At 71.6% G+C, this 57,281-nt stretch carries 51 protein-coding genes and 1 tRNA gene (1 of these 52 running past the window's edge); 38 read left to right on the top strand and 14 right to left on the bottom strand.

Translation table 11 applies throughout. The features are described 5' to 3' along the window. From KCQ71_RS09270 to KCQ71_RS09260, 3 genes are all read right to left on the bottom strand, one after another. On the bottom strand, window positions 1-55 hold the 5' end (the start) of the coding sequence (locus KCQ71_RS09270) for a multifunctional oxoglutarate decarboxylase/oxoglutarate dehydrogenase thiamine pyrophosphate-binding subunit/dihydrolipoyllysine-residue succinyltransferase subunit (protein ID WP_223405105.1). It extends 3,794 nt beyond the left edge of the window; 55 of the gene's 3,849 nt are visible here — the first part of the coding sequence; the start codon lies at window positions 53-55; its stop codon lies beyond the left edge, outside the window. Between the two features lie 260 nt (window positions 56-315). Then, window positions 316-1,461, bottom strand: a complete 1,146-nt coding sequence (locus tag KCQ71_RS09265; RefSeq protein WP_223405103.1) for a HAMP domain-containing sensor histidine kinase — start codon at window positions 1,459-1,461, stop codon at window positions 316-318. A 42-nt stretch (window positions 1,462-1,503) separates the two neighbouring features. After that, window positions 1,504-2,229 carry a response regulator transcription factor gene (locus KCQ71_RS09260; RefSeq protein WP_223405101.1) on the bottom strand — a complete coding sequence of 242 codons (726 nt, stop codon included), beginning with the start codon at window positions 2,227-2,229 and terminating at the stop codon, window positions 1,504-1,506. A 112-nt stretch (window positions 2,230-2,341) separates the two neighbouring features. Here KCQ71_RS09260 and KCQ71_RS09255 point away from each other — a divergent pair, with 112 nt between their 5' ends. The 3 genes from KCQ71_RS09255 (at window position 2,342) to KCQ71_RS27585 (ending at window position 6,370) form a co-directional block, all read left to right on the top strand. Beyond that, window positions 2,342-3,661: a hemolysin family protein gene (locus tag KCQ71_RS09255; protein WP_223405099.1), complete on the top strand. Its 1,320-nt coding sequence runs from the start codon at window positions 2,342-2,344 to the stop codon at window positions 3,659-3,661. Beyond that, a complete protein-coding gene (locus KCQ71_RS09250; RefSeq protein ID WP_223405097.1) occupies window positions 3,658-4,767 on the top strand; it encodes a hemolysin family protein in 1,110 nt (369 codons plus the stop codon). Before KCQ71_RS09255 ends, KCQ71_RS09250 begins: the two co-directional genes overlap by 4 nt. Before the next feature lie 235 nt (window positions 4,768-5,002). After that, on the top strand, window positions 5,003-6,370 hold the full coding sequence (locus KCQ71_RS27585) for a M23 family metallopeptidase (RefSeq protein WP_223405095.1): 1,368 nt from the start codon (window positions 5,003-5,005) through the stop codon (window positions 6,368-6,370). A 146-nt stretch (window positions 6,371-6,516) separates the two neighbouring features. Here the strand turns inward: KCQ71_RS27585 and KCQ71_RS09240 are convergent, their stop codons facing one another. Together KCQ71_RS09240 and KCQ71_RS09235 are read right to left on the bottom strand one after the other, a co-directional pair. Beyond that, entirely contained in the window at window positions 6,517-7,431 is a 915-nt protein-coding gene (locus KCQ71_RS09240) for an aldose 1-epimerase family protein (RefSeq protein ID WP_223405093.1), read from the bottom strand. A 123-nt stretch (window positions 7,432-7,554) separates the two neighbouring features. Continuing rightward, window positions 7,555-7,627 (bottom strand) — tRNA-Arg (locus KCQ71_RS09235). A 298-nt stretch (window positions 7,628-7,925) separates the two neighbouring features. On the opposite strand from KCQ71_RS09235, the gene KCQ71_RS09230 reads away from it, so the two are divergent. The 9 genes from KCQ71_RS09230 to prmC all read left to right on the top strand — a co-directional run bounded on the left by KCQ71_RS09230 (window position 7,926) and on the right by prmC (window position 19,025). Then, window positions 7,926-8,930, top strand: a complete 1,005-nt coding sequence (locus tag KCQ71_RS09230) for a hypothetical protein (protein WP_223405091.1) — start codon at window positions 7,926-7,928, stop codon at window positions 8,928-8,930. 73 nt (window positions 8,931-9,003) lie between these two features. Then, window positions 9,004-9,855: a DALR anticodon-binding domain-containing protein gene (locus tag KCQ71_RS09225; RefSeq protein WP_223405089.1), complete on the top strand. Its 852-nt coding sequence runs from the start codon at window positions 9,004-9,006 to the stop codon at window positions 9,853-9,855. Next, entirely contained in the window at window positions 9,852-11,195 is a 1,344-nt protein-coding gene (gene lysA / locus KCQ71_RS09220; protein ID WP_223405087.1) for a diaminopimelate decarboxylase, read from the top strand. The genes KCQ71_RS09225 and lysA overlap by 4 nt, the downstream gene beginning before the upstream one ends. A 108-nt stretch (window positions 11,196-11,303) precedes the next feature. Then, the gene (locus tag KCQ71_RS09215) at window positions 11,304-12,608 is read left to right on the top strand and encodes a homoserine dehydrogenase (RefSeq protein ID WP_223405085.1); all 1,305 of its coding nucleotides are present in this window, start codon (window positions 11,304-11,306) and stop codon (window positions 12,606-12,608) included. After that, complete coding sequence (gene thrC, locus KCQ71_RS09210; RefSeq protein ID WP_223405083.1) at window positions 12,608-13,669, top strand: threonine synthase; 1,062 nt, start codon at window positions 12,608-12,610, stop codon at window positions 13,667-13,669. Before KCQ71_RS09215 ends, thrC begins: the two co-directional genes overlap by 1 nt. A 4-nt stretch (window positions 13,670-13,673) precedes the next feature. Then, entirely contained in the window at window positions 13,674-14,564 is an 891-nt protein-coding gene (thrB, locus tag KCQ71_RS09205; protein WP_223405081.1) for a homoserine kinase, read from the top strand. Between the two features lie 246 nt (window positions 14,565-14,810). Continuing rightward, complete coding sequence (gene rho, locus KCQ71_RS09200) at window positions 14,811-16,973, top strand: transcription termination factor Rho (protein WP_223405079.1); 2,163 nt, start codon at window positions 14,811-14,813, stop codon at window positions 16,971-16,973. A gap of 53 nt (window positions 16,974-17,026) precedes the next feature. Next, a complete protein-coding gene (gene prfA, locus KCQ71_RS09195) occupies window positions 17,027-18,109 on the top strand; it encodes a peptide chain release factor 1 (RefSeq protein ID WP_223405077.1) in 1,083 nt (360 codons plus the stop codon). Beyond that, on the top strand, window positions 18,102-19,025 hold the full coding sequence (prmC, locus tag KCQ71_RS09190) for a peptide chain release factor N(5)-glutamine methyltransferase (RefSeq protein ID WP_223405075.1): 924 nt from the start codon (window positions 18,102-18,104) through the stop codon (window positions 19,023-19,025). Before prfA ends, prmC begins: the two co-directional genes overlap by 8 nt. A 23-nt stretch (window positions 19,026-19,048) precedes the next feature. Here prmC and KCQ71_RS09185 read toward each other — a convergent pair whose 3' ends face one another. Beyond that, window positions 19,049-19,435 (bottom strand): VanZ family protein, encoded by a 387-nt coding sequence (locus tag KCQ71_RS09185; RefSeq protein WP_223405073.1) that lies wholly within the window; start codon window positions 19,433-19,435, stop codon window positions 19,049-19,051. A gap of 85 nt (window positions 19,436-19,520) precedes the next feature. On the opposite strand from KCQ71_RS09185, the gene KCQ71_RS09180 reads away from it, so the two are divergent. From KCQ71_RS09180 to KCQ71_RS09115, 14 genes are all read left to right on the top strand, one after another. Next, window positions 19,521-20,453, top strand: a complete 933-nt coding sequence (locus tag KCQ71_RS09180) for an L-threonylcarbamoyladenylate synthase (RefSeq protein ID WP_372453979.1) — start codon at window positions 19,521-19,523, stop codon at window positions 20,451-20,453. A gap of 17 nt (window positions 20,454-20,470) precedes the next feature. Then, window positions 20,471-21,601: an MraY family glycosyltransferase gene (locus KCQ71_RS09175; RefSeq protein ID WP_249422794.1), complete on the top strand. Its 1,131-nt coding sequence runs from the start codon at window positions 20,471-20,473 to the stop codon at window positions 21,599-21,601. Between the two features lie 44 nt (window positions 21,602-21,645). Continuing rightward, window positions 21,646-22,260 (top strand): Cg1360 family ATP-synthase-associated protein, encoded by a 615-nt coding sequence (locus KCQ71_RS09170; RefSeq protein WP_223405070.1) that lies wholly within the window; start codon window positions 21,646-21,648, stop codon window positions 22,258-22,260. 122 nt (window positions 22,261-22,382) lie between these two features. Beyond that, the gene (gene atpB, locus KCQ71_RS09165; RefSeq protein WP_223405068.1) at window positions 22,383-23,237 is read left to right on the top strand and encodes a F0F1 ATP synthase subunit A; all 855 of its coding nucleotides are present in this window, start codon (window positions 22,383-22,385) and stop codon (window positions 23,235-23,237) included. Window positions 23,238-23,253: 16 nt separating this feature from the next. Beyond that, window positions 23,254-23,544 carry an ATP synthase F0 subunit C gene (atpE, locus tag KCQ71_RS09160; RefSeq protein WP_443683100.1) on the top strand — a complete coding sequence of 97 codons (291 nt, stop codon included), beginning with the start codon at window positions 23,254-23,256 and terminating at the stop codon, window positions 23,542-23,544. A gap of 31 nt (window positions 23,545-23,575) precedes the next feature. Next, window positions 23,576-24,133, top strand: a complete 558-nt coding sequence (locus KCQ71_RS09155) for a F0F1 ATP synthase subunit B (protein WP_223405066.1) — start codon at window positions 23,576-23,578, stop codon at window positions 24,131-24,133. After that, window positions 24,133-24,948 carry a F0F1 ATP synthase subunit delta gene (locus KCQ71_RS09150; protein WP_223405064.1) on the top strand — a complete coding sequence of 272 codons (816 nt, stop codon included), beginning with the start codon at window positions 24,133-24,135 and terminating at the stop codon, window positions 24,946-24,948. The genes KCQ71_RS09155 and KCQ71_RS09150 overlap by 1 nt, the downstream gene beginning before the upstream one ends. Before the next feature lie 115 nt (window positions 24,949-25,063). Then, a complete protein-coding gene (gene atpA / locus KCQ71_RS09145; RefSeq protein WP_223405062.1) occupies window positions 25,064-26,692 on the top strand; it encodes a F0F1 ATP synthase subunit alpha in 1,629 nt (542 codons plus the stop codon). Window positions 26,693-26,695: 3 nt separating this feature from the next. Continuing rightward, complete coding sequence (locus KCQ71_RS09140) at window positions 26,696-27,589, top strand: F0F1 ATP synthase subunit gamma (protein WP_223405060.1); 894 nt, start codon at window positions 26,696-26,698, stop codon at window positions 27,587-27,589. Between the two features lie 29 nt (window positions 27,590-27,618). Beyond that, entirely contained in the window at window positions 27,619-29,097 is a 1,479-nt protein-coding gene (atpD, locus tag KCQ71_RS09135) for a F0F1 ATP synthase subunit beta (RefSeq protein WP_223405058.1), read from the top strand. A gap of 85 nt (window positions 29,098-29,182) precedes the next feature. Further along, window positions 29,183-29,461, top strand: a complete 279-nt coding sequence (locus KCQ71_RS09130; RefSeq protein WP_223405056.1) for a F0F1 ATP synthase subunit epsilon — start codon at window positions 29,183-29,185, stop codon at window positions 29,459-29,461. 9 nt (window positions 29,462-29,470) lie between these two features. Continuing rightward, the gene (locus tag KCQ71_RS09125; protein WP_223405054.1) at window positions 29,471-29,884 is read left to right on the top strand and encodes a DUF2550 family protein; all 414 of its coding nucleotides are present in this window, start codon (window positions 29,471-29,473) and stop codon (window positions 29,882-29,884) included. Between the two features lie 85 nt (window positions 29,885-29,969). Continuing rightward, complete coding sequence (gene nucS, locus KCQ71_RS09120; RefSeq protein ID WP_223405052.1) at window positions 29,970-30,665, top strand: endonuclease NucS; 696 nt, start codon at window positions 29,970-29,972, stop codon at window positions 30,663-30,665. Between the two features lie 71 nt (window positions 30,666-30,736). After that, on the top strand, window positions 30,737-31,990 hold the full coding sequence (locus KCQ71_RS09115; RefSeq protein ID WP_223405050.1) for an N-acetylglucosamine-6-phosphate deacetylase: 1,254 nt from the start codon (window positions 30,737-30,739) through the stop codon (window positions 31,988-31,990). Between the two features lie 6 nt (window positions 31,991-31,996). Here KCQ71_RS09115 and KCQ71_RS09110 read toward each other — a convergent pair whose 3' ends face one another. Continuing rightward, entirely contained in the window at window positions 31,997-32,518 is a 522-nt protein-coding gene (locus KCQ71_RS09110) for a UDP-N-acetylmuramate dehydrogenase (RefSeq protein WP_223405048.1), read from the bottom strand. Window positions 32,519-32,775: 257 nt separating this feature from the next. Here KCQ71_RS09110 and KCQ71_RS27580 point away from each other — a divergent pair, with 257 nt between their 5' ends. Then, window positions 32,776-33,093: a hypothetical protein gene (locus tag KCQ71_RS27580; protein ID WP_223405909.1), complete on the top strand. Its 318-nt coding sequence runs from the start codon at window positions 32,776-32,778 to the stop codon at window positions 33,091-33,093. Further along, on the top strand, window positions 32,981-33,592 hold the full coding sequence (locus KCQ71_RS09100; protein ID WP_223405872.1) for a GDSL-type esterase/lipase family protein: 612 nt from the start codon (window positions 32,981-32,983) through the stop codon (window positions 33,590-33,592). Before KCQ71_RS27580 ends, KCQ71_RS09100 begins: the two co-directional genes overlap by 113 nt. 101 nt (window positions 33,593-33,693) lie before the next feature. Here the strand turns inward: KCQ71_RS09100 and KCQ71_RS09095 are convergent, their stop codons facing one another. Beyond that, window positions 33,694-34,542, bottom strand: coding sequence for a UbiA family prenyltransferase (locus KCQ71_RS09095; protein ID WP_223405046.1), 849 nt, complete (start codon window positions 34,540-34,542; stop codon window positions 33,694-33,696). 77 nt (window positions 34,543-34,619) lie between these two features. Between KCQ71_RS09095 and KCQ71_RS09090 the strand changes: the two genes are divergently transcribed. The 3 genes from KCQ71_RS09090 to KCQ71_RS09080 are packed head-to-tail and all read left to right on the top strand — an operon-like array spanning window position 34,620 to window position 37,287. After that, window positions 34,620-35,699, top strand: a complete 1,080-nt coding sequence (locus tag KCQ71_RS09090; protein WP_223405044.1) for a type III polyketide synthase — start codon at window positions 34,620-34,622, stop codon at window positions 35,697-35,699. Further along, window positions 35,696-36,256 carry an isoprenylcysteine carboxyl methyltransferase family protein gene (locus KCQ71_RS09085; protein WP_223405042.1) on the top strand — a complete coding sequence of 187 codons (561 nt, stop codon included), beginning with the start codon at window positions 35,696-35,698 and terminating at the stop codon, window positions 36,254-36,256. The genes KCQ71_RS09090 and KCQ71_RS09085 overlap by 4 nt, the downstream gene beginning before the upstream one ends. Next, window positions 36,253-37,287 (top strand): NAD(P)/FAD-dependent oxidoreductase, encoded by a 1,035-nt coding sequence (locus tag KCQ71_RS09080; protein WP_223405040.1) that lies wholly within the window; start codon window positions 36,253-36,255, stop codon window positions 37,285-37,287. Before KCQ71_RS09085 ends, KCQ71_RS09080 begins: the two co-directional genes overlap by 4 nt. A 342-nt stretch (window positions 37,288-37,629) precedes the next feature. Here the strand turns inward: KCQ71_RS09080 and KCQ71_RS09075 are convergent, their stop codons facing one another. Beyond that, window positions 37,630-40,497 carry a beta-glucosidase family protein gene (locus KCQ71_RS09075; RefSeq protein ID WP_223405038.1) on the bottom strand — a complete coding sequence of 956 codons (2,868 nt, stop codon included), beginning with the start codon at window positions 40,495-40,497 and terminating at the stop codon, window positions 37,630-37,632. 302 nt (window positions 40,498-40,799) lie between these two features. Between KCQ71_RS09075 and KCQ71_RS09070 the strand changes: the two genes are divergently transcribed. Genes KCQ71_RS09070 through KCQ71_RS09060 form a run of 3 tightly spaced genes read left to right on the top strand, consistent with a single transcriptional unit; the run spans window position 40,800 to window position 44,454 of the window. Then, window positions 40,800-42,455, top strand: coding sequence for a type 2 periplasmic-binding domain-containing protein (locus KCQ71_RS09070; protein ID WP_223405036.1), 1,656 nt, complete (start codon window positions 40,800-40,802; stop codon window positions 42,453-42,455). Then, window positions 42,452-43,462: an ABC transporter permease gene (locus KCQ71_RS09065; RefSeq protein ID WP_372453978.1), complete on the top strand. Its 1,011-nt coding sequence runs from the start codon at window positions 42,452-42,454 to the stop codon at window positions 43,460-43,462. The genes KCQ71_RS09070 and KCQ71_RS09065 overlap by 4 nt, the downstream gene beginning before the upstream one ends. After that, a complete protein-coding gene (locus KCQ71_RS09060; RefSeq protein WP_223405034.1) occupies window positions 43,459-44,454 on the top strand; it encodes a carbohydrate ABC transporter permease in 996 nt (331 codons plus the stop codon). The genes KCQ71_RS09065 and KCQ71_RS09060 overlap by 4 nt, the downstream gene beginning before the upstream one ends. 11 nt (window positions 44,455-44,465) lie before the next feature. Here KCQ71_RS09060 and KCQ71_RS09055 read toward each other — a convergent pair whose 3' ends face one another. From KCQ71_RS09055 to KCQ71_RS09045, 3 genes are read right to left on the bottom strand one after another with little or no spacing between them, the layout of a single operon-like run. Then, window positions 44,466-45,317 (bottom strand): universal stress protein, encoded by an 852-nt coding sequence (locus tag KCQ71_RS09055; protein WP_223405032.1) that lies wholly within the window; start codon window positions 45,315-45,317, stop codon window positions 44,466-44,468. 52 nt (window positions 45,318-45,369) lie between these two features. Beyond that, window positions 45,370-46,371 (bottom strand): LacI family DNA-binding transcriptional regulator, encoded by a 1,002-nt coding sequence (locus KCQ71_RS09050; protein WP_223405030.1) that lies wholly within the window; start codon window positions 46,369-46,371, stop codon window positions 45,370-45,372. Beyond that, a complete protein-coding gene (locus KCQ71_RS09045; protein WP_223405870.1) occupies window positions 46,365-48,932 on the bottom strand; it encodes a glycosyl hydrolase family 95 catalytic domain-containing protein in 2,568 nt (855 codons plus the stop codon). Before KCQ71_RS09045 ends, KCQ71_RS09050 begins: the two co-directional genes overlap by 7 nt. 192 nt (window positions 48,933-49,124) lie before the next feature. Between KCQ71_RS09045 and KCQ71_RS09040 the strand changes: the two genes are divergently transcribed. The 3 genes from KCQ71_RS09040 to KCQ71_RS09030 are packed head-to-tail and all read left to right on the top strand — an operon-like array spanning window position 49,125 to window position 54,884. Next, window positions 49,125-51,131: a beta-galactosidase gene (locus KCQ71_RS09040; RefSeq protein ID WP_223405028.1), complete on the top strand. Its 2,007-nt coding sequence runs from the start codon at window positions 49,125-49,127 to the stop codon at window positions 51,129-51,131. Next, window positions 51,128-53,452, top strand: coding sequence for an alpha-xylosidase (yicI, locus tag KCQ71_RS09035; protein ID WP_223405026.1), 2,325 nt, complete (start codon window positions 51,128-51,130; stop codon window positions 53,450-53,452). The genes KCQ71_RS09040 and yicI overlap by 4 nt, the downstream gene beginning before the upstream one ends. Next, window positions 53,439-54,884, top strand: a complete 1,446-nt coding sequence (locus KCQ71_RS09030; protein WP_223405024.1) for a GH1 family beta-glucosidase — start codon at window positions 53,439-53,441, stop codon at window positions 54,882-54,884. The genes yicI and KCQ71_RS09030 overlap by 14 nt, the downstream gene beginning before the upstream one ends. 49 nt (window positions 54,885-54,933) lie before the next feature. On the opposite strand, the gene KCQ71_RS09025 is transcribed toward KCQ71_RS09030, so the two are convergent. Next, window positions 54,934-55,803, bottom strand: coding sequence for an alpha/beta fold hydrolase (locus KCQ71_RS09025; protein ID WP_223405022.1), 870 nt, complete (start codon window positions 55,801-55,803; stop codon window positions 54,934-54,936). 102 nt (window positions 55,804-55,905) lie between these two features. Here KCQ71_RS09025 and KCQ71_RS09020 point away from each other — a divergent pair, with 102 nt between their 5' ends. Next, window positions 55,906-56,211 (top strand): Rv1322 family protein, encoded by a 306-nt coding sequence (locus KCQ71_RS09020; RefSeq protein WP_223405020.1) that lies wholly within the window; start codon window positions 55,906-55,908, stop codon window positions 56,209-56,211. Window positions 56,212-56,259: 48 nt separating this feature from the next. Here KCQ71_RS09020 and KCQ71_RS09015 read toward each other — a convergent pair whose 3' ends face one another. Further along, entirely contained in the window at window positions 56,260-56,994 is a 735-nt protein-coding gene (locus KCQ71_RS09015; protein ID WP_223405018.1) for an SDR family NAD(P)-dependent oxidoreductase, read from the bottom strand. Window positions 56,995-57,281: the final 287 nt, after the last annotated feature.

Raw genomic sequence — 57,281 nt, 5'->3', positions numbered from 1 at the left:
TGCCGCCGAAGTTCGTGGGAACCGAGACAGGGTCGTGGGGTGCCTGCTGGGACACTCGAGGATCGCCCTCTTCCAAAAGGTAGCTGGGGTGCGGGTTCGTCTCCTCAAGCCTAGGTGACGAACAACACGGAAACCTCACCGGAGCACGCCTGCCACGCCAAAATGTGATGCGGCGGACCCGACCCGACGACGGTCATTCAAACGCTGGTCAACGTTTCGTCTTCTCCGCCGCCGCGGTTGCTGTGGACTGCCTGTGGGCGTGCCGGGTTCGGCCGCCTGAGGTGCTCGGCGTGGAGACCCGCACCGAGGGCGCGCTCAGGTGCCCGGCGTGGCGGGATGGGCGCGGCCCTCGGCCGGCCCGCGAGCCGGCAGCGTCACCCGCAGCATGGCGCCGGTGCCGCCCGGCGGGTCGGCCACCGCGATCATGCCGCCGTGCAGGCTCACAGCCCAGCGGGCGATGGCGAGCCCCAGGCCGGTGCCGCCGGTGGACAGCCCGCCCCGCTGCGCCGGCGCGTTGCCGCGCTCGAACCGCTCGAAGACCTTCTCCCGGTCCGAGACCGGGATCCCCTGGCCCTCGTCCAGCACCTCGATCACGACCTCGTCGGTCGTGGCCGAGTACCGGCCCCGCAGCGAGACGGTGCCGCCGCGGGGGGAGTGCCGGGACGCGTTGCCGAGCAGGTTGGAGATGACCTGCCGCAGTCGTTCCTCGTCGGCCGTCAGGTGCAGGTCCGGTGGCAGCGTCGACACCTCCCAGCGCAGGTCCCGCCCGAAGCCGGCGGCCGCGTGCCGCGCCTGGGTGGCGACATCGTCGAGGAACTCCTGCACCTCGAACTCGGTGAGCGCCAGGCTGGCCGCACCGGCCTCCAGCCGGGACAGGTCCAACAGGTAGGTGATCAGCCGGGAGAGCCGCTCGATCTGCGTGAGCGCGCCCTCGAGGGCGTCCGGGTCCGGTTCCACCACGCCGTCGGCCATGTTCTCCAGTTGCGCGCGCAGCGCGGCCACCGGGGTACGCAGTTCGTGCGAGACATTGGCCACCATCTCCCGGCGCTGGGCGTCCAGGGTGTCCAGGTCCTGGGCCATCGAGTTGAACGCGGCCGCGAGCTCGCCGACCTCGTCCTGACTGTTCGTGTGGACCCGCGTGGAGTAGTCGCCGCGTGCCATCGAACGGGCGGCGGCGGTCATCTCCCGCAGCGGCCGGGTCATCCCCCGGGCGAGGATCTGGGTGAGGATCAGCGATGCTCCGAGCGCGAACGGGAACGTGTTCAGGACCCCGAAGCCGAACCGGATCCCGGCCCACGTGACGAGCGTGTACATGGCGACCGTGGCCGCGATGATCACGATCAGCTTCATCTTGATCGAGCGCATCGGGTCCAGCGGGCGCAGGTCACCCACCAGGGCCAGGGTCCGACGCCACCAACTCAACTCGGTGGAGCGGGCGTGCCGGACGTGCGGGGTGCTCATGGATGCGGCTTCATCGCGGTGGCGCCGGGATCGGCTGCGTGGTCAGCTGGCCGTGGGCTCGAGGGCGTACCCGACCCCGTGGACGGTGCGGATCAGGTCCGAGCCGAGCTTGCGCCGGAGTGCCTTCACGTGCGAGTCCACGGTGCGGGTGCCGGACGCGTCCGCCCAGTCCCAGACCTCGGCGAGCAGGCGCTCGCGGGAGAGCACCGTCCGAGGGCTCTGCGCCAGGCAGACGAGCAGGTCGAACTCCGTCGGGGTCAGGTGCGCCTCCTCGCCGGACCGGTTCACCCGGCGCGCCGCCCGGTCGATGATCAGGTCGCCGAGCACCATCGGCGGCTCGCCGGACGCGGTCGCCGGCGCTTGCCGGGACCGCTCCACCCGGCGCAGGAGCACCTTCAGGCGGGCCAGCAGCTCCCGCATCGAGAACGGCTTCGTCATGTAGTCGTCGGCGCCGACGCCCAGCCCGACGAGCATGTCGGTCTCGTCGTCGCGGGCGGTCAGCATCAGGATCGGCGTGGGCGGTCGCCCGTTGGTGGCCTGCTCGGCCTGGATCCGGCGGCACACCTCGAGGCCGTCGATCCCGGGCAGCATCACATCCAGCACGATCAGGTCCGGACGCACCGTGGCGGCCGCCTCCACCCCGGACGGTCCGTCGCCGGCGATGTGCGGCGTCCAGCCCTCGGCCTGGAGCCGGCGGGCGATCTGGGCGGCGATCTCCGGTTCGTCCTCGACGATGAGCACTGAGGTGTTCGGCTGCGCGGTCGACATGGGCAAACTCTGGCACACGCGAGCCTCGGGGTCAGGGAGGTGGGCGCTACTCTGGCTCCACTATGTCTGGCCATCCCGCCGCCACCCGTCGAAGGGCCCTCGGTCTCATCCGATGATCGCCGACTGGTTGCTGGTGCTGCTCGGGGTGGTGCTGACCGCAGGGACGGCACTGTTCGTCTCCGCGGAGTTCGCGCTCGTCGCGCTCGACCCGGCCGGAGTGGACCGGCGCAGCGCCGCCGGGGACAAGCGCGCGGGGCTGCTTGCACGGGCCCTGCGCCACCTGTCCACGGAGCTCTCCGGGGCGCAGGTCGGGATCACCGTGACCACCGTGCTGCTCGGCTACACGATGCAGGCCGCCGTCGCGAACCTGGTCGCCGTGCCGCTGGGGCGCACCGGCCTGACGACGGCGATCGCGACAGCCGTGGCGGTCGTCGTCAGTCTGGTGGTCGTGAACACGTTCTCGATGATCTTCGGTGAGCTGGTCCCGAAGAACTGGGCGATCTCGGACCCGATGAAGGTGGCCAAGACGGTCATCCCGTTCCAGCACGCGTTCACGACCGCGCTGCGGCCGATGATCACGGTGCTGAACGGGTCGGCGAACCGGGTGCTGCGGATGTTCGGGGTGGAGCCCCGCGAGGAACTCAGCGGGGGACGCTCCGCCACCGAGCTGGCTGCGCTGGTGCGGCACTCCGCGAAGGCCGGCACGCTCGAGATGTCCACCGCCACCCTGCTCACCCGGTCGATCGGCCTGGGCCGGCTCACCGCAGTCGACGTGATGACGGACCGGATGCGGATGCACTCGGTGGACCGGGACACCAGCGCCACGGACCTGCTCGCACTGGCCAGGTCGACCGGGCACTCCCGGTTCCCGGTCATCGACGCCTCACCGGACGAGGTGGTCGGCATCGTCCAGCTGCGCCGAGCGATCGCGGTTCCGTACGAACGCCGCGGGGAGGTGCCCGTCGGCGCGCTGATGGATGAGGCGCCGCAGGTCCCGGAGACCATCCGGCTCGGACCGCTCCTGGTCGAGCTGCGTGACGGTCTGCAGATGGCGGTGGTCGTCGACGAGTACGGGGGCACGTCCGGGGTGGTCACCCTCGAGGACGTCGTCGAGGAACTGGTCGGCGAGGTGGCCGATGAGCACGACCGTCGACGGCGGGTGGTGCGGCCCGGTCCGGCCCGCACCTGGATCGTGCCGGGCAGCCTACGACCCGACGAGCTGTACCAACAGACCGGGCTGGTGGTCCCGGACGAGGCCCCCTACGAGACGCTGGGCGGCCTGGTGATGACCGCGCTCGGGCGCCTGCCCGCCGTGGGCGATGAGGTCGAGGTGCCCGGCGTGACGCTGCGGGTGCAGACCATGGACTCCCGGCGGGTGGACACGATCCAGGTGCGCGCGGCCGAACCCGCTGCCGCGAGCGAGGACCGATGAGTTCCTCGACCGCGCTCATCCTGGCGCTCGTGCTGCTCGCTGCGAACGCGTTCTTCGTGGGCGCCGAGTTCGCGATCATGTCCGCGCGCCGATCCCAGATCGAACCGATCGCGGAGTCCGGCTCCCGGGCCGCCCGCACGGCGCTGTGGGCCATCGAGAACGTCTCGCTCATGCTCGCGTGCGCCCAGCTGGGCATCACGATCTGCTCCACCGGGATCGGGGCCGTCGCCGAGCCGGCCATCGCGCACCTGGTCGAAGGTCCCCTGATCGCCGTGGGCCTGCCCGCCCAGGCCAGCCATGTGGTCGGCTTCGTGGTCGCGCTCGCGATCGTGGTCTACCTGCACGTGGTCCTGGGCGAGATGGTTCCGAAGAACCTGGCCGTGTCCGCTCCGGAGCGCGCGGTGCTGTGGTTCGCCCCGCCGCTGGTGTGGATCTCCCGGGTGCTCTCCCCGGTGATCCGGTTCCTGAACTGGCTGGCCAACGCGATCCTGCGACTCGGCGGCGTAGAACCCAAGGACGAGGTCACGTCCACCTTCACCGCCGAGGAGGTCGCCGCGATCGTGGAGCGGTCCCAGGCCGAGGGGTTGCTGGACGACGAGCTCGGCCTGCTCACCGGCGCCATCGAGTTCTCCGAGGCCACCGCCGGCACCGTGATGGTGGCCGTGGAGAAGCTGGTCACCCTGCCCCTGGGGTGCACGCCGGAGGACGTGGAGCACGCGGTCGCCAAGACCGGGTACTCCCGGTTCCCGGTCACGCAGGGCACGGCGATCACCGGCTACCTGCACGTCAAGGACGTCCTGTACGCCGACACCGGCGCCCTGCGCCAGGCCCCGGTGCCGGACTGGCGGGTGCGGCCGATGGCCATGGCCGCCACCGAGGACGAGATCGAGGACGTGCTCGCCGCGATGCAGCGCACCGGTGCCCACCTGGCCGCGATCAGTGCCGCACCGGAAGCCGGGATCGGCGCCGGGGAGATGCTCGCTCCGGGTGTCGGGACCAACGGCGAGGCGGCGCCGGAGCGGATCGGGGTGGTGTTCCTGGAGGACATCCTCGAGGAACTGGTGGGCGAGGTCCGGGACTCGATGCAGCGGGCCCAGCAGCGGTGATCGACACACCCGCCGGCGCGCTGTGGCCCGATCGGTTTGATCCCGACGGCCGAGCCTGCCTAAGGTACCCCGGCACGTCGCGTGGGTTCGCTCACAGGATCTGGACCGATTCAAGGACCATCCGTTATGGTTTCGTGATCCGGTCCTGGCGGGCCCCCTACCGCTCGTGATCGTGAATCCCAGCAGTGCAGTCCCTCGTTCTACCTGTGTCCAACACCTTTCCCCCGGAGGCCGTGTGAGTTCTCAGCGTGATCTGACCGCTGACGATCTCGCGACCCCTGAGGCCACTGTCACGTCCCTGACCCGCCGGCAGATCCGCGAACGGGAGCGTGCCGCCGAGGCCGCCGCCCGCGCCGCGGAGTACGCGGCGTCCCAGGCGCAGGCAGAGGCGGTCGAACCGACCGACGAGCCGGTCGAGCCCGAGATCGCGGCCGCCGTCGCCGAGGGCGCCGAGGAGCAGGACGCCCACGAGGCCGTTGCGGTCCCGGACGTCGAGGACCTGGGCACCGACGCCTCGGGCGACGACGCCGCCGACGACCGGCCGGCGGACGACGAGGCCGCGGAGGACCTGGCCGCGGACGACGAGACCGCGGACGACGAGACCCCCGAAGACCGGGCCACAGACGACCGCACCACAGACGACCGCACCACAGACGACCAGGTCGCTGCCGCCGTCGCCGATCCTTCGGACGCCGAGACCACCGCCACCCACACCGCGGCGCGGTCACGGCTCCGCCCGGTCGGGCGACGCCCGGCGGCCGAGAACCGACCGGCCGGCCGCAAGCCGACGACCGAGCAGCCCAGGGTGCACCGGTGGGTGCCCAGGCTCGCCGTCCTGGCCGCGCTCGGCGTCGCGACGACCGTCGTGCCCCTCACCGGCGCCGCGCTCCCGGACTCGCCGTCGGCTGAGGCGACCACCCAGACCCTCGCCGCGACCAGCGCGCTGGACATCCTCGCGGGCGGGGCCTACGTCCCCGCCGATGGCACCCAGGCCCTGGCGGCCGACCCCGAGGCCCGCGCTCGCGCCCTCGCCGCGGCCAGCCGGGACAACGGGTCCCGCGACGAACTCACGTGCGGTACGGCCGGCCTCGAGGCCAACGGCGTGGTCGCCGCGGAGACCACCATGACCCCGGTCGACCTGGTCATGCCGATCACGGCGGGCTCCTACTCGATCACGTCGCGCTACGGCTACCGCTCCCACCCGATCTACGGCAGCTACTCCGAACACACCGGGGTGGACCTGGCCGCGGCAGCCGGAACCCCGATCCACTCCATCGCCGACGGCGAGGTCATCTACGCCGGCGGCGGCAAGGACGGCCGGTCCGGGATGCTCGTGATCGTTCAGCACGAGATCGACGGCGAGCCGATCTGGTCCTGGTACGTCCACATGTACCCGAACGGCGTGTTCGTCGATGTCGGCGATGCGGTCTCAGCCGGTGAGGTGATCGGCGCGGTCGGGTCCTACGGGAACTCCACCGGCCCGCACCTGCACCTGGAGATCCACCTCGACGAGGCCCTCACCACGGTCGACCCGCAGAGCTGGCTGGCCACCCACGACGCGGCCCCGCTCACCAGCGAAACCCCGCTCTGCTCCGAGGGCTGAGCACTCCGCACCGGGCTTGCCAGCCCCCAGCACGCCCGCGGATCCGACCAGCAAGCCCGGGGATCCGAACCGGCCTGCCGGACGGGCAGCCAGAGCGCGGGAGGTCCTGCGCGGCGGCGGGACGTGCTGCGTGGCGGCGGCCGATATCAGTCGAGCCGCAGGCCCCAGCGCACCGTGTGGTCGGCACCCGGCTCCAGCCGGATCAGCCGCTCGCCGCTGCGGAACGCGTCCGCCACACACGTCATCGGCTCGGCAGCCAGGCCGGTGCGCCGCGCCTGCGGGGCGGCCACCTCGTCACCGGTGCACATCTGCCAGGTCCGTAGCGACTCGTCCATCCACACCGACGCCAAGCGCCCGTCGGTGCCGCGCAGCCGCAGCCAGGACAGGCCACGGTCGTCGTAGAGCGCACCCACGAACGCGTCGTCGAGGGCGGTCCGGCCCATCCGTCGCGGCTCCCGGAAGTCCAGATCCTCGGGGATCTCGGCCACGCCCGTGGGCAGCAGTCGCTCATCTGTCGGGATCCACGCCGTCGCATCGAGCTGCAGCTCGGCGTCGTCCAGGCTGCCCGGACCGGGGGAGAGCCACGGGTGGAACCCGATCCCGTACGGGGCTGCAGCGGGGCCGATGTTCGCGGTGGTCGCGGTGACCGCGAGGCCGTCCGTACCGATCGTGTAGCGGATCCGCGTGCTGACCTGGAACGGGTAGCCGGGCGTGGCCGCGGGGTCCAGGCGCAGCTCGACGGCGTCCGCGGTGTGCTCGAGCACGGTCCACCGCTGCCAGCAGACGAGCCCGTGCAGGGCGGTGCCCCGCTCCGGCTCGGTCAGCGGCAGCTGCAGCTCCTGGCCGTCCCAGGTGTAGCGGCCGTCCCGGATCCGGTTCGGCCACGGCACCAGCACCGCGCCGTTCGATGCGGGCGGCAACTCGTCGACGCCATAGGGCACCACCACGTCTCGCTGGCCGACGCGGAAGAGCCGGAGGTTCGCACCGACCTCGGTGATGATCGCGACGGCATCGCCGGCACGGATCTCGAACTGCTGGCCGGTGGGGGAGAGGGAAGTCACCCACCCAGCCTAGCGACGCGAACCTCGCGCACGTGCCGCCCGTCCGGGGCCGATGGCCCCGGGGACGGAGAAGGAGCCCCGACTGGAGCCGCCGTCGGACTCGGGGACGTCGCTTCGCTTCCGTGCCCCCGACTGGATTCGAACCAGCGACCTTCTGCTCCGGAGGCAGACGCTCTATCCACTGAGCTACAGGGGCGTTTCAACGCTGCGTGAGCCTACCAGGATTTGCAGAGCGACCACGCCGCCCGGGCCCGGCCCCGAGCGCGCGAACCGGGCCGCACCGGCGTCGTGGCGCGGGGTCGGGGCAGCGCGGGAGGCGAGGATCACACCGGGAGAGGGACGAGCAAGGGCCCAGAGCCGGGGGTGCAGTTCTTCCCATGGACGCGTACCTCCTCGGGCTCGCCGCGCGCCTACCATGGGCCAGATCAGGGGAAGCCCGGCGAGCGCACCAGCGACGGCGCCGGGATCGACACACATACCAAGCGGAGGGCGAGATGAGCCAGAACCCACCCGAGGACCCGTACGGCCGCCCCCAGGGCGAACCGGGCGCAGCCTCCGACGGTCCGGAGTACGGCTTCGGCCAACCGTCACCCGACCAGCCCACCCAGTCGTTCGGCCAGGATCCGGCCCAGGCGTACGGCCAGGGTTACGGGCAGTCGTCGATGCCTCCGACGGGCGGCTACGGCCAGCCGCAGCAGGGTGGGTACGGACAGTCGTCCATGCCTCAGCAGGGTGGCTACGGCCAGCCTCAGCAGGGTGGCTATGGCCAGCCTCAGCAGGGTGGCTATGGCCAGCCTCAGCAGGGTGGCTACGGCCAGCCCGGCACGCCCGGCTACGGACCGGGCGGACCCGGCGGGCCGACCAAGAGCAACCGCGGCGTCGTGATCGGGGCCGTCATCGGCGGTGTCGTGGTGCTCGGCGCGATCGTGTTCTTCGCGATCCAGCTCTTCGGCGGCGGTGGCGGCGAGGACCCCACCGCGGGCGGCACCACCACATCGCAGGGGCCCACCGACGATCCGACGGACGACCCGACGGACGACCCGACCGACGACCCGACGGACGAGCCGAGCGGCGAACTCTACGACGAGCTCACCTCACGGGTCGAGATCATCACCGGGGGCGACGACCTCGGCGGCGTGTGGGCCATCGACGACGCCGGCTGGTCCGTCGCCGACGGCATCACCCCCGCGCCCGCCGCGGCCACCGAGGCGTACACGGGCACGTTCGTGGGTGACCCGGGCGACGTCACCATGACCGCAGTCGCGTTCGCGACCGAGGCGGAAGCCGACGCGTACGCGGCGGAGCTGTCCGCGACCCTTGGCGAGCAGATCTACGAGTCCTACGTCTGGGAGGAGGACCAGAGCGGCACCCGGCTGGACTTCTCCGATGGCACCACCCTCGACATCGTCTGGTGGTACGACACCGCGGTGGTCTTCCACGTGAGCGGACCCGCGCAGGACAACGCGGCGTTCGACTTCTACCTCGGCCTGCCGGTCTGACCGCACGGACCGGATCGGTCCTGCCGATCGGCAACCGCGCAGTCGCACACGCCGCGAGCGATACGCTCGCGGCGTGTGGCAGGAGGAGGTGGGCGCGGCCCTCGCAGCCGGGTTCGCCCGGCTCCTGGGACAGCCCGACGGCGTCCGGCGGCTCGGTCTGACAGGTTCCGTGGCCTCGGTGCCCGGCACTGCGGCGGTACTCGCGGCCGCGGTCGGTGACCCGCGGGTCTTCCGTGCCCAGCGCCCGACGGCGCGAGGGCAGCGGGCCGACTTCACGAGCGCCGCCGCCCGGATCCTCGCCCAGCGGCTCGACCGGATGGACCTCGCCGAAGCCCTGGCGCTCGCCCTGGCCGGGGAGGTCCGTGGCGCCGACGGAGTCGCGGACGCCTGGGCACGGGACGGTCACGTCCTGGTGTCGGTCACCTCCGCGGCGCTCGCCCGCGTGGTCGAGGACCTGCTCGACGCCCACCGCGACCCGGGGGCCCTCGACGCATCGACCTCCGTCCCGGTGGCTCCCGCGCGCGCCGCCGCCGCCCGCCTCGCGCACGCCCGCGCCCGCAACCTCACCCGGGCCGCCCACGCCCACGGCGTACGACCCTGGTCTGACGGCGACGCCTCCCGTGGGGCTGCCCTGACGAGCCTGGTCGACGAGCCCGGAGCTCGCGACCTCGTCCTCTGCCTCGCCGGCTCCCGCGACGCGATCGCCCGGGCGGGCGAGGCGCACCGCCCGGACCCGGTGATCGCGCACCTGGACCGCACCGCCGCCGCCCACCGGGCCTGGTTCGAGATGACCAGGGTGACCCCACGCGGCGCCGGAGCGATAACCTCGGCGCACCGATCCCGACTCTGCCTGAACGACGCTGCCACCCCGGTCCTGGCCGGTGGGCTGGCGATCCTCGGCCTCGACGCTCCGGAGCACCTGTGACGCACCCGACCGACCCCCAGCTGTGGCCCGCGAACGTGCGCGTGACCGACGGCGTGCTCAGCCTCGCCGGGATGCCGGTGACCGAACTCGCCGAGACCTACGGGACGCCGTCGTTCCTGCTCGACGTGGCGGACCTGCGCGCGCGGGCGGCCCGATACCGGGACGCATTCGTCGGGGCGTTCGCCCCCCTCGGTGTGGGCGTCGACGTCTACTACGCCAGCAAGGCGTTCCTGAGCACCGCCGTGGCGCGCTGGGTGCACGCCGAGGGGCTGCGCATCGACACCGCCGCACACGGCGAGCTGGCGACCGCGATCGCCGCGGGCATCCCCGGTGCGGACATCGGCCTGCACGGGAACAACAAGTCCGCCGCGGAGATCAGGCTGGCGCTCGGGCACGGGGTCGGCCGGATCGTCATCGACTCCCTGCCCGAGATCGAGCTCGTCGGCTCGATCGCCGCCGAGCTCGGGGTCCGGGCACCCGTCATGGTGCGGGTGACCACCGGGGTGCACGCCGGCGGGCACGAGTTCATCGCCACCGCCCATGAGGACCAGAAGTTCGGGCTCTCGCTCGCCAGCGGGGCGGCCCTGGAGGCCCTGGAGCGGATCCACGCGGACGACCGGCTCGACCTGCTCGGCCTGCACTCCCACATCGGCTCGCAGATCCTGGATCCGGCAGGCTTCGGCGAGGCAGCTCGCGCGCTGCTCGGCCTGCGGGCCGAGTTCGCCGACCGCACCGGCGTACTGCTGCCCGAGGTGGACCTCGGCGGCGGCTTCGGCATCGCCTACGTACCCGGCGAGGAGGGTGTGGACGTCGCGGCCCTGGCCGCGGACCTGGCCGGGCTGCTGGCCGCCGAGGCGGAGGCGCTCGGGACCACCCTGCCCCGGCTGTCCTTCGAGCCGGGCCGGGCGATCGTCGGGCCCACCATGATCACGCTGTACACCGTGGGCACCGTCAAGCCGGTGGTCCTCGACGACGGCGGGAGCCGGCTGTACGTGGCCGTCGACGGCGGCATGAGCGACAACATCCGCACCGCGCTCTACGACGCGGACTACCACGCCGAGCTCGGCTCCCGCGCTTCGACCGCCCCCGCGGTGACCGCCCGGGTCGTCGGCAAGCACTGCGAGAGCGGGGACATCGTGGTCCGGAACGTGCTGCTGCCCGCGGACATCGACGCGGGCGACCTGCTCGCGGTGCCCGCCACCGGCGCCTACGGACGGTCGATGGCGAGCAATTACAACCTCATCCCGCGGGCCGGCGTGGTCGCCGTCGCCGACGGGCAGGCCCGCGAGATCGTGCGGCGGGAGACGATCGAGGACGTGCTCGCGCTCGACATGGGGTGAGGGTGGTGTCCACTCCTCGACGCCCTGCCCGCGGGCGCGTCCCGGAGTCCTATCCTGAGGCGACCCCCGAAGCGAACCAGCGCGTGCGTGTGCACGTCGAAGGAGATCATGAACGACGCCCCCGCCCCCCTGCGTGTCGCCGTCCTCGGCTGCGGCGTGGTCGGTACGGAGGTGGTCCGCCGCCTCCTCGAGCACACCACCGACTTCTCGGCGCGCACCGGGGCCGCTCTGGAACTGACCGGGATCGCGGTCCGTTCCCTGGATACCGACCGGGACCCGGTGGTGCCCCGCGGCCTGCTCACCGACGACCCGGCCGCGCTGATCGCCGGCGCCGACCTGGTTGTGGAGGTGATGGGCGGCATCGAGCCCGCCCGGACCCTGATCCTGGACGCGCTTCGCGCCGGCGCCGGCGTCATCACCGCGAACAAGGCACTCCTGGCCCAGCACGGGCCGGAGCTGTACGAGGCGGCGGACGAGGCGCGCGTGGACCTGTTCTACGAGGCGGCCGTCGCGGGTGCGGTGCCGGTGGTGCGCGGGGTGCGCGAGTCGCTGGCGGGGGACCGGATCAACCGGGTCCTCGGCATCGTCAACGGCACCACCAACTACATCCTCGACGAGATGACCACGAACGAGCTGGACTTCGCCGCGGCTCTGCGGCAGGCCCAGGAGCTCGGCTACGCCGAATCGGACCCGACCGCCGACGTCGAAGGTCTCGACGCCGCCGCGAAGGCTGCCATCCTGGCTGCGCTCGCCTTCCACAGCAGGATCGCGCTCAGCGACGTCAGCGCCGAGGGCATCACCGCGATCACCCCGGAGGACATCGCGTCCGCGGCGCAGACCGGGCACGTCATCAAGCTCCTCGCCGTCGCCGAACAGCGGCGCGAGGCCGGTGGGCGCGCGGGAGTGGCGGTCCGGGTGTACCCGGCGCTCGTGCCGGTCGAGCACCCGCTCGGCAACGTGCGCGGACCGTTCAACGCGGTGCTGGTCGAGGCCGAGGCGGCCGGGACCCTGATGTTCTACGGCGCCGGCGCGGGAGGCGTGGCCACCTCGAGCGCCGTGCTCGGTGACCTCGTCGCCGCAGCGCGCAACCGCGTCAGCGGCGGCAAGGCGCCGTCGGAGTCCCGGTACGCCGAACTGACGCCGCTGGGGTCGGACCAGATCCACACCCGCTTCCAGATCCGGATGGCGATCGCGGACCGGCCGGGCGTGCTCGCCGAGGTCGCGACCGCCGTCGCCGAGCACGGCGTCTCCTTCGAGACGGTGCGCCAGCAGGGACTGCCCGGGGGGCCGGCCGAGTTGGTCATCGGTACCCACGAGGCGAGCGAGTCGGCGCTCGCCGCGACCCTCGCCGCATTGGATACGCTCGACGTCGTCCTCAGGATCAGTTCGGTCCTGCGCGTGGAAGGAATCTGATGGCCAAGCCCTGGCGCGGTGTGATCGCCGAGTACGCCGACCGTCTGCCGATCGAGGACGGTGACCCGGTGGTCACGCTCGGCGAGGGCGGCACCCCGCTGGTGCACTCGCCGTCGCTGTCGGCCGCCACCGGCGCGCAGGTGCACCTGAAGGTGGAGGGGGCCAACCCCACCGGGTCCTTCAAGGACCGGGGCATGACGATGGCGATGAGCAAGGTCGCCGGGACCGGCACCGAGATCGTCGTGTGCGCCTCGACCGGGAACACCTCCGCCTCGGCCGCCGCGTACGCGGTCCGTGCGGGCCTCGGCTGCGCCGTGGTGCTGCCGCAGGGCAAGATCGCCGCCGGCAAGCTCGCCCAGGCGATCGTCCACGGGGCCACGCTGCTTGCCGTGGACGGCAACTTCGACGACTGCCTGCGGATCGTGCGCTCGCTCGCCGAGAACTACCCCGTCGCCCTCGTGAACTCGGTGAACCCCTACCGCCTGCAGGGGCAGAAGACGGCCGCATTCGAGGTCGTCGACGCGCTCGGCGACGCTCCGCAGATCCACGTGCTGCCGGTCGGCAACGCCGGCAACATCTCCGCGTACTGGATGGGCTACCGCGAGTACGCCGCCGACGGCCTCGCGTCCCGCACCCCGATGATGTGGGGCGTTCAGGCCGAGGGCGCCGCGCCGTTCGTCAAGGGCGAGCCGATCGAGCATCCCGAGACGGTCGCGACCGCGATCCGGATCGGGAACCCGGCCTCCTGGGACCTGGCCGTGGCCGCCCGGGACGACTCCGGCGGCCGCATCGACGCCGTCACCGACGCGCAGATCCTGGACGCGCAGGCCCTGATCGCCCGCGAGGTCGGCGTGTTCGTGGAGCCCGCGTCCGCGGCCAGCGTGGCAGGCCTGCTCGTGCGGGCCGAGGCCGGGGACGTGCCCAGCGGCGCGCAGGTGGTCTGCACGGTCACCGGGAACGGTCTCAAGGACACCGCGACCGCACTCGGGGACACCGTCATCGAGCCGCGGGTGATCGGTGTGGATGTCGACGCCGCCGCCCGGGCCCTCGGTCTGAACTGACGCCATGCGCCTGCTGTACGACCAGGCCTCGGTGCGCGTCCCCGCGACCAGTGCCAACCTCGGTCCCGGTTTCGACGCGTTCGGTCTCGCCCACCGGATCCACGACGTGGTGCACGTGCGCGCCACGACCGGTGCGACCGCCGTCGAGGTCACCGGCGAGGGCGCCGGTGAGGTGCCCGACGGCGAGACGCACCTTGTGGTGCGCGCGTTGCGGGCCGGTCTGGAGTACGCCGGGGCGCCGCAGGCCGGCCTGCACCTGAGGTGCGTGAACGCGATCCCGCACGGTCGTGGGATGGGTTCCAGCGCCGGTGCGGTGGTGGCCGGGCTGGTCGCCGCCCGCGCGCTGATCGGTGACCCGGACGCACTGGCGGACGATGCCGTCCTGGAACTGGCCACCGAGTTCGAGGGCCATCCGGACAACGCGGCGCCGGCGCTGCTCGGCGGGGCCACGATCGCGTGGATGGGACCCGAGGCACGGGCCGCCCGCATCGAGGTGCACCCGGAGATCGCCTGCACCGTGCTCATCCCCACCGAACGGCTGGCCACCCACCGGGCCAGGGCCGCGCTCCCGCGCACGGTCGCCCACGCCGATGCCGCGTTCAACGCCGGCCGGGCCGGGTTGCTGACCCTGGCGCTGACGTCCAGGCCGGACCTGATGATGGCGGCCACCGAGGACCGGCTGCACCAGGACCACCGGGCGGACGCGATGATGGCCAGCGTCGCGCTCGTGCACCGGCTGCGCGAACGTGGGCTGCCGGCGGTGATCTCCGGTGCGGGTCCGAGCGTCCTCGTGCTTGCCGATGTCGGTCCCGAGCTGGAAGCGGAGCTGGCCGGCCGGTGGCGGGTGCTGCACCCCCGGATCGACCGTGACGGTGCCCAGATCCTGGCCCGGTGAGTCCGGCCGCAGGCCAGTGCCCGACGTGGCGGAAATTCGTGAGCCCCAACCAGCCACGGTGGTAGGCTGGCCGCGCATCGACGGGCCTGATGCGTACCCGCACGGCCCACGTGATGACACCGCCCCGAACCTCGCTCCCGAGCACCTGCCCGGTCGCGTCGGCGCGTGGCGGAAACCACCCGGGTCCGAGACCCGGAGTCAGTACCAGCCGGGCACGGCCCGGCACATCTAGGGGGAAGGAACCCCGTGACCGAAACGATCAACACCTCGACCGGCTCCGGTCGAGGCGGTGCGTTGTCCTCGCTGCGACTGCCCGAACTCCAAGCGCTCGCTGCCGAGCTGGGGCTCAAGGGCACCGCGAAGATGCGCAAGGGTGACCTCGTCACCGCGATCCGCGCGGCCCGCACCGGCGGCGATGCCGGCGCTGCCGCTGCGACCGACGGTGCGCCGACGCGCCGCCCGGCGCGTAGCCGCTCCACCGAGCCCGCGGCACCGGACGGGCAGGACGCCCAGCCCGCAGCCGCTGCGGCCCAGCCCACGACCGCCGAGGCGCCGGCCGCACAGCCCGCGACCGCCGAGGCACCGACCGCACAGCCCGCGACCGCCCAGGCACCGGCCGCCGAGCGCTCGCGCGACGGTGCGGACTCCGGCCGGGCCGAGGCAACGCAGCAGCGCCAACGGCGCGCCGCGCGCCCTGTCGGCGGCGACACCGCGACGCCGCAGGCCGACGGTGCGACCGAGGCACCGCCGTCGGGAAGCACTGCGCAGCAGCGCACCACCCGCAGCCGCCGCGCCACCGCACCCCAGCGGGACACCACGCGACCGCAGGAGCGCACCGAGTCCGATGCCGCTCCGGCTCAGGAGTCCCGTGCGCCGCGGTCCCGCCAGCGCGGGCGTGGCAACGACGGCGACCAGCCGCAGCTGGACCTCTCCTCGCTCGTGCCCGAGCGGGGCGAGGACACCTCGAGCGGCAACGGCCAGTCGGAGCAGGGCCGTACCCAGGCCCAGCGCCGCCCATCCCTTGACGACATCCAGCTGCCCGAGGGCCGCCGGATCGACAACGAGCGTGGCGACGGCGAGCGCGACCACGGCGGCGCGGACGACGACGACGAGCGTGGCTCCCGTCGGCGCCGCGGCCGGGACCGCTACCGCGACCGGGATCGCGACCGGGACCGCGACCGCAAGCGCCGTCCGGTCAGGGGTGGCGAGTCCACCGGCGAGGACGAGATCGAGATCAGCGAGGACGACGTGCTGCTGCCCGTCGCCGGGATCCTGGACATCCTCGACAACTACGCATTCGTGCGCACCAGCGGCTACCTGCCCGGCCCGAACGACGTGTACGTCTCGCTCGGCCAGGTCAAGAAGAACGGCCTGCGCCGCGGGGACGCCATCACCGGCGCCGTGCGTCAGCCCCGCGAGGGCGAGAACGCCGGCAACCAGCGGCAGAAGTTCAACGCGCTGGTCCGCCTGGACACGGTCAACGGGGCGCCCGCCGAGGAGGCCCTCGAGCGGCCCGAGTTCAGCAAGCTCACCCCGCTGTACCCGCAGGAGCGACTGCGCCTGGAGAGCCGCCCGAACCTCATCACGGCCCGGATCATCGACCTGGTCGCCCCGATCGGGAAGGGCCAGCGCGGCTTGATCGTCGCGCCCCCGAAGGCCGGCAAGACGATCATCATGCAGCAGATCGCGAACGCCATCACGGCCAACAACCCTGAGGTGCACCTCATGGTGGTGCTCGTGGACGAGCGGCCCGAAGAGGTCACGGACATGGAGCGCACGGTCAAGGGCGAGGTGGTCTCCTCCACGTTCGACCGGCCGGCCACCGACCACACGATCGTCGCGGAGCTCGCGATCGAGCGGGCCAAGCGCCTGGTCGAGCTCGGCCAGGACGTCGTGGTGCTGCTGGACTCGCTGACCCGGCTGTCCCGCGCCTACAACCTGGCGGCCCCGGCCTCCGGGCGGATCCTCTCCGGTGGTGTGGACGCGTCCGCGCTGTACCCACCGAAGCGGTTCTTCGGGGCCGCGCGCAACATCGAGCACGGCGGCTCGCTGACCATCCTCGCCTCCGCCCTGGTGGAGACCGGCTCGAAGATGGACGAGGTGATCTTCGAGGAGTTCAAGGGCACCGGGAACATGGAGCTGCGGTTGTCCCGCCAGCTCGCGGACAAGCGGATCTTCCCCGCCGTGGACGTCAACGCCTCCGGTACCCGACGCGAGGAGATCCTGGTCTCCCCCGACGAGCTGAAGATCATCTGGAAGCTCCGCCGGGTCATGGGCGGCCTCGACCAGCAGCAGGCGATCGAGCTGCTGCAGTCCAAACTGCGCGACTCCGGCTCGAACGCGGAGTTCCTGCTGACCGTGCAGAAGACCACGCCGGGCCACCCGTCGGCATCCTCCGAGCTCAGTTAGCGACCCGGGCGGTTCCGGACACGCCAGGGGAGTGATCGAGCAGGAGGAAGTGCATGAGCGAGGACTTCGCAGTCGTCGACCCGTTGTTGGCCGAGTACGCCGAGATCGAGTCGACCCTGGCTGACCCGGCCGTGCACGCGGACCAGGCGCGGGCCCGCTCGCTCGGGCGCCGGTACGCCGAGCTCGGCCGGATCGTCGCGGCCCACCGGGCCTGGCGGGCGGCCGAGGAGGACGCTGTCGCAGCCGCGGAACTCGCGGTCGAGGACCCGGCGTTCGCCGAGGAGGTGGCGCCGCTGCGGGAGGCCGCCGACGCAGCCGCCGAGAGCCTGCGCCACGTCCTCGTGCCCCGCGACCCCGACGACGGCCGCGACGTGATCCTCGAGGTGAAGGCCGGCGAGGGTGGCGAGGAGTCCGCCCTGTTCGCCGGCGACCTGCTGCGCATGTACCTGCGGTTCGCCGAGCGGCAGGGCTGGTCCACGCAGATCATCGGCGCCACCGAGTCCGACCTGGGTGGGTACAAGGACGTCTCGGTCGCGGTGAAGTCGCGGGCCGCCGACCCTGCCGATGGGGTCTGGGCGCACCTGAAGTACGAGGGCGGCGTGCACCGGGTCCAGCGGGTTCCGGTGACCGAGTCGCAGGGCCGGATCCACACCTCCGCTGCGGGCGTGCTCGTGTTCCCCGAGGTCGAGGACGCCGGGGAGATCGAGATCGACCCGAACGACCTACGGATCGACGTGTACCGGTCCTCCGGTCCCGGCGGGCAGAGCGTGAACACCACGGACTCCGCCGTGCGGATCACCCACGTGCCCACGCAGATCGTGGTCTCGATGCAGAACGAGAAGTCGCAGCTGCAGAACCGGGAGCAGGCGATGCGGGTGCTGCGCGCCCGGCTGCTCGCCGCACAACAGGAGGCCGCCGCGGCCGAGGCCGCCCAGGTGCGCCGCTCCCAGGTGCGCACGGTGGACCGCAGCGAGCGGATCCGCACCTACAACTACCCCGAGAACCGGGTGGCCGATCACCGGACCGGGTACAAGGCGTACAACCTCGACCAGGTGCTCGACGGCGACCTCGGCCCGGTCATCGCCTCCGCCATCGCGTTGGACGAGGCCGAGCGGTTGGCCGCCGCGGGTGCCTGAGGCCGTGCCGGACCGGCCGGGCACGCGGGGCCTGCCGGACCTTCGCGCCCTGGTGGCCGGGGCGACGGCGGTGCTCGCCGAGGCCGGCGTGCCCTCGCCGCGCGTGGACGCCATCGCGCTGGCCGGGCATGCGCTCGGGGTGCCCAACCTGGTCCTGGCGATGGCGCCCCCGCTGCCCCCGGACTTCGCCGCCCGGTACGCGGCACTCGTGGAGCGCCGCCGGCTGCGGGAACCGCTGCAGCACCTCACCGGCACCGCCGCGTTCCGTCACCTCGATCTGACCGTGCGGCCCGGCGTCTTCGTGCCGCGCCCCGAGACCGAGACGGTCGCGCAGGTGGCGATCGACGCCGCGCAGGCCTTGGTGGCAGGTACGGACTCCTCGGCCGGGGTCCCATCGGCTGCGGTCGTGGTGGACCTGTGCACCGGCGGCGGCCCGATCGCGCTCTCCGTCGCGCACGAGGTCCCGGGGGCGCAGGTCACCGCGGTGGAGCTCTCGCCGGAGGGGGTGGCGCTCACCCGCGCCAACGCCGACCGCCTCGGCCTCGCCGTGCGGGTCCTGGCCGGCGACGTGCGCGACGCGAGCCTGCTCGCCGAGCTCGACGGCGCCGTCGACGTGCTCGTGTCTAACCCGCCCTACATCCCGCCGGACGCGGTGCCGATCGATCCCGAGGTGCGCGATCACGACCCGGACCTCGCTCTGTACGGCGGTGGCGCGGACGGGCTCGAGGTGCCCCGCGCCGTCGTGCGGGTGGCGGTCCGGCTGCTGCGCCCGGGCGGGACGTTCGTGATGGAACACGCGCAGGTGCAGGCGGCGGCGGTCCGCGTCGACGTCGATGCCACCGGCGCGTTCACCGACGTCCACACCGTGGCGGACCTGACCGACCGTGACCGGATGGTCGTCGCGACCCGGCGCTGACCGGCGGTCGACCGACCAGGAGGTCAGGCCGACGGCGCGGTCCGGGCGGTGCTGTGCCGTCGGACGTAGGCGATCACGTACCAGCCGAGGGCGATCCCGACCAGGTCGGCGACGAGGTCGAGCAGATCGCCGCTGCGGTTCGGGAGCGCGAGGTGCTGGATCAGCTCACTGAGGACCGCGTGCGCCGCGAGCCCGAGCGCGAGCCACTTCGCCGGGATCCCCGCGAGGAGTCCGGTGGCCATCACGGCGGCGAAGATCAGCACGTGGACGGCCTTGTCGGTGCCGGGGACGCCGTCGCCCGGGATGTCCACCCGCGGCCAGTACAGCGCCAGCACCTGGCCGACGACGGCCGCCGCGAACGCGAGCCGGGTGAGTACCTTCGACAGCGCCGGGCGGGTGGTGGTCGTCACCTGGACACCTTCCCACGCCGCGCACACACCGTGCCGCCGGTCCGGTCGGTGCCGATGAGCCGCCGGACATGAAAGACTCGCCCGCGTGAGTGACGTAGAACTGAGGGACTGCACCGATGCCGCGGAGCGCGGCCCGCACCTGGACGCCGCCGTCGAGGCGCTCGCCAGTGGTGGGCTGGTCGTCCTGCCGACCGACACCGTCTACGGGATCGCCGCGGACGCCTTCACCCCCAAGGCCGTGGCCGCGTTGCTGCGGGCCAAGGGCCGGGGCCGGCAGATGCCGCCGCCCGTGCTCGTCGGGGACCTGAACACGCTCGACGGGCTCGCCACCGAGATCCCCGAGTCGGTGCGCGAACTCGTGACCGAGTTCTGGCCGGGCCCGCTCACGGTGATCCTGCGCGCCCAGCCCAGCCTGCACTGGGACCTCGGCGACACGAACGGCACCGTCGCGCTGCGGATGCCGGACGACGAGATCGCCCTGGACCTGCTCCGCCGCACCGGCCCGCTCGCGGTCTCGAGCGCGAACCGGACCGGCAACCCCGCCGCGCAGACCGCCGCCGAGGCGCATGACCAGCTCCTGCGCACCGTGAAGGTCTACCTCGACGGCGGCCCGGCTCGGGGGAGCGTGCCCTCCACCATCGTCGACGCGACCGGCGAGAACCTTCGGATCGTGCGCGAGGGCGCCCTGAGCCGTGAGGACCTCGGTGCGATCGTGCCCGAGATCCTCGACGACGAGGAGCTCGCTACCGTCGAGGCCGAGGTGAGCGACGCCGTCGAGGGTGAAGAGACGCAGGTGAGCGACGCCGTCGAGGGTGACGCGACCGAGTCCGGCGACGCCGTCGAAGGCGACGCGACCGAGTCCGGCGACGCCGTCGAAGGCGACGCGACCGAGTCCGGCGACGCCGTCGAGGGCGACGTGACCGAGTCCGGCGACACCGGCGAGGGTGACGTGACCGAGTCCGGCGACACCGCCGCGGCCGGCCGGCCGCAGTCCGAACCCGGTGCCGCCCAGCCGTGAGGCTTTACCTCCTCATCATGGCGATCGCCGCCGCGGCGACGTACCTGGCGACCCCGCTCGCCCGGCTCATCGCCCAACGCACCGGTGCCGTGACACCGGTGCGGGACCGCGACGTCCACGCGGTCCCGACGCCGCGCATGGGTGGCCTGGCGATGTTCGCGGGCCTCGCGGTGGCGTTCGTGGTGGCCTCCCGGATGCCGTTCCTCGAGGACGTCTTCGCAGGCAGGGTGCCGTGGGCGATCCTCGGCTGTGGCGCGCTGGTGTGCCTGCTCGGCGCCGCTGACGACATCTGGGACCTGGACTGGATCACGAAGCTCGTCGGGCAGGTCCTGATCGCCGGCCTGATGGCCTGGCAGGGCGTCCAGCTCGTCCAGTTCCCGATCTTCGGGCTCGTCATCGGCTCGCCCCGGCTGTCCCTGCTGGTGACGGTGCTCGTCGTCGTGATCGCCGTGAACGCGGTGAACTGGGTGGACGGGCTGGACGGGCTCGCCTCCGGGGTGGTCGCCATCGGCGGCATCGCGTTCTTCGTCTACACCTACCTGCTCACGGTGAACAACAACCCGACGGACTTCTCGAACCTTGCGACCGTGCTGATGGCGTCGGTGGTGGGCGTCTGCCTGGGGTTCCTGCCCCACAACTTCCACCCGGCGCGCATCTTCATGGGCGACTCGGGGGCGATGCTGCTCGGCCTCACCGTCGCGGCCGCCGGCATCATGGTCACCGGTCAGATCAACCCCGCGATCCTCGAGACCGAGCAGGCGCTGCCCGCGTTCGTGCCGATCATCCTGCCGGTCGCGGTGCTGCTGCTGCCGCTGATGGACGTGGCCGTGACTGCCGGCCGCCGGCTGCTCAGCGGCAAGTCACCGTTCCACGCCGACCGCACCCACCTGCACCACAAGCTCCTCGACCACGGGCACTCGCACCGGCGCGCGGTCCTGATCATGTACGTGTGGACCGCGGTGGTCGCGTTCAGTGCGGCCGCCCTCATCGTGTTCCCGGTCTGGGTGGTGCTCGCATGCTTCGTCGCCGGCGCGCTGCTGGCCACCATCATCACCGTGGTCCGGCTGCCGTTCGCGGCGCTGCGACCACGTCGTGACCGGGCGGCCCAGGAGGCCGACGAGCCCGTCACGCACCCGCCCGGCCCCTGACCACCGACCGACGCCCGGCCGCACCAGTAGACCGAGAGATTCCCGTGAGCGAACCGACCTTCCTGAACGACAAGTACATCCGCACCGCGGCGGTGCTGGACCTCATCAAGAAGGTCCTGCGGCGGCTGCTCCTGGCCGGCGCCGCGATCGCCGTCGTGGGTGCGGTCGTCGGTCTGCTCGCGGCCGGCCTACCGGGCCTGTGGGGAGCGCTCGTCGCCGTCGCCATCGGGGTGCTCTTCACCGCGACCACGGTCGCGGCCCTGTACCTCGTCGCAGGTCGCGGGCCGGAGCTGCTGCAGGTCGTCCTGCTCGGTGGCTGGATCGTCAAGATGGGCCTGCTCGCGCTGGTCCTGCTCTGGCTCCGGGAACAGGACTTCTACTCCCTGCCTGTGTTCCTCGTCACTCTCTTCGTGCAGGTGATCGCCTCGCTGGTGGTCGAGCTGTACACGGTCGTCACCGCGAAGATCCCCTACGTCAGCCCGACCGCCACGGCGTCCACAGAAGAGACACAAGCCGAGGATGAGGGCCCGACGGCGGATCCTGCCGATGTAGAGGGTCGCTCGCCCTCTGCGGGCGGCTCAGCGGGCGAAAACGGCGCCGCCGAGGAGCCCGCGGAGCCGCGGGATCCGGCGCCGCGGGGCGACGGCGACGGCGCCTGAGGCTTCACACCCTCGTCACAACCACCGAGTGCCATCGGGTACTCTAAACGCAGTCACTTCCAGCCCACCTGAGTTCGGTTCCTGCGACGCTGCCTCCGTGCAAGCGAGCAGGGCTGGGCCCGATGCTCCCTGGGGAGAGAATCCTGTCCACCGCAGCCATCGCCCTGCCGATCCTGGCCGAGACCGAGGACTCCTCCGGCAGCGGTTTCCACGCCCCCGGGATCGACGAGTTCTTCCCGCCTGCCATCTTCGGCAGCACCGATCTCGACTCCTGGTGGGGCTTCGACCGGATCATGATGGTCCGCGTCATCATGATGGTCGTCCTGCTCCTGCTGCTCTGGCTCGGGATCCGGCGTGCGAAGCTCGTCCCCGGTCGCGGCCAGAACATCATCGAACTCGGCGTCGAGTTCGTCCGGGTCCAGATCGCCGAGCAGGTGCTCGGCCACGAGCGGGCCAAGCCCTATCTGGCGATGCTGACCACGATCTTCTTCACGGTCCTGACGATGAACATCGCCGGGGTGATCCCGTTCCTGAACATCTCCGGAAACGCCCGGGTGGGCCTGCCGCTGGTGCTCGCCGTCTGGGTCCTGGTGGTCTACCTCGCGGCCGGTGTGCGCAAGCACGGCGTGGGCAAGTACCTCAAGGCGCAGCTCTTCCCGCCCGGGATCCCATGGCCGGCGTATCTGCTGATCACACCGATCGAGGCGTTGCAGGTCTTCGTCCTCCGTCCCGCCACCCTGACCATCCGGTTGCTGGCGAACATGATGGCCGGTCACCTGATGCTGGTGCTGTGCTTCTCCGCCACGAACTTCCTCCTCCTGGAGGGTGGCGGTCTGGTCAAGCTCACCAGCGCGCTCTCGTTCGCCGGCGGCATCTTCATCACGCTGTTCGAGGTGTTCGTGGCGCTGCTGCAGGCCTACATCTTCACCCTGCTCGCATCGATCTATCTCAATTTCGCTCTGGAAGAGGAGCACTGAGCTTCTCTCCCAGGGCATGGCTCGCACGCTGGGCCGCCCCGTCCGCAGAACCACAGACGCTCACCCCGAGCGCCTTCAGGAAGGAAATGCAGTGGAAGGTATCACCGGAAACATCGCCACCGTCGGTTACGGTCTCGCGACGATCGGCCCCGGTATCGGTCTCGGTATCGTCATCGGTCAGACCCAGATCGCCACGGCGCGTCAGCCCGAGGTCGCTGGTCGGCTCTTCACCAACATGATGATCGGTGCCGCCCTTATCGAGGTGCTCGGTCTGCTCGGCCTCGTCGCCGGGCTGATGTTCACCTGATCGTCCTTTCCCACTGGCGTTGGAGCACCCCATGATTCATGCAGACGAGGCCACGCCGAACGTCCTGCTGCCCGCCGGCTATGACATCTTCTGGTCGCTGGTGGTCACGGTCATCATCGGATTCTTCTTCTTCAAGTACCTGTTGCCGAAGTTGAACGTGATCCTGGATGAGCGGACGGCGAAGATCGAAGGCGGTCTGGCCCTGGCCGAGAAGGCACAGGCCGAGGCCGCCTCGGCGAAGGCCGACGTGGAGCGCGAGCTCGCCGAGGCTCGCAAGGAGGCCGCCGGCATCCGCGAGGAGGCCGTCAGCGACGGTGGGCAGATCGTCATCGACGCACGCGCCAAGGCTCAGACGGAGGCCAACCGGATCGCCGAGAACGCCCAGCGTCAGATCGATGCCGAGCGTCAGGCGGCCGTGGTCTCGCTGCGCACCGAGGTCGGCGGCCTGGCCTCCGAGCTCGCGTCGCGGATCGTCGGGGAGTCCCTCACCGATGACGCACGCCAGTCGCGTGTGATCGACCGGTTCCTGGACGAACTGGACGCCGGCGTGCCCTCGGGCGCCGCGGGGTCCCGCGACCAGGAGGCGTGATGCGGGCGAGTAGCCAGGGATCTCTCACCGCCGCCACCGACCGCTGGGAGGCTGTCCTCGGCACGGCCGGGGCGGACTCGTTCCGGTTCGGCACCGAGCTGTTCGGTGTGGTCGACGTCCTGGACAGCTCGGCCGCGCTGCGGCGCGCCCTGACCGACCCGTCCCGCTCGGGTGAGGACAAGGCCGCTGTCGTGGCCGGCATCTTCGGGCCGAAGGTCAGCGGCGAGGTCGCGGACCTGCTCGCAGGCCTGGTGCGGTCCCGGTGGTCGGCCGAGGGTGACCTGGCGGACTCGCTCGAACAGCTGGGCACGACGTCGCTGCTCGCAGGCGCCGAAGCGCGTGGCGAGCTCATCCGCGTCGAGGACGAACTGTTCCGCACGATCCGGCTGCTCGCGGACAACCGCGAGCTGCGGCTCGCGCTGGCGGACAAGGACCGCACCGTTGCCGACCGGCAGCGACTGCTGACGTCCCTGTTCGGTGCCCGTGTGGCTCCCGAGACCGCCGCTCTGCTCGAACGGGCGCTCAGCACGCACCGGGCGCCCACCCTGACCGCGGCACTGGTCCGGCTCAACGAGGCAGCCGCGGCACGGCGCCAGCAGCTGGTCGCCGTGGTGACGGCCGCCCGCCCGTTGACGCAGGTCCAGGTCACGCGCCTCGGCGAGATCCTCGCCCGGGCGTACGGGCGCGCCGTGCAGGTCAACGTCGCCCTGGACCCCACCGTCGTGGGGGGTCTTCGGATCCAGCTCGGTGACGAGGTCATCGACGCCACGATGCTCTCCCGCCTCGATGAGGCACAGCGACGGCTCGCCGGCTGAGTCGCCCGGCCCAGGACCCGGTCATCCGGCCGGACTTCCGCAGGGGCCGAACCACCCGCACACTTGACGAGACGAACCGATCGCCACGAGGCGGTCAGAAGAGAAGGACGTAGAGATGGCTGAACTGACGATCAAGCCCGAGGAGATCCGGGCTGCGCTGGACAGCTTCGTGAACTCCTACGAGCCCGCCGGTAGCGCGGCCGAGGAGGTCGGCACGGTCACCCTCGCGGCGGACGGTATCGCCCAGGTCGAGGGACTGCCCGGCGCCATGGCGAACGAGCTGCTCAAGTTCGAGGACGGCACTCTCGGCCTCGCGCTGAACCTCGATGTGCGGTCCATCGGTGTGGTGGTCCTCGGCGAGTTCAGCGGTATCGAGGAGGGCCAGGCGGTGCGCCGCACCGGCGAGGTGCTCTCGGTGCCGGTCGGCGACGGCTACCTCGGCCGCGTCGTGGACCCGCTCGGCAAGCCGATCGACGGTCTCGGCGAGATCGCCACGGAGGGCCGCCGCGCCCTCGAGCTCCAGGCTCCCGGTGTGATGGACCGTAAGTCGGTCCACGAGCCGCTGCAGACCGGTCTCAAGGCCATCGACGCGATGATCCCGATCGGGCGCGGTCAGCGCCAGCTCATCATCGGCGACCGGCAGACCGGCAAGACCGCGATCGCGCTGGACACGATCATCAACCAGAAGGCGAACTGGGACACCGGCGACGTCAACAAGCAGGTCCGCTGCATCTACGTCGCGATCGGCCAGAAGGGCTCCACGATCGCCTCCGTGCGCGGCGCCCTCGAGGACGCCGGCGCGCTGGAGTACACGACCATCGTGGCCGCTCCCGCCTCTGACGCGGCCGGCTTCAAGTACATCGCGCCCTACACCGGCTCGGCCATCGGTCAGCACTGGATGTACGGCGGCAAGCACGTTCTCATCATCTTCGACGACCTGTCCAAGCAGGCCGAGGCCTACCGCGCCGTGTCCCTGCTGCTGCGCCGCCCGCCGGGCCGCGAGGCCTACCCGGGCGACGTGTTCTACCTGCACTCCCGCCTGCTCGAGCGTTGCGCGAAGCTATCCGACGAGCTCGGCGCCGGCTCGATGACCGGCCTGCCGATCATCGAGACCAAGGCGAACGACGTGTCGGCGTACATCCCGACGAACGTCATCTCGATCACCGACGGCCAGATCTTCCTCCAGTCGGACCTGTTCAACGCCGACCAGCGGCCCGCCGTCGACGTGGGTATCTCCGTCTCGCGTGTGGGTGGCGACGCCCAGGTGAAGGCGATGAAGTCGGTGTCCGGGACGCTGAAGATCGACCTCGCGCAGTACCGTTCGCTCGAGGCGTTCGCGATGTTCGCCTCCGACCTGGACCCGGCGTCCCGCCAGCAGCTGACCCGGGGTGCGCGACTCATGGAGCTGCTCAAGCAGCCCCAATACTCACCGTTCCCGGTCGAGGAGCAGGTGGTCTCGGTCTGGGCCGGCACGCACGGGTACTTCGACAAGGTCGAGCTGCACGACGTGCGCCGCTTCGAGCGGGAACTGGTCGACTACGTCCGTAGGCACTCCGACGTGCTGGACACCATCGTCAGCACCGGCAAGCTCGACGACGTCGCCACGAAGGCGCTCGAGGAGGCCGCGGACAAGTTCCGGACCACCTTCCTCGCCTCCGACGGCGAGAGCGTCGTGGAGACCGAGGGAACCGACGAGGACGTGGACATCGACCAGGAGCAGATCGTCCGGCAGAAGCGGGGCTGATCGATGGCCGGGCAACAACGGGTCTACAAGCAGAAGATCAAGTCGACCCAGACGCTGAAGAAGATGTTCCGCGCCATGGAGCTGATCGCCGCGTCCCGGATCGGCAAGGCCCGGGACCGCGCGGTCAAGGCGAGCCCGTACACGCGGGCCATCACCCGCGCGGTGTCCGCCGTGGCCTCGCACACGGACGTCGACCACGTCCTGACCAAGGACCGGACCGACACGAACCGGGTCGCACTGCTCGTGGTCACCTCCGACCGCGGCATGGCCGGCGCCTACTCGGCGACGGTGCTGCGCGAGGCGGAGCGTCTGCGGGCGCAGCTGGTCGAGGACGGCAAGGACCCGGTCCTGTACGTGACCGGGCGACGCGGCGTGAGCTTCTACGGTTTCCGTGGCATCGAGCTCGAGCGCACCTGGCTCGGGGACTCCGACAACCCCCGGGTCGAGGTGGCCGAGGAGATCGGTCAGACCCTGCTGGACGCGTTCCGGGCCCCGGTCGACGCCGGTGGCGTGGCCGAGCTGCACGTGGTCTACACCCGGTTCCGTTCGATGGTCTCCCAGGAGCCCCAGGTGCTGCGCATGCTGCCCCTGGAGGTCGTGGACGGCGTGGCGGAGCCCACCAACGAGGTCATGCCGCTCTACGAGTTCGAGCCGTCCGCCGATGCGGTGCTCGACGCGCTGCTGCCGCGGTACATCCGGAGCCGGATCTTCAACTCGCTGCTGCAGGCCGCGGCCTCCGAGCTCGCCGCCCGGCAGCGCGCGATGCACACCGCGACCGAGAACGCGCAGGACATCATCACCAACTACACGCGGCTTGCCAACCAGGCCAGGCAGGCCGAGATCACCCAGGAGATCAGCGAGATCGTCTCGGGTGCCGACGCCCTGGCCGCGAGCTGAGCACCAACCACACCGAAGGATCGCTATCCATGACTGCTACCGCCACTGACACCACGGCGCCGGGCGCGAGCGGCCCCGGCGTGGGCCGCATCGCGCGCGTGATCGGCCCCGTCGTCGACATCGAGTTCCCGCCGGACGCCATCCCGGAGATGTACAACGCCCTCAAGACCACGGTGGACCTGTCCACCCAGGGTGACGGGCAGGGCGCCTTCGAGATGACCCTCGAGGTGGCTCAGCACCTGGGCGACAACATGGTCCGCGCCATCGCGCTGAAGCCGACCGACGGCCTCGTCCGCGGCTCCAAGGTGACCGACACCGGCTCGCCCATCTCGGTGCCCGTGGGTGACATCACCAAGGGTCGCGTGTTCAACGTGATCGGTGAGCCCCTGAACCTCGCCGAGGGCGAGACGTTCGAGCCCACCGAGCGCTGGTCGATCCACCGTCAGCCGCCGGCGTTCGACCAGCTCGAGTCCAAGACCCAGATGTTCGAGACCGGCATCAAGGTCATCGACCTGCTCACGCCGTATGTGCTGGGCGGGAAGATCGGCCTGTTCGGCGGCGCCGGTGTGGGCAAGACCGTGCTCATCCAGGAGATGATCCAGCGCGTCGCCCAGGACCACGGCGGTGTGTCCGTGTTCGCCGGTGTGGGCGAGCGCACCCGCGAGGGCAACGACCTGATCGCCGAGATGGAGGAGGCCGGGGTCTTCGACAAGACGGCCCTCGTCTTCGGCCAGATGGACGAGCCGCCGGGCACGCGTCTGCGCGTGGCCCTGTCCGCGCTGACCATGGCGGAGTACTTCCGCGACGTGGGCAAGCAGGACGTGCTGCTGTTCATCGACAACATCTTCCGGTTCACCCAGGCCGGTTCGGAGGTCTCCACGCTGCTCGGCCGGATGCCGTCCGCGGTGGGCTACCAGCCGAACCTCGCCGACGAGATGGGCCAGCTGCAGGAGCGGATCACCTCGACGCGCGGCCACTCGATCACCTCGCTGCAGGCGATCTACGTCCCGGCCGACGACTACACCGACCCGGCGCCGGCCACCACGTTCGCGCACCTGGACGCCACCACCGAGCTCTCCCGTGAGATCGCCTCGCGGGGTCTCTACCCGGCCGTGGACCCGCTGGCCTCGACCTCCCGGATCCTCGACCCGCGCTACGTGGGCGAGGAGCACTACCGGGTGGCCACCCAGGTGAAGGCGATCCTGCAGAAGAACAAGGAACTGCAGGACATCATCGCGATCCTCGGTATCGACGAACTGTCCGAAGAGGACAAGATCACCGTGAACCGGGCCCGCCGGATCCAGCAGTTCCTGTCCCAGAACACCTACATGGCGGAGAAGTTCACCTCGGTGGTCGGCTCCACCGTGCCGCTGTCCGAGACCATCGAGGCGTTCGGCAAGATCGCCGCCGGTGAGTACGATCACGTCTCGGAGCAGGCGTTCTTCAACATCGGTGGCCTGGAGGATCTCGAGCGCAACTGGGCCCGGATCCAGTCCGAGATCAACTGACCGCACAACGGTAGGCCGATCGGCCGGCGCACCGCGAGGAGCGCCGCCGATCGGCCCGTCCGATGATCGAACGAAGGAGGGCGGCGTGCCGCTCAACGTGGAGATTGTGTCCCCGGACCGCACCTGGTGGTCCGGCGAGGCGGTGAGCATCGGCGCGCCCGCGGCCGACGGTGACCTCGGCATCCTGACCGGCCACCAGCCGGTCCTGGCCGTGCTGCGCCGCGGTGTGGTTCGGGTCCGGCCAACCTCCGGCGAGCCGATCACCATGGACGTCGATGGTGGGTTCATCTCGGTGGACCAGGACTCGGTGACCATCGTGGTCGATCCGACCACCAACGAGGACCAGTCGTCCGGCGAGAACTGAGCCAACTGGATGAGGATCGCGATCGCAGTCGGAGCCGTTGCGATCGTGCTCGCCCTGGTACTGATCGCCCTGTTCCTGTGGCGGCTGCGCACGCTCAGCCACCGGGTCGGATCCTTCGAGTGTGCCAAGTACACCGGCAACCGCTGGCTGGCCGGGATCGCCAGCTACACCAGAGACCACCTCGACTGGTACGAGGTGGTCTCGCTGTCGCTACGCCCGACCACCCGGTGGGAGCGGCGCGAGCTCGACATCCTCGACCGGTCCCGGCGGGAGCTGGACGGGCGCCTCAGCAGCGTCAGCGAGGCCCGGTGCGTCTACCGCGACGAGGAGTTCCTGCTCGCAGCGAACGACCAGTCCCTGGACGGCCTGCGGTCCTGGCTCGAGGCAGCGCCGCCGGACCCGAACACGTCCCGTATCGTCTGAGGACACGCCCCCGGTCGCCCAGCCACCAGGGTCGATCAGGCACTCGCGCACCCGGCTCGCGGCCGGCGCGGAAAGGAACACACGCATGCGGATCGTCATCGCCGACTGCTCGGTCGACTACTCGGGACGGCTGACGGCGCACCTGCCGCTGGCCCGTCGGGTGTTGATGGTCAAGGCGGACGGTTCGGTGCTGGTGCACTCCGACGGCGGCTCGTACAAGCCGCTGAACTGGATGTCGCCGCCGTGCCGGCTCGCCGAGTCGGGCCCGGACGAGGCCCAGGCGGAAGCGGGCGTCACCGGCGTCTGGACCGTCCAGCACACCAAGACCGACGACCGTCTGGTGGTCTCCCTGTACGAGGTGCACTCGGACACCACGACGGAACTCGGCGTCGACCCGGGCCTGGTCAAGGACGGTGTCGAGGCGCACCTGCAGAAGCTGCTCGCCGAGCAGATCACCCTGCTCGGTGACGGGCACACCCTGGTCCGGCGGGAGTACCCGACGGCGATCGGTCCGGTGGACATCCTGGCCCGGTCGGCCGCGGGTACCTCGGTGGCCGTGGAGATCAAGCGCCGCGGCGACATCGACGGCGTGGAGCAGCTGACCCGCTACCTCGAGCTGATGAACCGGGACCCGCTGCTCGCTCCCGTGGCCGGGGTGTTCGCCGCCCAGGAGATCAAGCCGCAGGCACGGGTGCTGGCCACCGACCGCGGCATCCGCTGCGTGGTGCTGGACTACGAGGCGATGCGCGGCATCGACGACGTGGACTCGCGCCTGTTCTGATCCCGTTCCGGCGCCGGGCGGGTACCGAACGGCGGGCACGTCCGCCATCGGCGATCGGTCACAATGGGTGCATGTCATCGTCGATGCCCACCGCGCCCGCTCCGGATCCGATCGTGCTGCGCGGGCGGGTGGTCACGCCGGAAGCGGTGCTCTACGACGGCGTCGTGGTGCTCGACGGCGGACGGATCGCCTGGGTGGGGCCGGTCGCCGATGCCGGCGCGAGCGGGCCGGCCGCGGCCGTCGTCGCAAGCGCGCAGGCGCCGTCGGGCCGCACAATCCTGCCCGGCCTCGTCGACCTGCACAACCACGGCGGCGCCGGGGTCGGGTTCCCGGACGCCGTGGATGCGGAGGCCGCCCGACCGGCTGTCACCGAGCACCTGACGCACGGCACCACCCGGATGGTCGCGTCCCTCGTCACCGCTGCCCCGGACACGCTCCGGGCCCGAGTGAGCACGCTCGCCGATCTCGCGGACGCCGGTGAGATCGTCGGGATCCACCTGGAGGGGCCGTTCCTGAACGAGGTGCGCTGCGGCGCCCACGACCCGGCCCTGCTCCTGGACGGGGATCCGGCGCTGACCGCGGACCTGCTCGCCCTCGGCCGCGGCCACGTGGTCTCGATGACGATCGCTCCCGACTCGCCCGGCGTGGTCGGTCCCGGGGGAGTGGCACAGGCCCTGATCGCCGCCGGTGCGGTGCCCTCCTTCGGGCACACCGACGCCGCTGCCCCTGCGATGCGAGCCGCGCTGGTCGAGGCCGTCGAGGCCATGGCCGGAGCCGCCCGGAGGCGGCCCACCATCACGCACCTGTTCAACGGCATGCGGCCTATCCACCACCGCGACCCCGGCCCGGTGCCACCGGCGCTGGCACTGGCCCGGCAGGGGGCGGTCGTGGTCGAGCTGATCGGGGACGGCACGCACCTGTCCCCGGACCTGGTCCGGGAGGTGTTCGACCTGGTCGGCCCGGAGCACATCGCGCTGGTGACCGACGCGATGGCGGCGACCGGCATGCCCGACGGGCAGTACCTGCTCGGCGCGCTCGCCGTGCAGGTCACCTCGGGCGTGGCCCGGCTCGTGGAGGGTGGCTCGATCGCGGGTGGCACGGCGCACCTGATCGACGTGGTGCGGACCACGGTCGACGGCGGTGTGGGCCTTCGCGAGGCCGTCCTGGCCGCCTCCGCGACCCCGGCCGGCGTGCTCGGCCTCGAGGACGTGGGTGCGTTGCGCACGGGCTACCGGGCCGACGTCGTGGTCACCGATGCCGACCTGCGGGTGCAGCAGGTCTACCGCGACGGCGTGGAGGTGACGAGTCCGGTCGCCGCCGGCTGATCCCGGTCAGCCGCCCAGCACCGCGCGGCGCACCAGGTCGAGGGGCACGCGGTCACCGGACGCGACGCCGAGCCTGGCGACGAGCGCGTCGTCGCGGACCGGGGTGGTGAGATCGCCCTGCTTGAGCAGGAGGGTCACCTCGCGGAGGTCGTACCGCAGCGACCCGTCGGCGAGTTGTTCGGTGAACCGCGACGAGCCGGGCCCGAAGTCGCACTCGACGGCCGCGAACGTCCGTTGCCGGTCGACGGATCGGTCCCAGGTCCGCACGGACACGACGGCGTCGCTCACCGACTGGCCGTATGCGGACGCATTGGCGCGGGTCACGTCCGCGACGGAGCCGGGCAGCCCGGACAGCGCCTCGACGCCGAGCCAGCCCTCGGCGACGGCCCGCTCGACGATCCCGTCCCAGGGCTCAGACGAGTCGGCGGCCACCTGGACGGCGCCACAGTAGACCAGGTCGTCGACCGAGCACCCGGTGGTGTCCACCCGGAGGCCGGCGCTCGCCCTCGTCAGGTCCGATGCACCCATACTCCCCATTCTGCACCCGCCGTGCGGTCCAGACGCGGCAGGTCATGCCGAGTGCGGACCAGTCGCAGGCCGTGCCGACCAGGTGGGATAGGACGTACCCGGCGCGGCGTATGGCTGTGCGTACGCTGCGGTGTCGCGCTGGGGCGTCGTACCCGATCGGGTCGAGAAACTCGGCCACCGGGCGCTTGGCGGCCTCGTCCCCGGCATTGGGAAGCAGGGAGCGCTCGGGATCGAAGGGGCGACGGTAGGGTGCGACGGTGAGCGTGGATCTGCGACCCGATGTCCGACCCGATTCCTGGCGCGGCGCGGTCGGCTGGGAGGCGCGTGACGGCGCGCTGCGGGTCTGGCGGCTGCTGCCGGGTCTGGTGGACCGGGCCTTCGCGCCGGAACTGGTCGCCATGGCACGGCAGTCCGCGGGAGTGCGTCTTGAGGTCGTGGCTGCCGCAGGACGGCGAGACCTGGATCAGGTCGGTCCATCTCACCGGCTCGGCGCATGCGGACCCCGCCCCGGCCACGCGCTGGACCGCCTACGGATCCTCGATCACGCAGTGCAGCGCCGCAGCCGGGCCGAGTGAGACGTGGCCGGCGCTCGTGGCCCGAGCCCTCGACTGGGATCTCACCTGCCTCGGCTTCGGCGGCCAGTGCCACCTCGACCCGGTCGCAGTCCGCACGATCACCGGGATCCCGGCGGATGTCGTCAGCTTGTGCCTGGGCATCAACGTGCAGGGCGGGGCAACGATGTCGCAGCGCACGTTCGGCCCGCAGGTCGCGGGGCTGATCGACCAGGTGCGCACCGGCCATCCGGCGGCGGTGATCGCCGTCATCACGCCGATCGTGTCGCCGCCGCTGGAGAGCACACCGAACGCGGTCGGGGTCACCCTCGAGTGGATGCGTGACGCCATCGCCGACGTGGTCGCGGGCACCGACGACGACCGGCTGCACCTCATCGACGGACCGAGCATCATCGGCCACCAGGACGTGCACCTGCTTTCCGACGAGGTGCACCCCGACGCGGTCGGATACCGCCTGATGGGTGAGCGGCTCGCGGCTGCGCTGGGCCCGTTGCGGCGCTGATCTCCTGATCTCCTGACCGGGCCCGGGCCCGGGGCGTGCCGACGACCCGCAGAACCAGGCACTGCCTGATCGGGACCGGTGCTCGGGTGGGAGGAGCAGGCTCAGCCGGACAGCATGAGTTCGGGCGCGGCCATCACCAGCAGCACCACGCAGACAGCCGCCACCGCCATACTCAGCGCGAACGGGAGCCGGCTGCGCGTGCGGATCCTGCCGACGACTCCGGCCGCGGCCGCGAGGACGCAAGTGACGGCGGCCCCGGTCCAGACGGCCGGACCCGGCGGGTGGTCGGGGCCCAGGACGACGACAACGGTCGCCAGCATCAGAACCAGCGGGGCGAGCAGGCTCGACGCGGGCCGCCCGATCCGGACCGGCAACCCCCGGACGCCCGTTCGCCGGTCGTACTCCAGGTCGGGCAGCGTGTTCGCCACGTGCGCGCCGATCCCGAGCAGCGCCGTCGCGAGGACCGCCCACGGGGCGGTGGATGCACCGGGCACGCAGGCCATCACGACGAAGATGGGCAGCAGTCCGAAGGAGACGGCGTACGGCAGCCAGGAGAGCGGCGTGACCTTCAGGACGAGGTTGTATGACCAGGCACTGGCCACCGCGGCCAGGTGCACCGCACCGGCGGCCCAGCCCGTGGCCAGGGACAGCACGACGCAGGCCGCCAACGCCAGCAGTGCGGCCCGGCGCAGCAGCGCGACCGAGACCGTGCCCGCGACGACGGGCTTGTCGCCACGCGCGACAGCGGCGTCGCGCTCGGCGTCGATCCAGTCGTTCGACCAGCCGACCGAGAGCTGCCCGGCGAGCACCGCGAGGGTGACCAGGACGGCCTGCGGCGCATTGGCGCCCACACCGAGGGCGAACGCCGCGGCGAGCAGGGTCACGACCGCCGTCGGGCCCGGATGACTGGCGGAGCGCAGACCACGAGCGGTCCGGGACCACGATCTCACGCGTTCTCCTCCTCGAACCGCCCGGCACGTCATCGGCTGGCGCTGCCGACGAGTCAACAGCGTGACACGATGCCACGATGTCGCGCCTCGTTGCGGTCGGAACCGCGCTTCCCGGGCGCGCACACCCCCAACAGGACATCATCGACACGATCGGTCCACTCCTCAGCGCGGATCCGGCGCGGCGCGCCGCGCTGGCCCGGCTACAGCATTCCAGCGGAGTGCGCACCCGGCACCTGGCGCTCCCGCTCGAGGAGTACGGCGCGCTGACGTCGTTCGGGCGCGCCAACGACCTGTTCATCTCCGAGGGCACGACGCTCGCGGAGCAGGCCTGCCGAACGGCGCTGAGCCGGGCGGGGATCGAGGCGGTCGACGTCGACTTCCTGCTCTTCACATCTGTCACCGGGATCTCGGCGCCATCCATCGATGCCGCGCTGGTCGGCCGGCTGGGGCTGCGCAGTGACGTCCGGCGACTGCCATCGTTCGGCCTGGGCTGCGTGGCCGGCGCCGCCGGGATCGCGCGGGTACACGACTATCTGGTCGGCCACCCGGAGCACGTCGGTCTGCTCGTCTCGGTGGAGCTGTGCTCGCTGACGTTCCAGAGGGGCGACGACTCGACGGCGAATCTCGTCTCGAGCGCCCTGTTCGGGGACGGTGCAGCCGCCGTGGTGCTGGTGGGTCGGAGCCACCCAGCCGGCCGGGTCGGGCGTCGCGGCCCGGAGGTGCTGGGCAGCCGTAGCTGTCTCTACCCCGGCACCGCAGACCAGCTCGGCTGGCACATCAGGGACACCGGCTTCGCGATCATGCTCTCGGCCGGGCTGCCGGACGTGATCGCCGAGCACCTCGCCGGCGACGTGGCGACCCTGCTCGAGGAGCACACGCTCGCGCGCGAGGACGTCACCACGTGGGTGGTGCACGCGGGCGGCCCTCGCATCTTCGACGCCGTCGCCGGCGCGCTCGACCTGGACGATCGCGACCTGCAGGTGAGCCGGGACTGCTTCGCGGCGGTCGGCAACCTGTCCTCCTCGTCGGTGTTGCACGTCCTGGCCGACACGCTCGAACGCAACGGTCCGGCACCGGGGTCGTACGGGGTGCTGTTGGCGTTCGGACCGGGCGTGTGTGCGGAACTGGTCCTGTTGCGCTGGGAGGCCGAGCCATGAGCCCGGCGTTCGTGCTGTTCGTCGCCGTGGTGGGTGCGACCGCGCTCGAGAGGCTCCTCGAACTGGTCGTCTCGACCCAGCACGCCCGGTGGGCGTTCGATCATGGCGGGGTGGAGCGTGGGCAAGGTCACTTCCCGGCCATGGTCGCCCTGCACACCACGCTGCTGATCGCATGCGTGGCCGAGGCGTGGTTCGCGGACCGCCCGTTCCTGCCGGTCCTCGGCTGGACGGCGCTGGCCGCGGTCCTGGCCAGCCAGGCACTGCGTTGGTGGTGCATCGCGACGCTCGGCCGGCGGTGGAACACCCGGATCATCGTCGTTCCCGGCCTTCCACTCGTCCACGCGGGTCCCTACGCACGGCTGCGCCACCCGAACTACGTCGCGGTCGTCGTCGAAGGGCTCGCGCTCCCGCTGATCCACACGTCGTGGGTCACCGCCGCGGTGTTCACCGTGCTCAACGCCGTGCTGCTGCTGAGGTTTCGGATCCCGGCCGAGGAGCGGGCCCTCGCGGAGGCGACCCGGCCCGGTGGCAATGCGTCCGCAGGAACGGGCCAGTGAGCCAGTCGCGCACCGACATACTCGTCGTCGGGGGCGGTCCGGTGGGACTGGCCGTCGGGATCGAGGCCCGGCTGGCCGGCCGCGAGGTGGTCGTGGTGGAGCCTCGCACCGCTCCTGTCGACAAGGCATGCGGCGAGGGCCTGATGCCCGGCGCACTCGCGGGCCTGCACCGGCTCGGTGTCGATCCGACCGGGCACGTCTTGACCGGGATCAGCTACCGTGACGGCCGTCGGCACGCGGATCACCTCTTCGCGACCGGGTCCGGTCGTGGGGTTCGCCGCACGACGCTGCACGCGGCGCTGTACGCCCGCAGCATCGACCTCGGTGTGGAGCATGTGCGCGCCCGGGCGGACCGGATCAGCCAGTCGCCCGACGGCGTGCAGGCGGCGGGGATCGCGGCGCGGTTCCTGATCGCCTGTGACGGCCTGCACTCCACCACCCGGCGCGCCGCCGGACTGGCGGTTGCGTCCGGCGGAGGGCGGGAGCGCCGCCGGTTCGGATTGCGCCGGCACTTCCGAGTGGCCGCCTGGACCGATCTCGTCGAAGTGCATTGGGGCGCCGAGGTGGAGGCCTACGTGACGCCTGTCGCCGATGACGCCGTCGGCGTGGCGCTGCTCGGCCCGGCCGGTGTCGACTATACGGACGCGCTCGCCACGTTCCCCGAGATCTCGGACCGGCTACGCGACGCGGAGCCGCTCGGTCCGGTTCGTGGCGCTGGACCGTTGCGGCAACGCTCCCGCCGACGGGTCGCCGGGCGGATCCGGCTCGTCGGTGACGCGTCCGGCTACGTCGACGCACTGACCGGTGAGGGCCTGAGCGTCGGCCTCGCCCAGGCCCGGGCCGCGGTGGCCACCCTCGACGACGGCCCCGAGGCGTACGAACGGGCCTGGGCCCGGGCGACTCGGGACTACCGGCTCCTCACCAGTGGCCTCGTGCGGTGGGCCATGTCACCCGGGCGCGCGGCCATCGTGCCGGTCGCGGCCCGGGTCCCGCCGCTGTTCGGGGCGATCGTGGAGCGGCTGGCCCGGTAGCCACACCCACACGGCGCCGTCCGGCTCACAGGAGTCGGGGGTCCCGATCGGACGCGCACCGCTGGCGCGCGCGATACGCGCCCGACATCGAGTTTCGCTCCCTCCAGTGCGACGCGCACTGATCGTCGTCGCCGCTGAACCGACTCACGTCCGCTCGGCCCTCGGACCGCTGCGCGAGGAGCGCAACCTAGTGATCTGGCGGACCCAGTGGCCGGACACCGCGCTGGAGGCGTCTACCCGGCCGCGTGCTCACGCACGAAGCCTGGATCGAGCCAGTGGCGGTCGACGGCGCCAGACCGTACTGACGATGGTGGTTGGGTTCGACGCGCCAGGTACCGCCGATCACGGCGCGACGTGGTCGGTGCCCCGCCCCCGTGCGCCGATCCCGGCCAGGCGCACCGGGCCGGTCAGCACCACCCGCAGGCCCGAGGTCCGCCTCGCCACCGGTGGCCCCGAGGACCCCACGGGCTCCAGCGGCACCTCGGTGAGTTCGTGGCGGCCCAGCCCCGCGGGAACCTCGGCCCGCGCGAACGGGTGCGCTGCGCCGTCGGCGACCTGTTCCAAGGTGACCGACGCCGGTCCGGACGCCGTCCGCGCGAGCGTCACCACGGCCGCGTCGGCGAGCCCGTCGACGGCGGTGAACGTCAGCCAGCCGGAGCCGGACGGCGCCGTGACCACCTCGCCCGCGACCGACGTCGCTTCCTCGATCCGGGTGCCGCTGTGGGCATCGAAGTCGACCGCGCGCAGGGGCAGACGGTGCGCGATGACAACCTCGCCCTCGAGTTCGACGCGCACGCTCAGCGGGGTGTCCGCCGCGCTCGGGCCGGCGAGTACGCGGTAGTCGGCGGCCAGGACCACCATCGCGCCGCGGGTGGTGTCCCAGATGGCGAACCGATCGGCAGGGATGGGCAGGTCCACGGTGCGGCGCTGTCCGGGGGCGAGGTGCACCCGGGCATGGGCGGCGAGGCGGCGCGGGAACCGCACCGGGTGCCCGGGAGCGTCGGTGTAGGCCTGCACCACCTCCGTGGCCTCCCGGTCCCCGGTGTTCGTCACGGTGACGCGGGCGAGCACACCGGCCTCGCCGGTCTCGACCCTCAGGCTTTCGTAGCCGATCCGGGAGTAGGTGAGGCCGTGCCCGAACGCGAACAGCGGCTCGGCCTCGGAGTACCAGTAGGTGGTGCCGGCGCCGAGGATGTCGTAGTCGAGCAGGTCACCGGCATCCGCCTCGGTGGCCCACCAGGTCTGGGGCAGGCGGCCGCTCGGCTCGACCTCGCCGAGCAGCACGTCCAGCAGGCCGTTTCCCGCCTCCTGACCACCGTGGCAGGTCCACACGATCGCCGCCGCCCCGCGGGCCGCGGTGTCGAGCGCGTACGGGTAGCTCGAGACCAGTACCAGCACCGCCGCCGGATTCGCCTCCTGGACGGTCCGCCACAGCTCGGCCATCGGCGTGGGGAGGGCGAGCCCGGGCCGGTCCTGCGTCTCGCGGCCGAGCAGGTGCGGGTCGTTGCCGACGGCGCACAGCACCACGTCCGCCTCCCTCGCCGCGGCCGCCGCGGCGGCCGTGCCGGAGCGCACCACGCGACGCACGAACCGTTCGGCCTCTGCGGGGGAGGCCGCGGTGGCACCGACTCCACCGCCGTACGCCTCCGTGCGCAGCCACCGGCCGGTCCCGAGGTGCTGGAACGACCAGGTGTCGTCGTCATGGCGGCGCCCGCGCCAGGACTCCCCGACGACCCACCCCTGCGGGCGGGTCGCGTCGGCGAGGACCTGCTCGCCCTCGGCGCGCAGCAGCAGCCCGGTATCCGCCCCGGCGAGCGTGAGTACCCCGTGGCCCCAGTCGGTCACGTCCCAGAGCACGTCCTCACCCGGCACGGCGGACGCGGCGAGGGATCCATCGGCGAGCAACACCCGGTCGGCGCCGGCCCGCAGGTACCCGCCGGTGCCGACCGACCGCAGGGCGACGCGGTCCGAGCCGTCCACGACCCGTACGTCCGGCGCACCGCCCGGGCCGGCGGCCCAACGGGCCCGGACGGCGTCGGCGAGGCTCACCGTGTATGGGGGCGTGCCCGCGTACCAGTCGGGCAGCACCCGGTCCGCGAGCGGGCCGATCACGGCCACCGAGCCGGCCGGCGTCAGCGGCAGCACCTCGCGGTTCCGGAGCACCACCACGGCGCGGCCCGCCGACTCCCGGGCCAGGGCGCGGTGCTCGGGCAGATCGAGGTGCTCGGCGGTGATGCCGGCGTGCGGATCGTCCGGGTCGAACTCGCCCGAGCGCACTCGTACGGTCAGCACCCGCGCGACCGCCCGGTCGACGTCCGCCATCGTGATCAGGCCACGCTCGAGTGCCTCGCGGACCAGGGCCAGGGTGGGTTCGGGGTCCGGACCGTTGTCCGTGAACGAGTCCACCCCGGCCAACAGGGCGGCCGCGTGCGCCTCGACGGGGTCCGGGTGATAACGCTCGGACCGGCTCAGGTTCGTGGGGGCGCCCGCGTCCGAGACCACGAGCACGGACTCATGGGTCCAGGACCGCAGCAGGTCCAGCAGCTCCCGGGCCACGTGGTTCGGCCGGCCGTTCACCAGGTTGTAGGACGGCATCACCGCGCCGACGACGCCGGCCTCGATCGGGCCCCGGTACGCCGGGAGCTCGTACTCGTGCAGCACCCGCGGGCGCAGCTGTGCGGAGGTGACGGCGCGATCGGTCTCGTTGTTGTAGGCGAGGAAGTGCTTCAGCGTCGGCACGGTGCGCCAGAGCCGGGGGTCATCGCCGCGCAGGCCGAGCGCGTACCCGGCAGCCAGTTCCGCGGTCAGGTGCGGGTCCTCGGAGTAGCCCTCCTCGTTGCGGCCCCACAGCGGGTGCCGCAGCGGGTTCACCACGGGCGCCCAGACGTTGCGGCTGACCGCCGGGTCCGCGGCCTGCTTGGCCCGCAGCTCGGTGCCCACCTGGGTCCCGACGCGGCGCAGCAGGTCCGGGTCCCAGGCCGCGGCGAGACCGACGGGTTGCGGGTACATGGTCGCCCGGCCGAGCCAGGCGACCCCGTGCAGCACCTCCGCACCGGTCGTGAACGGAGCCAGGCCAAGGCGCTCGACGGCGGGGCTCGCCTGGTGCAGCATCGCCACCTTCTCGTCGTCGGTGAGCCGGGCGAGGAGGTCACCGACGAGTGCCGGGACGTCCTGCCGGGTGGTCGATCCTGCCGTGTCCTGCTGAGGCACCGTCGATGCTCCTTTGCCTTGACGCTTGAGTGATAGAGCGAGCCCGGTTCGAATCGGTTCGATTGCGGGATCGTCACGGCCGGTCGTTCTGCCGAGTGGGCCCCGGCACCCCGATGCCTATCCATCTCGGTTCATTATGGCGGTTCTTCGGACACCTTTCCAGCCGCCGGAGTCGGCGGCGGGGGTGGTTGCGCTGTCCGGACATGGTGGCTTACGATCGGCACGTTCGAACCGCTTCGATGAGTGCGCACAGAGGCGCACCGAGGCAGCGGTCCGCCATCCACGAAGGAGTGAACGCGAACATGAACCTGGACTCCCACCCAGACGTGACCCGGGTGCTACCGCTGAACCGGCGGTCGTTCCTGACCATCCTCGGGCTCGGCGCGGCCACCTCGGCCGCCCTCGCCGGATGCAGTTCCGAGCCGCCCAGCGGTTCCGGTGGCCCGAGTGGCGGGGGCGGCGACGTCGCCGGCGTGCTGCCCAACCACGTCCCGATCGACTACGTGACCCCGGACTTCCCGAGCGTGAACGGCTCCACGGCGGGCTACTCGACCATCCCGACGGACCTGGTCCAGGTGTTCGACGCCCCGCCCGGATCCGGTTCGGAGTTCACCGCGATGACCCCGCTCTGGGGCGCCATCCCGCCCACCGAGGGCAACCAGTACTTCGACGCCGTGAACGCCGCGATCGGGTCCACGATCACGTTCCAGATCAGCGACGGCAACACCTACGGCGACAAGCTCGCCGCGGTGCTCGCCTCCGAGCGGGACGTGCCGGACTGGGTCTCCATCCCCACCTGGAACATCCCACCGCGCTTCGACCAGGCCGTCGAGGCCCTGTTCGAGGACCTCACCCCTTATCTGGCCGGGGACGCCGTGGAGAAATATCCGAACCTTGCGAACATCCCCACCGACGTCTGGAAGTTCTGCGTCTTCGACGGCCAGCTGAAGGCGCTGCCGTTCCCCGGTGAGATCATCACGGACGCGATCTTCTACCGCGATGACATCCTCGAGGCCGAGGGCATCACCACGCAGCCGACGAACGGCCAGGAGCTGCTCGACCTGGCCAAGGAGCTCACCGGCGCCGACCGGTGGGGCGCCAACGACCTGTGGAACTCCTCGGTGATCATCCACGGTGTGGTGCCGAAATGGCGGATCAACGACGACGGCACGCTCACCCACCGGGTCGAGACCGACGAGTACCGCGCCGCGCTGGAGTGGAACGCGGCGCTGTTCGCGCAGGGGTCGGTGCACCCGGACGCCGTCGCGGACAACTCCGGGGACGCCAAGACCCGGTTCGAGTCCGGTCTGGTGCTGATCAGCAACGACGGCGTCGGCGGCTGGCACGAGGCGCTCGGCCGGCAGCTGGCGTCGAACCCGACCTATTCCCAGCGTCCGTTCACGCCGTTCGCGGCGGACGGTGGCACCCCGGTGCTCTGGAAGGGCAACCCGGCCAACATCATCTCGTTCATCAAGAAGAACGAGGACTCCGCGCGGATCGAGGAACTGCTCGCGGTCGCCGACTTCCTCGCCTCCCCGTTCGGCACGACGGAGTACCAGCTGATCAACTTCGGCCTCGAGGACGTCCACTTCACGTTCGACCAGAACGACCTGCCGGTGGCCACCGAGCTCGCCGCGACCGAGGTGCAGCCCACGTATATCTTCCTGACCGACCCGCCCGTCGTGAACACCAAGGTGCAGTACCCGGGCTACGTGGAGGCGTTCTGCACCTGGATGGCCGACGCCGCCGGGTTCGTCCAGGACCCGGCCTTCTTCGGGATGCAGGTCACCGAGCCGACCCAGTACGCCTCCCTGGCCCAGCCGTTCGAGGACCTCGAGAAGGACATCTCCCGCGGCCGCAAGTCCATGGCGGACCTGGACACTGCGATCGAGACCTGGCGGACCTCGGGTGGTGAGGAGCTGCGCGCCTTCTACACCGGCATCCTGGACGCGCAGTGACGGCACCGACCCGTAGCGCCGGTGCCGGCCGCACCGGCCGGTCCGACCGCGCACCTCGACCGGTCCCGGCCGCCACCTCCGACCCGCCCGTGCGGCACCGGAGCGCGTGGACCCGGATCAAACGGGACCGGTCGCTGCTCATCATGACGGTCCCGGTGATCGTGCTGCTCGGCGTGTTCGCGTACGTGCCGATGCTCGGCAACGTGATCGCCTGGCAGGACTACTCCCCGTACGTGGGCATCCTCGACTCCCCGTTCGTCGGCTGGTGGAACTTCGAGCGCGTCTTCACGAACCCGCTCTTCTGGGACGCGGTGCGCAACACGCTGGTGATCACCGCGTTCCAGCTGGTGTTCTTCTTCCCGATCCCGATCGTGCTGGCGCTCCTGCTGAACAGCGTCATCACCCCGGCGATCCGCACCACGATCCAGTCCGTCGTGTACCTGCCGCACTTCTTCTCGTGGGTGCTGGTCGTGACGATCTTCCAGCAGTTGCTCGGCGGCGCCGGGCAGCTGCACCGGATCCTCGAAGCGAACGGGTTCGCCGGGTTCGACATCATGACGAACCCGGACACGTTCCTGGTCCTGATCACGGCGCAGTCGGTCTGGAAGGACGCGGGCTGGGGCATCATCATCTTCCTGGCGGCGCTGTCCACCGTGGACCCGGCGCTGTACGAGGCCTCGGTCATGGACGGCGCGAACCGCTGGCGCCGGATCTGGCACATCACCCTGCCGGCCCTGCGTCCGGTGATCATCCTGCTGCTCATCCTGCGGCTCGGCGACGCACTGACCGTCGGCTTCGAGCAGCTGATCCTGCAGCGCGGCGCCGTCGGCGCCGGCGTGGCCGAGGTGCTCGACACGTTCGTCTACTACCAGGGCGTGATCAACGGCGACTGGAGCTTCGCGGCCGCCGCGGGCCTGGTCAAGGGCATCGTCAGCCTGATCCTCGTGCTCGGGGCCAACAAGATCGCACACGTCTTCGGAGAAGCTGGGGTGTACAAGCGCGCATGAGTACCGCACTCGGATCCAACCGGGGAACCCACCCGGCCATCGACGAGGCCGCCGCCGGTACCGCCCGGCCCGACTCCCGCCGTCGTCCCCGCCGTTCCAAGCACCGCCCGGCCTGGGAGGACCGACCCACCGCGCTGGGGACCGGCGCGAAGGTGATCGTGCTCGCCCTGATCGTGCTGGCGGTCGTCTACCCGCTGTACACGGTGATCATCACGTCCCTGTCCACGACGGCGGCCGTGACCGAGGCCGGCGGCCTGATCACCGTGCCCACGGAACTGACGACGGCGGCCTACCGGCAGATCCTCGCCGGCGGCATCGTGACCAGGGCGACCATGGTCAGTGTCGGTGTCACAGCGGTCGGCACTCTGTTGTCCACCACCGTGTCCATCCTGTGTGCCTACGGGCTCTCCAAGCCGACCTCCTTCGGACACCGCCCGATCCTCTTCGTACTGCTGATCACGATGTTCTTCGGGGCCGGAATGATCCCGACCTATCTGCTGGTGAGCAACCTCGGCCTGATCGACACCTACTGGTCGCTGATCCTGCCCGGCGCGGTCTCGGCGTTCAACGTGCTGCTGCTGCGCAACTTCTTCATGGGCATCGACCCCGGCATCACCGATGCCGCGCGGATCGATGGTGCGGGGGAGTGGCGCGTGCTCGGCCAGATCGTGCTGCCGATGTCGAAGGCCGTGACGGCGGTGGTCGCCCTGTTCTACGGCGTCGGGTACTGGAACGCGTTCTTCAACGCGATGCTCTACATCAACGACAACGCCAAGTGGCCGCTGCAACTGGTGCTGCGCTCGTACGTGCTGCAGGGGGTCACCCTGCCGGGCTCCGGGGTCGGGCAGGTGGACGTCGCGACGGGCGCCGTGACCGGGCTACCGGTGAAGATGGCCGTGATGGTCCTCGCGATCATCCCGGTGCTGGTCGTCTACCCGTTCGTGCAGCGCCACTTCACGAAGGGCGTGATCTTCGGGGCGATCAAGGGCTGAGGCCCTCGGGCCTATCGGACCACTGCGACCGGGCACCGCGAGGTGCGCAGCACGTCCTGGCTCACCGAACCAAGGAGCATCCCCGTGAACGTGCCCCGACCCCGGGATCCCACGACCACCAGCGCCGCCGTCGCGGACTCCTCGGTCAGCAGCACCGACGGCGGCCGCGGCACGACGACGGTCTCCACGGTCACGTCCGGGTACTGCTCGCGCCGACCGGCGAGGGCCTCGGAGACGATGCGCTCCCCGGAGGCGAGGGCCTCGGGGATGTCGTTGATCGGGTTGGACAGACCTTCGACGCGGCCCGGCCGGGTGTGCCACCAGCCGTGCACCACCCGAAGCGGTGACCCGGTCAGTGCTGCCTGCGCGAACGCGAAGTCGAGCGCGGCGGCGGATCCGCCGGAACCGTCGATGCCCACCACGATCCGCCGGCTCTCGGTGTCCTCGGGCCGGCGGACCACCACCACGGGGGACGTGGCGTGCCGGCTCACGTGCTGGCTCACGGAGCCGAGCAGCAGCCCGGCCGCCTGGGTGTGTCCGCGCGCGCCGATCACGACCATGGCCGCGCCCGCGGAGGCATCGACGAGGGCAGGCACCGCCGGCCCGCCGATCAGCTCGTGGGTGACCGAGGTGCTGGCCAGGCCGACCAGCCGGTCCTGCACCGCCTGCTCCAGCTCAGCCAGGTGCCGGTCGTACCAGGCCGTGGCGGGACTGAGGTTGACGGCGGCCGGGTCGTACAGCGACGTGAGCAGGTGCAGCGGGGCGGAGCGTTGCACCGCGGCCCGGTCGGCCCATTCGACGGCGAGGTCGGCGTCGGGGGAGCCGTCGTAGCCGACGATGACGGCACTGCGTGGCATCTTCATGGCCCCATCTTCACTCTCGGCTCGGGGTGCGGGGTGGGCCGGAGGTCCCGGCTCAGCGCGGCGGTGCGGTGCTCGAGCGCTCGTGCAGCGTGGGCGCGATCAGGCGGGTCTCGACCGTGTCGGACCCGCGCAGGCGGGCGAGCGCCATGTCCACGGCGACCTGGCCGATGTTCAGCGCCGGGATGTCCATGGCCGTGATCGGCACCGGCTGGGCGTCGGCGACGTCCGCCGGAGCCAGTGCCACCACCGAGATGTCCTCCGGGACCCGCCTGCCGCGGTCCCGCAGAGTCGCCAGGATCACCGGGAGGGCGGCCTCGTTGTGGACCACCAGGCCGGTGAGCTCGGGAACCTGCGTCAGCACGGCGTCAAGGGCGGCGACGGCCTCCCCGGGCGCGGTGCCGGCCGGCTCGATGACGCAACCGACGCCGTCGTGCTCGGCCTGGGCCCGGTAGCCGCGCAGCAGGCGGTCCGCGTAGGAGGTGTGCCGTGCGATCACCGCCGGTGGTGGCCCGATCAGGGCGACGTTGCGATGGCCGAGTGCGGTCAGGTGTCGCAGGGACAGGCGTGCGGCCGCCTCGAAGTCGAAGTCGACGCAGCTCACGCCCCTGGCGTCCTCCGGCAGGCCGATCAGGATGGTCGGCTGCCGCAGCGCAGCGACCTGCGGGATCCGGGGGTCATCGGACTCGACGTCCATCAGGATGAGGGCGTCCACGAGCGAGCCGGAGCCGACCCGGCCCACCCCGTCGGCCTCGTCCTGGGTGAGCAGGAGCACGTCGTAGTCCGCGGTGCGGGCCCGCGTGACCACGCCGGTGACGAACTGCATGATCACGCTGACGTCCACGTCCGGGCGCAGCGGCGCCATCAGCGCGAAGATGTTCGTGCGGGCCGAGGCCAGGGCGCGGGCACCGGCGTGCGGGTGGTAGCCGAGCTCGGCGATCGCCCTCTCCACCCGGGCCCGGGTGCTCGCCGAGATCGTCCGCTTCCCGCTGAGTGTGTACGACACGGTGGACACCGATACCCCCGCGCGGCGGGCCACGTCGTTGATCGTCACCATTGGGTTGCTCCCGTTTCCTGCCCGGAGACCCCACTCAGGGTCCTTGTCTCGCCCGCACCGATCCGAACACGTTCGGAGCCACCCGGCCAGCGCACCAGATGTGTGGACGGCTCGCCGTCGGCCGGGGCGCGCAGCGTTGCCTCGATGAGGCGTCCGCCGTCGTCCCAGGCCAGGTCCACGACGGTGCCGCCGCGGGCCACGAGACCGCGCACGGAGCCGGCCGGCCACTGCGGCGGTAGGGACGGGAGCAGGTCGATCCGGCCGGCGTGCGACTGCAGGAGCGCCTCGGCGATCCCGGCGGTGAGGCCGAAGTTCCCGTCGATCTGGAACGGCGGATGTGCGCTGAACAGGTTCGGATAGACCCCGCCGCGCTGGCCGGCGCCGTCGTCGGCCACCCGCAGGGCGAGCGCGAGGACCTCGCCGAACCGGTCGCCGCGTCGAAGCCGAGCCCACAGGGCCAGCCGCCAGCCGAGCGCCCACCCGGTCGACTCCGCGCCCCGCAGCTCGAGGGTCCGGGCCGCCGCGGCCGCGAGGGCGGGCGTGCGCTCGTACGTCCACAGGCCGAGCGGGAACAGCCCGACCAGGTGCGAGGTGTGCCGGTGCTCCGGCTCGAACTCGATCAGCGGGGCCGACCACTCGAGCAGTTCGCCGCGCTCGCCGACCACAGGATCGGGCAGCGCCGCGACGGCGGCCACCAGGTCGGCCAGCCACGGTGCGTCCGCGCCGATCCGGGCCCCGATCGCGCCGGCCCGGGTGGCCAGGTCGCGCAGCAGTGCCACGTCCATGGTCGAGGAGACCGACACGGCGGCGGGCCCACCGTCCGGCGCGACGAACCGGTTCTCCGGCGACGTCGACGGGGACGTCGCGGCGAGGCCGTGCTCGGGGCGTACGATCCAGTCCAGGGCGAACCTGCAGGCGCCCTCGATCGCCGGCCAGGAGAGGCGGGCCCTGGTGACGTCACCGGTGAACTCCAGGTGGTCCCAGACCGAGCGGCACAGCCAGACGCCGCCCATCGCCCAGGCCGACCAGGACGGGTCACCGGCGCCCGCTCCGACCGAGTAGGGGTAACCCCACGGGTCGGTGTTGTGGTGCGCCACCCAGCCGCGGGCGCCGTAGAGCGCGGCGGCGGCGCGACCGGTCCCGGCGAGGGTGTCCACCAGATCCAGCAACGGGGCCTGGCACGGCGCGAGGTTCGTGGTCAGCGCCGGCCAGTAGTTCATCTCGGTGTTGATGTTGATGGTGTAGTTCGAGCTCCACGGGGCCGGGAGGCGGTCGTTCCAGATCCCCTGCAGGTTCGCCGGGAACCCGCCCGTCCGGGAGGAGGCGATGAGCAGGTACCGGCCGTAGTGGAACGCGAGCGTGGCAAGCCCGGTGAGGCCGGTCCGCGCGCCGGGGGCGTTGGCGGCCCGGATCCGCTCGTCGGTGGGCATCGGCGCGATCGGGCCCAGGTCGAGCCGGACCCGGTCGAACAGGTCGCCGTGGTCGGCGACGTGCTCGGCGTACAACCGCTCCGGCCCGACGGCGTGGGCGGCCTCGGTCCGGGCGGCGAGCAGTTCGTGCAGCGCGTCGAGGGTGTCGGCGGTGTTCGCGTGCCGGTCCGGCCGGGGCGGGCCGGGCCGGTCCGCGGACGGCTCGGGGAGTACGGTCCCGGTCGCGACCAGCAGGCGGGTCACCCGCGCCGCGTGCACGTGGACGCCGGCCTCGTCGGCCGACACCTCGCCGTCGGTCTCGATCGCGACATGGACGACGCCGGTACGCGAATCAGCCGTGTACCGGACCGGTTCGTCCGCACCCTCGTGGCCGGGCGCGACATCCCCTGGCAGCAGGAGTTCGAGGACGAGACGTGCTGCCCCGCTCGTCATCGCGGAGCGGTCGGCGGGAGTGGGCGCCCCGGCCGAGGTCCTCGCGCCACGGCTGACCTCCCGGACCTGGTCCGGGTCCAGCCGCACGTCCAGGTCCACGGGGGCGTCGGCGTGCACCTCGTGCACGATGAGCCCGGCCGGATGGGAGGCGTAGGTGCGGTGTGCCACGTTGGACCCGCCCGTCGCGTAGCGGTGCCCCGCCGTGGCCGTGCGCAGGTCGAGCCACCGGCGCGCGGTGGCCGAACCGGCGCCGGGGTCCGACGGCGCCCCGACCGGCACGCCCGGCTCCTCCGACAGGGCCGGGTCCGTCGCTACCTCGGACCACGCGGATCCCGTCGCTACCTCCGAGGCCGACGCCCCCGTCGCCACCTGCGTGTCGCCGTCCGCTCGCACCGCGACGGCCAGCCGCGCGAACGGCAGGTACGCCTGGGAGTGGCTGCCCTGGAACGCGCGCAGCACCTCCTCGGCCGCCCGTACGTCGCCGTCCGCCAGGTGCGCGCGGACGCGGGCGAGCCGGTCCGGGCCATCCGCGGGATCGAGGGCCGGGTCGGCGTCGGTGCTCGGCCCGGACCACGCCGAGCCCTCGTTCAACTGCAGCAGCTCACCGCCCGCACGGCCACCGACCATGGCCCCGGCGTGGCCGTTCCCGACCGGAAGCGATTCGACGAACTCGGTTGCCCCATCGCGGTACCAGAGCAGTGTCGCGGGATCGCCCTCGGGTACCTCGAAGAGCGGGGGAAGCGTGGCGCTTGTGATGGATCCACTCCGATCGGCCTACCAAACCAGACTGTCGCGAGCGCCACTTTACACAGGTCGTCGCCATCGTTAGGGTGTTGAAACGCTTCGACAACTCGGTCGATCAAGTCAGTGCGGACAGCAGGGAGGCGGTCGATGACCGACAGGACGGGACCGGGACTGCGGGACCTCACCGCCACCCGTGGACTTCTCTACGGCGGTGACTACAACCCGGAGCAGTGGCCCGCCGAGGTCGTCGAACGTGACGTCGAGCTGATGGTCACGGCCGGGGTGAACCTGGTGACGGTCGGGGTTTTCTCCTGGAGCCGGATCGAACCCCGGCCGGGGGTGCGGGACTTCGCCTGGCTCGACCGCGTCCTCGACCTGCTCGCCGGCGCGGGCATCGCCGTCGACCTCGCCACCCCGACGGCCAGCCCGCCACCGTGGCTGGCCCATGACCATCCGGACACGCTGCCGGTGACCGCGGACGGGGTGCGGCTGAGCCAGGGTTCCCGCAACCACTTCTGCCCGAGCTCGCCGACGTACCGCGCCCACGCGCTCGAGATCGCCACCGACGTCGTCACCCGGTACGCCGGCCACCCGGCCGTCGTGATGTGGCACGTCGGAAACGAGTTCGGGCAGATCTGCCACTGCGACCAGTGCGCCGTCGGGTTCCGGAACTGGTTGCGGGCCCGCTACGGGGACCTGACCGGTCTGAACACCGCCTGGGCCACCACGTTCTGGTCCCAGGCGTACGGGCGCTGGGAGGAGATCGTGCCGCCGCGGGCGGCGCCCTACCTGATCAACCCGACCCAGCGGCTCGACTACCGCCGGTTCTGCTCCGACACCCTGCTGGAGCTGTACACGGCGCAGCGGGACGCGATCCGCGCGGTCGACCCGGCGACCCCGATCACGACCAACTTCATGGGGTTCTTCCCGCACGTGGACTACTGGTCCTGGGCCGGCGAGCTGGACGTCATCTCCGACGACTCCTACCCGGACCCGGTGGACCCCGACGCCCCGGTCCTGGCCGCGCTCACCCACGACCTGATGCGGTCCCTGGCCGGCGGCCCCTGGCTGCTCATGGAGCAGGCCGTCAGCGCCGTGAACTGGCGGGACCACAACCCGCCGAAGTCCCCGAGCCGGATGCGTGCCGACGCCCTGCGTGCGATCGCCCACGGGTCCGACGGCGTGCTCTCGTTCCAGTGGCGGGCCTCGGCGGCCGGGGCCGAGCGGTTCCACTCGGCGATGCTTCCCCACGCGGGACCGGATACCCGGCTGCACCGCAGCGTGCGCGCACTCGGCGCCGACCTGGCCGCCCTCGCGGCGGTCGCCGGGTCGCCGATCCGGGCCCGGGTCGCGATCGCGTTCGACTGGTCCAGCTGGTGGGCGGCCGAGGAACCGGGCGGACCGAGCACCCGGCTGCGGGTGCTGCCCCAGGTGCTGTCCTGGTACCGGCCGCTGTGGCGGCGCGGCCTGGCCACCGATCTGGTCCACCCCGAGGCGGACCTGACCGCCTACGACCTCGTGCTCGCGCCCCAGCTCCACCTGGTCACCGACGCCGCCGTCGCCAACCTGCGCGCCTTCACCGGCGCCGGTGGGACCCTCGCGATCGGGCCGTTCAGCGCCGTCGCCGATGCCGACGCCGCGATCCGCACCGGGGCGTTCCCGGCCCCGTTCACCGACCTGCTGGGCGCCGGCGGCGAGGAGTGGTGCCCCCTGCCCGACGGCGGTGCCGCCCTGCTTCTGGACGGTCACCGGTACGGCGTGCAGACCTGGGCGGAACGGCTTGTGGTGGGCTCGGCCGACGTGCTCGCCACGTTCGCCGGTGCCGACCTCGACGGCGCGCCGGCCGCGGTCCGCTCGCCCGACGGTCGACTGCTCTACCTCGCCGCCGTCGGCGGCGACGACCTGCTCGAGGCCTGGGTGGCGACCTGCCTCGACGCGGCCGGCGTGACGCCGTCGGGCATGGTGGCGCAGCCACCCCCCGGGGTGGAGCTTGCCGTCCGCGGCGACCACGCGTTCCTGTTCAACCACACCGGCGCACCGGTGACCGTCCCGCTCGCGCGGCCCTGCCGCGACGTGCTCACGGGCGCCGACCACCCGCAGACCGCGGACATCCCGGCCGGCGGCAGCGTCGTCCTGATCGAGAGGCAACGATGAAGTTCACCGATGGCTACTGGAACGTGCTGCCGGGAGTGGAGATCCTGCGCCCACGGCACGTGGAGTCCGTCGAGGACGGCGGCGACTCGCTGACCGTGTACGCGGCCACGGCGGCACTGAACCGGCGGGGGGACACCCTGAACCGGCCGATGGTGACCATCACGCTCGACTCGCCGCTGGACGGCGTGATCGGGGTGCGGATCGAGCACTTCCAGGGCGGTCGCGACCGGCGGCCGGCGTTCGAGCTGGAGGCCGCGCCGGGGACCGTGCACATCCACCGGCCCGATCGGCCCGGGGAGAGCGCCACGTTCACGACGGGCGACCTGACGGCGACGATCGATACCGACGGACCCTGGCGCCTGGAGTTCACGGACGCGCAGGGCCGGGTCCTGACCGGTTCCGCCGATCGCGGCATCGGGATCATCTCGACCGATGACGGCTCGCACTACGTGCGCGAGCAGCTCGACATCGGGGTGGCCGAGCACCTGTACGGGCTCGGCGAGCGGTTCGGGCCGCTGGTCAAGAACGGCCAGTCGATCGACATCTGGAACGAGGACGGCGGCACCGCCTCGGACCAGGCGTACAAGAACGTCCCGTTCTACGTCTCCGACCGCGGCTACGGGGTGTTCGTGGACCACCCGGAGCGGGTCTCCTTCGAGGTCGGCACCGAGGTGGTCTCCCGCACGCAGTTCTCGGTGCCGGGGCAGGTTCTGCAGTACTACGTCATCGGCGGGTCCGACCCGAAGGAGGTGCTGCGCCGGTACACCGCGCTGACCGGTCGTCCGGCGCGGGTGCCCACCTGGTCCTACGGGCTGTGGCTGTCCACCTCGTTCACCACCGACTACGACGAGGCCACGGTCACGTCCTTCATCGACGGGATGGCGCAGCGGGATCTGCCGCTGTCGGTGTTCCACTTCGACTGCTTCTGGATGCGGCAGTTCCACTGGTGCGACTTCGTCTGGGACCCGGCCACGTTCGCGGACCCGGAGGGCATGCTCACCCGGCTGCACGAGCGCGGCCTCAAGGTCTCGGTGTGGATCAATCCGTACATCGCCCAGCGCTCGCACCTGTTCGCCGAAGGGGCCGAGCTCGGCTACCTGGTGAAGACCGCTGACGGTGACATCTGGCAGTGGGACATGTGGCAGGCCGGGATGGCGCTCGTGGACTTCACGAACCCCGGCGCGTGGACCTGGTACCAGGACAAGCTGCGGGTGCTGCTGCGGCAGGGGGTGGACGCGTTCAAGACCGACTTCGGCGAGCGGATCCCCACCGACGTCCTCTGGCACGACGGGTCCGACCCGCAGCGGATGCACAACTACTACACCCACCTGTACAACGCCTGCGTGTTCGAGCTCCTCCAGAAGGAGCGGGGGACCGGTGAGGCCGTGCTGTTCGCGCGCTCGGCGACCGCCGGCGGCCAGCAGTTCCCGGTGCACTGGGGCGGGGACTGCGAGTCCACGTTCGCCTCGATGGCGGAGTCACTGCGCGGCGGGCTGTCCCTGGCGATGTCCGGGTTCGGGTTCTGGAGCCACGACATCGGCGGCTTCGAGGGCATGCCCGACCCGGCCGTGTTCAAGCGGTGGCTCGCGTTCGGCCTGCTCTCCTCGCACAGCCGCCTGCACGGGTCGTCCTCCTACCGGGTGCCGTGGGCATTCGACGACGAGGCGGTGGACGTGGCCCGCCGGTTCATCCACCTGAAGTACGAGCTGATGCCGTACCTGGCCCGGGCCGGCCAGATCGCCACCGCCGAAGGGGTGCCGGTGATGCGCCCGATGGTCCTGGAGTTCCCACACGACCGCAGTGCGGCCGCGGCCGACACCCAGTACCTGCTCGGCGACTCGGTGCTCGTGGCCCCGGTCTTCGACGCCGACGGGGACGTCGAGTTCTACGTGCCGGAGGGCACCTGGACGAACCTGCTCACCGACGAGAAGCTGACCGGCCCGCGGTGGGTGCGCCAGCGGCACGGCTTCGACACGCTGCCCCTGCTCGTGCGGCCCGGGGCCGTGCTTCCGCTCGGTGCCCGCACCGACCGGCCCGACTACGACTACGCCGACGGCGTGAGGCTGGCGGTCTTCGAGCTCGCCGACGGCGCCACCACCACGGTGAGCGTCCCGACGGCGGATGCCTCGGGCACCGCGGCGACCTTCACGGCCACCCGCACCGGCGACCGCCTCGAGGTGAGCGCCGCCGGGACCGACCGCCCCTGGGCGGTGCGCCTCGCCGGAGCCGACCACCCCGCGAGCGGGGATACCCTCACACTGGACGTTCCGCCGTCGTGGGCGGGGCTCGACACCGACGGAGCAGACCGTGACCAGCACTGACACAACCCCAGCGACGCAAGCAGCCGCGGAGCCGGGCACCGGGCGCCGCTTCGGCGCCGACTTCGTGTGGGGCTCGGCCACCGCCGCGTACCAGGTCGAGGGCGCCGTCACCGAAGGTGGCCGCGGGCCGTCGATCTGGGACACCTTCTCCCACACCCCGGGCCGGACCCTCAACGGGGAAACCGGAGACGTCGCGATCGACCACTACCACCGGGTGTCTGAGGACGTCGCCCTGATGGCCTCCCTCGGGCTGGCGGCCTACCGGTTCTCCATCTCCTGGCCGCGGGTACAGCCCGGCGGGACCGGGCCGGCGAACCCCGAGGGCCTGGCGTTCTACTCCCGGCTCGTCGACGAGCTGCTGGCCGCCGGCATCCAGCCGGTGGTGACCCTCTACCACTGGGACCTGCCCGCCGAGCTGGAGGAGGCCGGCGGCTGGACGAACCGGGCCACCGCGTACGCGTTCGCCGAGTACGCGCGGATCGTGGCGACCGAGCTCGGCGACCGGGTCAGCCTGTGGACCACCCTGAACGAGCCGTGGTGTGCGGCGTTCCTCGGCTACGCCGCCGGCGTGCACGCGCCCGGGCGGACCGAACCGGTGGCGGCGCTGCGGGCCGCCCACCACCTGAACCTCGCCCACGGGCTGGCCGCGCGCGCGATCCGCGACGAGCTCGGCGAGCAGACCCCGATCTCGATCACGCTGAACCTGCACGTGACCCGCCCGGTGGACGCGGCCTCGGCGGCTGACCTGGACGCCGTCCGGCAGCTCGACGCGGTCGGCAACCGGATCTGGCTGGACCCCCTGTTCAAGGGCACGTACCCGGCCGACCTGCTCGCCGACACCGCACACCTGACCGACTGGTCCTTCGTGCAGCCCGGCGACGGCGAGCTCATCAAGGTCCCGCTGGACTCCCTCGGCGTGAACTACTACGCCACGTCCAGGGCCCGCCGGCACGCGGGCGCGGGGGAGCCGGAGCGGGCCGACGGGCACGGCGACGGCGCGAGCCCTTGGGTCGGCGCGGACACCGTGGAGTTCCTCGAGATGCCCGGACCGCACACCGCGATGGGTTGGAACATCGATCCCGACGGCCTCGTCGAACTGCTGCTGCGACTGCACCGCGAGTATCCGGCCACGCCGTTGATGATCACCGAGAACGGCGCCGCGTTCGACGACGAGGTGGGTCCCGACGGCGCAGTGCACGACGACGACCGGGTCGCCTACCTGCACGGCCACATCGACGCCGTCGCCCGGGCCATCGACGCCGGCGCGGACGTGCGCGGCTACTTCGTGTGGTCCCTGTTCGACAACTTCGAGTGGGCGTTCGGGTACGAGCGCCGGTTCGGGATCGTCCGGGTCGACTACGACACCCAGGTGCGCACCCCGAAGGACTCCGCCCGCTGGTACGCCGACCTGATCGCCACCGGCACCCTCTGAGGCGCCCGCCACGTCCGCGTCCGTGCGGGTGGCCCGGGCCGGCAGACCGTCATGAATTGTCGAGCACGAACGCCCGCATGAGCTCGGCGCACTCGACGGCGTGGGTCTCCAGCAGGAAGTGCCCGGCGTCGTAGAGGTGTGAGTCGACGCGCTCCAGGGCGCGGTGGTACGCGAGCACCTCGTCGAGGTCGAAGAACGCATCACGACTGCCCCACAGTACGAGCGCCGGGGGCTGGTGGGCGCGGTGGTACGCGGCCAGTTCGTCGAAGCGTGCGACGTGGCTGGCGTAGTCGGTGAACAGCGCGAACTGGGCATCGATGTTACCGGGTCGCCTCATCCGCTCCCAGTCGAGGTGCCAGGACTCGGGCGGGTGCAGCTCGCGCAGGTAGCTGGGCAGCTCGGCGAGGTACTGGTCGCGGGTGCCGGCGAAGTTGAGCCAGTCCCCGAGCTCGGCGCGGTTGGCGTCGGTCGGGTCGGCCCAGTACGCCCTGGCGGCGTCCCACTGGTGGCCCAGACCCTCCTCGTGCGCGTTACCGTTCTGGACGATCAGCCCGGCAACGCGGCCCGGGAGGCGCGTGGCCAGGTGGTAGCCGACCGGTGCCCCGAAGTCGTGCAGGTAGAGGAAGAAGCGCTCTACCCCGAGCCCTTCGAGCAGTGCCTCGACGGTCCGGGACAGATTCTCGAAGGTGTAGTCGTAGGCGTCGACGGTCGGGGCCGAGGACAGCCCGAACCCGGGAAGGTCGGGCGCGATCACGTACGCCACCTCGGCCAGCCGCGGCATGACCTGATGGAATGTGTGCGAGGAGCTCGGGAACCCGTGCAGCAACAGCACCGCCGGGCGCTCCGGGGTGCCGGACTCGCGGTAGAACACCTCCAGAGCGCCGACGTCGGCGCGTCGATGCCGCACCTTCTGGGTCATCTGCATCGCGTCCTGCCTCGAGGATCGGCGGCAAGCTACCCGCGTCAGGCTACCGACATCCGTGGGCCCGGGCATGTCGGGAATGTGGGGGAGAATGGCGCCATGGCCCGCAAGTCTCGCCGCCGACCCTACGCCGAGCCGCACCCCGAGCTCGACGTGGAGTCGGTGCTGCGCGGGCGGACCCGCACCGAGACCCGCGCGGACGGTTCGCAGTGGGCGGTGCGTCCCGTGCAGGGATCGGACAAGACCTACCGCTGCCCCGGTTGCGTGCAGGAGATCGCGCCCGGCGTGGCCCATGTGGTGGCGTGGGGCGACGATCACCTGTTCGGGGCCGAGGCCGCGCTGTCCGAGCGTCGGCACTGGCACACGGCCTGCTGGCAGGCGCGGGACCGCCGCCGACCGGGCTGAGAGGTCACGGGAGATCCCAGGTGTGCACGGGGCTGGGCCGCGTTCCGGTTACCAGCGCACCGGCCCCGCGGCGTCGATGAACGTTCCGCTACTGGCGCCCTCTGGCGCGAGCGCGGCGCTGACAACCACCTCGGCAGCGGCTACTGCGGTGAGTGGAGCATTCTCGTGGTTGCCCGGTGCCAGGTCGGTCTGTACCCATCCCGGACAGACGGACGTGACGACGACCGGGGTCGCAGCCAGCTTCTTGGCGAGTTCGACGGTGATGCTGTTCAGCGCGGCCTTCGATGTCTGGTAGGCGGGGACCAGCATCGAGAACCAGGGCGACTCAGGGTCGCCTTGATCGGCGAGCGAGCCCATCGTCGACGACACATTCACGATCCGTCCCGCCTTGCTTGAGCGCAGAAGCGGAAGGAGAGCCTCGGTCACGGCTACGACGCCGAAGACATTCGTTTCGAAGGTCTTGCGGAACATTGCAACGGATGCGAAATCGTGGGAGGCGGGATCGGTGGCTTCCGGCAAGATTCCCGCGTTGTTGACGAGAATGTCGAGTACTCCGTACTTGTTCTGAATCAGTTCCGCGAGCGACGCGACACTCTCCGGATCGACAACGTCGAGAGTGACGCCTTCGAAGACGAGGCCGACACTCCTTGCCACCGCACATGTCGTCTGCACGGCTTCGGCATCCCTTCCCGTGATGATGACGGTATGGCCGGCCTCGACGAGTGCTGTGGCGGTCGCGAGACCAAGACCTCGGGTACTGCCGGTGACAAGAGCGATGGACATGCGGAGGTTCCTTCGGTCGATGAGTGGGATCTTGACGTCGGGCCCTCGGCGAGGGCGCCCACGTGAAGAAGACGTCTCGGCGACCGAGAGTGTGAGGTGTGAGGACAAGATCTCTCTTCAGCACCGTTTGAACGGCAGCACCGGCGCGGTTGCGCCGCAACTAGTGCCGCGTGTCGTTAGTTCTTGAACGCTTTGGTTCTTGAAATGATGGGGGCATGGCGAATCGTCCTGCCCCGGCCTTGGAGTTGCGTGATGGTGACCGGGAGAAGTTGGAGTCCTGGCTGCGG

This window comes from Occultella gossypii, from assembly GCF_019947135.1.
Taxonomy (GTDB): domain Bacteria; phylum Actinomycetota; class Actinomycetes; order Actinomycetales; family Beutenbergiaceae; genus Occultella; species Occultella gossypii.
Note: the sequence above shows the minus strand (reverse complement) of the source record. Positions and strands in the feature narration are given on the sequence as shown.

Excerpts from the sequence above, each read along its gene's own strand:
- KCQ71_RS09265 (WP_223405103.1), bottom strand. The coding sequence starts at position 1,461 with ATGAGCACCCCGCACGTCCGGCACGCCCGCTCCACCGAGTTGAGTTGG.
- KCQ71_RS09260 (WP_223405101.1), bottom strand. The coding sequence starts at position 2,229 with ATGTCGACCGCGCAGCCGAACACCTCAGTGCTCATCGTCGAGGACGAA.
- KCQ71_RS09255 (WP_223405099.1), top strand. The coding sequence starts at position 2,342 with ATGATCGCCGACTGGTTGCTGGTGCTGCTCGGGGTGGTGCTGACCGCA.
- KCQ71_RS09250 (WP_223405097.1), top strand. The coding sequence starts at position 3,658 with ATGAGTTCCTCGACCGCGCTCATCCTGGCGCTCGTGCTGCTCGCTGCG.
- KCQ71_RS09230 (WP_223405091.1), top strand. The coding sequence starts at position 7,926 with ATGAGCCAGAACCCACCCGAGGACCCGTACGGCCGCCCCCAGGGCGAA.
- KCQ71_RS09215 (WP_223405085.1), top strand. The coding sequence starts at position 11,304 with ATGAACGACGCCCCCGCCCCCCTGCGTGTCGCCGTCCTCGGCTGCGGC.
- thrC (WP_223405083.1), top strand. The coding sequence starts at position 12,608 with ATGGCCAAGCCCTGGCGCGGTGTGATCGCCGAGTACGCCGACCGTCTG.
- thrB (WP_223405081.1), top strand. The coding sequence starts at position 13,674 with ATGCGCCTGCTGTACGACCAGGCCTCGGTGCGCGTCCCCGCGACCAGT.
- prfA (WP_223405077.1), top strand. The coding sequence starts at position 17,027 with ATGAGCGAGGACTTCGCAGTCGTCGACCCGTTGTTGGCCGAGTACGCC.
- KCQ71_RS09175 (WP_249422794.1), top strand. The coding sequence starts at position 20,471 with ATGGCGATCGCCGCCGCGGCGACGTACCTGGCGACCCCGCTCGCCCGG.
- atpB (WP_223405068.1), top strand. The coding sequence starts at position 22,383 with ATGCTCCCTGGGGAGAGAATCCTGTCCACCGCAGCCATCGCCCTGCCG.
- atpE (WP_443683100.1), top strand. The coding sequence starts at position 23,254 with ATGGCTCGCACGCTGGGCCGCCCCGTCCGCAGAACCACAGACGCTCAC.
- KCQ71_RS09155 (WP_223405066.1), top strand. The coding sequence starts at position 23,576 with ATGATTCATGCAGACGAGGCCACGCCGAACGTCCTGCTGCCCGCCGGC.
- KCQ71_RS09150 (WP_223405064.1), top strand. The coding sequence starts at position 24,133 with ATGCGGGCGAGTAGCCAGGGATCTCTCACCGCCGCCACCGACCGCTGG.
- atpA (WP_223405062.1), top strand. The coding sequence starts at position 25,064 with ATGGCTGAACTGACGATCAAGCCCGAGGAGATCCGGGCTGCGCTGGAC.
- KCQ71_RS09140 (WP_223405060.1), top strand. The coding sequence starts at position 26,696 with ATGGCCGGGCAACAACGGGTCTACAAGCAGAAGATCAAGTCGACCCAG.
- atpD (WP_223405058.1), top strand. The coding sequence starts at position 27,619 with ATGACTGCTACCGCCACTGACACCACGGCGCCGGGCGCGAGCGGCCCC.
- KCQ71_RS09125 (WP_223405054.1), top strand. The coding sequence starts at position 29,471 with ATGAGGATCGCGATCGCAGTCGGAGCCGTTGCGATCGTGCTCGCCCTG.
- nucS (WP_223405052.1), top strand. The coding sequence starts at position 29,970 with ATGCGGATCGTCATCGCCGACTGCTCGGTCGACTACTCGGGACGGCTG.
- KCQ71_RS09115 (WP_223405050.1), top strand. The coding sequence starts at position 30,737 with ATGTCATCGTCGATGCCCACCGCGCCCGCTCCGGATCCGATCGTGCTG.
- KCQ71_RS09110 (WP_223405048.1), bottom strand. The coding sequence starts at position 32,518 with ATGGGTGCATCGGACCTGACGAGGGCGAGCGCCGGCCTCCGGGTGGAC.
- KCQ71_RS09090 (WP_223405044.1), top strand. The coding sequence starts at position 34,620 with ATGTCGCGCCTCGTTGCGGTCGGAACCGCGCTTCCCGGGCGCGCACAC.
- KCQ71_RS09085 (WP_223405042.1), top strand. The coding sequence starts at position 35,696 with ATGAGCCCGGCGTTCGTGCTGTTCGTCGCCGTGGTGGGTGCGACCGCG.
- KCQ71_RS09070 (WP_223405036.1), top strand. The coding sequence starts at position 40,800 with ATGAACCTGGACTCCCACCCAGACGTGACCCGGGTGCTACCGCTGAAC.
- KCQ71_RS09060 (WP_223405034.1), top strand. The coding sequence starts at position 43,459 with ATGAGTACCGCACTCGGATCCAACCGGGGAACCCACCCGGCCATCGAC.
- KCQ71_RS09055 (WP_223405032.1), bottom strand. The coding sequence starts at position 45,317 with ATGAAGATGCCACGCAGTGCCGTCATCGTCGGCTACGACGGCTCCCCC.
- KCQ71_RS09050 (WP_223405030.1), bottom strand. The coding sequence starts at position 46,371 with ATGGTGACGATCAACGACGTGGCCCGCCGCGCGGGGGTATCGGTGTCC.
- KCQ71_RS09040 (WP_223405028.1), top strand. The coding sequence starts at position 49,125 with ATGACCGACAGGACGGGACCGGGACTGCGGGACCTCACCGCCACCCGT.
- yicI (WP_223405026.1), top strand. The coding sequence starts at position 51,128 with ATGAAGTTCACCGATGGCTACTGGAACGTGCTGCCGGGAGTGGAGATC.
- KCQ71_RS09025 (WP_223405022.1), bottom strand. The coding sequence starts at position 55,803 with ATGACCCAGAAGGTGCGGCATCGACGCGCCGACGTCGGCGCTCTGGAG.
- KCQ71_RS09020 (WP_223405020.1), top strand. The coding sequence starts at position 55,906 with ATGGCCCGCAAGTCTCGCCGCCGACCCTACGCCGAGCCGCACCCCGAG.
- KCQ71_RS09015 (WP_223405018.1), bottom strand. The coding sequence starts at position 56,994 with ATGTCCATCGCTCTTGTCACCGGCAGTACCCGAGGTCTTGGTCTCGCG.